This is a genomic window from Rugosimonospora acidiphila (genome assembly GCF_039543385.1).
In the GTDB taxonomy this organism is placed as follows: Bacteria; Actinomycetota; Actinomycetes; order Mycobacteriales; family Micromonosporaceae; genus Rugosimonospora; species Rugosimonospora acidiphila.
On sequence record NZ_BAABJQ010000036.1, the window covers coordinates 1 to 57671 of the forward strand.

Below are 57671 nucleotides of genomic sequence, written 5' to 3' on the forward strand. Positions count from 1 at the left end.
GGCGCAGCGGGCCGCCCCGACCTCCGCCGGGGCGCCCGCGCCACCCCAGTCCGGACCGCCCGGGGCGCAGCGCACGCCGCCCGCGCCCGAGCCCGGGCCGGATCCGGCGGAGGACGCCGAGGCCGGGCCCGACGCGGCGGACGACGCCGAGTCGCCCGCGCTGCGGCGCGGTCCGCTCATCCGGGCGCTGCGCGCGGTGGGTCGCGCGGCGCCCTCGGTCGCCGCCGTCCTCTGGGCGTTCCCGCTGGTGGTGCTTGCCGCCACGTCGCTGCACAGCCAGCAGTCCGCGGCGCTGAGCGGCTGGTGGCGCTCGCCGCTGAGCTGGGCCTCGTACCGGCACGTCTTCGGCGACCCCACGGTGGCCCGGTCGCTGGAGTTCACCGCCGTACTGGCCGTGGTGGTCACCCTGCTGGTGCTGGCCATCGCCCTGCTGGCCGCCTACCCGCTGGCCTGGCTGGCCGGCTCCTGGGCGCAGAGCGTCGGGCTGCTGCTACTGGCCGCCGCGGTGGTGCCGGTGCAGGTGATCGCCGGCCCGGTGAACGAGGTGCTCGGCGTGGCGCGGCTGGGCGGCAGCGCGCCCGGCCTGGCGCTGGTGCACGTGGCCCTCGGCCTGCCGTTCACCATCCTCGTGCTGCGCAACGCGCTGGCCGACGTGCCGGCCAGCCAGCTGCGTCGGGCCCGGCTGATCGGCCAGCGGGAGTGGCACACGGTCTGGCGGATGGCCCGGTCGATCCGGCCCGCCGTGGTGGCCGTCGCGGTCCTGGAGTTCGTCCAGGTCTGGAACGACCTGGCGGTCGGCCTGCTGTTCAGCGGGCCGGACGGCACCCCGCTGAGCCTGCTCGTGTACGGCCAGGCCCGGGACTTCGTGACCAACAGCGGCCCGCTGGCGGCCGTCTCGACCCTCGCCTCCGTGGTGCCCGTGCTGCTGGTGGTGCTGGCCCGCCGGCAGGTCGTGGCCGGCCTGGTCTCCGGGGCGCTACGGTGAGCACCCCGCCGGAGCCGCCCACGCGTCACCGGACGCCCGTGTGGACCTGGGCGCTGCCGGTGTCGGCCGCGGCGGTGACGGGCAGCCTGTCGGTCCTGCTCGGCAAGGTCAGCAACACCAACTGGGCGACCCTGCCGGCCCTGGGGGTGCTGGTCGTCGGCGGGGCGGTGTGGTACTTGCTGCGGCTGCGCAGCCAGCGCGAGCGCGACCGGGAGGCGATCGAGCCGGCGCCGTCGGTGCTGGCCTCCCCGGTCGGCGGGTCGACCACCCTGCCGTACACCTCGGGCTTCACCGGGCGCGACGAGGAGCTCGCGGAGATCGTGAAGGCGCTGACCACCGAGCACGCGGTGGCGGTCGTCGGCCGGCGCGGTGTGGGCACCTCGTCGTGCGCCGTGCAGGCCGCGAACGTGATCCGCCAGACGGCCGCGCGTGACCAGATCTACTACCTGAACCTGCGCGCCGGTGGTCGGCCGCGCGGCGCCCGGTGGGTGCTCGCGGAGCTGGCCTGGGCGATGGGCACCCCTCCGCCGCGCTCGCGCCGCCCGGCGGCACTCAGCGAGACGGCGGCCGCCCTTCGGGAGCGGCTGGACGACGAGCACATCCTGCTGGTGCTGGACAACGTGGACAGTCCGGACCAGGTCCGGCCGCTGCTGCCGCCGACCTCGCGCTGCCGGCTGCTGCTGGCCGGCACGCCCGCGCTCGAGGGCCTGGACGGGGTGGCGGTCCGGGGGCTGGCCGAGCCGGACCCGGACGACGCGGTGGAGATGTTCTCGGCGGCCGGCCGCTCCGCGTCCGTGGCCAGCAGGCGCCGCGCCGATCCGACCAAGGACCCGGCGGTACGCGACATCGTCGAGCTGTGCGGCCGGCAGCCCCGGGCCATCCGCGCCCTGGGCTACCGGATGGCCCGGCACGGCTGGAGTTCGGCCGACATGGTGGCGCTGCTGCGCGCCGTGGTGCGCGCGCCGGCCCATCACCGGCTGCCGGTCACCGCCGCGCTGGCGCCGCTGACCGACCGGGACGTCGCGTACCTGGCCCTGAGCCGGGGTGCCCGGCGGCTGCTCCGGCTACTCGCCCTCGCCCCGGCGGCGCTGGACCGGCCGGCCATCCGGGCGCTCGCGAGGCGCTCCGGGGACCGGCTCGACCGGCTGCTGGACGAGCTGGTCAACCACGTGTTCGTGGACGGCTCGTCCGGCGACCGGTACGAGGTGCGGCCGCTGCTGCGCGGGTACGCCCGGCTGCACCTGCGCCGCGAGGAGTCGACCGGGCGCCGGGTGGCCGCGCTGACCCGGCTGCTGCGCATGCTGGCCCGGCGCGCCGAGCGGCACGTGGCCGTCATCGGCCAGCGGCTGCCCGGCGCGGCCGGGGTGGCGGGGCTGCCCACCGACGACGACCCGTACGGCTGGTTCGAGCTGCACGGCGACCTGCTGCGGGCGGCGGTGGTGAACACCCCGGGCGGCGACCGCCCGGCCCGGCCGATGCCCCGCCGGCTGCGCCGCTGGTGGTTCCGGCTGGCGGTGGCGCTGGCCGGCTGGTACGCCCACGAGGGCAAGCTTGACGAGTGGGCCGAGGTGTGCCGGGCGGTATTGGCCGCGCCCACCGCCGGGGACCGCCCGGAGATCGCCGGGTGGGCGCACAACGAGCTGGGCGTGCTGCGCCGCCGCCGGGGCGACCCGCAGGGAGCGGCCACCGCGCTGGCCCTGGCGCTGGCCGCGCGCGGTCGGCGGGTGACCGCGCAGGCCCAGATGAACCTGGGGCTCGCCCTGCTGGACCTCGGGCTGGCCGACGACGCCACCGAGCACCTGGAGCTGGCCCGCCGGCACCGCTCGCACGCCGACCGGGGCGGCCAGGCACTCACCGAGCTCGCGCTGGGCGCGGCGTACCTGGCCAAGGACGAGCCCGAGGCCGCGCACCACTACCTGGTGCGGGCCGCCAACGCGTTCCGCACCCTCGGCGAGACCCGCGGGTACGCGGCGGCGCTGACCAATCTCGTGCTGGCGCAGACCCGGCTCGGCGAGCACCTGGACGCGGCCCAGTCGTGGACCGCCGCGCTGCGCGAGTACGACGATCTGGCCGACCCGGCCGGGCGGTCGGCGGCCCTGCTCAACGCGGGCGCGGCCATGTTGACGTCGGCGCCGGGCCGGGCCGGGCAGGCGTACGAGTTGCTCGACGAGGGGCAGGAGCTGCGCAGGCAGCGCCGGCCGGACGCGGGGCTGGGCCGTACCCTGCTCTACCTCGGCGACGCCGCGCGGCTGCTGGGGCACCTGGACAAGGCCCGCCGGCACTGGGCCGACGCGGCGCAGGTGTGCGACTCGGTGGGCGATTCGGCGGGTGCCGCGGCCGCGTACCGGCGGCTGGCCGGACCCGATCCGGCCTGACCCGGCCACGTTCCTCGCGCGCGTCGGCGGTCCGGCCGCGGGTTATCCGGTCGACGGCCGGGGCGTCGTGGCGGCACCATCGGCGGGTGCTGACGCTGCGGAGGTTCCGGGACGGCGACGAGCCGGTGCTCTGGGCGTTGAACGCCCTGCCCAACATCGGGGCGACGGCGAACCCCTCGGTGCCGTTGCCGCTGCCGCCGGCGGCCGGTCCGCCGGCCGGCCTTCCCGACCTCGCCGACGTGCGCGGCGGTTTCCTGGACGCCGGGGGCGACTTCCTGGTCGCCGAGCTGGACGGCCACCTCGTCGCGATGGGCGGCATCCGACCCGGTACCGGGGGGCGCGCCGAGGTGCTACGGATCCGGGTGCACCCGGCGACCCGGCGGCGGGGCATCGGCCGGGCGCTGATGACCGCGCTGGAGCGGCGGGCGGCCGAGTTGGGCCTGCGCGGAACGTACCTGGACACGGCCACTAACCAGCCGGAGGCGATGGCCTTCTACCGCGGCCTGGGCTACCGGGAGGTCGGTCGGGAACGCCGGCCGGAGTGGTCGTGGACGCTGGTGTACTACGTCAAGGACACGCCCGGCCGCGCGCCGGCACCAGGTATCCGGTAGCCGTCGCGGCCCACCCGGGCAGCTCGTGACACCACCGTCTATCTAGAAGATCACCACTGCGCGGTACGGTACGTCGTCGACGCAAACAACGGCTACCGAACGGTCTGGTGATGTCCCCACCCCGACTGCGCGCGCGGCTGGCCCTCGCGGCCGTCGCCGTGCCGGCGATCCTGGTCGTCGACGGCTCCGGCGTGCTGGCCGACCGCGTCTGCACGGTCATCGACGACGCCGCCCAGTTCGGCGCCGGCGCGCTGGCCGCCGGTTGCTGCGCGTGGGCCGCGCCGCGCCGTACCGGTGTCGAGCGGTCCTGGCGCCGGCTGATGGCCGCCGGCATGGCGGCGTGGAGCGCCGGTCAGCTCGTCTGGTCGTGGTACCAGGTCTTCGCGAGGACCGCGCTGCCGTCGCCGTCCTGGGCGGACGTGGGCTACCTGACGCTGCCGGTGTTCGCGTTCGCGGCGCTGCTGGCGATCGCCGCCGCTGGTCGCACCGGGGCGCGACGGCGGGGCGTGGAGGGTCCGCGCCCGGACCGGGGCGGCTCCCTGGTGCGCCGCCGGCTGGTGCTCGTGCTCGACGGCCTGATCGTGGTCGGCTCGCTGCTGATCCTCACCTGGGTGACCACGCTGGGCGCCGTGGTGCGGGCCGGCGCGTCGAGCCCGGCCGCGTTCGCGGTCGCCATCGCGTACCCGGTCACCGACCTGATCCTCGTGGTGATGGTGACCCTGCTGCTGGCCACCCGGCCGCTGCCGGCCCGGCTGCGCCCCCAGCTGGCGCTGCTCGGCCTCGGCCTGGTCGGCCTGTCCGTGTCGGACAGCATCTTCGCCTACCTCGTGGCCAGTGGGGCGCGGGCCATGGCCCCGCTGGCCAACGCCGGCTTCGTCGCCGGGCCGGTGCTCATCGCGCTCGCGGCGCTGACGTCCGGAACGCCCGCGCGACGGTCGGGGCGGTCGCGGCGGGTCCTTCGCGCCCGCACCGTCGAGTGGGCCCACCTGCTGCTGCCGTACCTGCCGCTGGCCGCGACCGGGCTGTTCGTGCTGAACCGGGACCGGGACGGCGCGCACTCCGACCGGGCCGCGCTCTACCTCGGCGTCGCGGTGGTCACGCTGGTCGTGCTGGTCGTGCTGCGTCAGATGATCACACTGGTCGACAGCCGGATGCTGCTCGAACGGGTTTCGCAGGCGCAGCTGCGCCTGCACCATCAGGCGCACCACGATCCGCTGAGCGGGCTGCCCAACCGCGCGCTGTTCCGGCAGCGGCTGGCCGACGCGTGCGCCGGCGACCGCGACCCGGACCGGCCGCTCATGCTGTTCTTCATCGATCTGGACGACTTCAAACTGATCAATGACCGCCTGGGGCACGACGTGGGCGACCTCGTGCTGCGCGACGTCGCCGCCCGGCTGCGCTCCTGCGCCGGCGAGCGCGACACCCTCGCCCGGCTCGGCGGCGACGAGTTCGGCCTGCTGATCGAGCGCGGCCCGGGCCGGCCGGACGAGGTCGGGCGGCGCGTCTTCGCCTCGCTGCGCGAGCCGTTCGAGGTGGCCGGGCGGCCGTTTCTGGTCAGCGCGAGCGTCGGCGCCGCGGTCGCGGACGGCAGCGAGCCGGGGCTCGGCGCGGACTCGCTGCTGCGCCGGGCGGATGCCGCGATGTACGTCGGTAAGCGGCGAGGCAAGGGCACGTTCGTCGCGTACGGGCAGGACGCCGCCGGCGGGTACGACGACGCCACGCTGCCGGCCCTGCTCGCCGAGGCGCTGTCCGCCGAGCCGGCCGCCTCCGGGCTCGACGTCCACTACCAGCCGGTCGTCCGGATCTCGGACGGGCGGCGGGAAGCCGTCGAGGCGCTGGCCCGCTGGAATCACCCGGTCATCGGACCGGTACCGACGCCGGTGTTCGTGGCGGTCGCCGAAGCCACCGGGCTGATCGGGCGGCTGGACGACTTCGTGCTCGACCGCGCGTGCCACGATCTGGCCGGCTACCTGGCCGCGCACGGCGGCGACGTCAGCGTGCACGTCAACATCTCGGCCAGCCGGCTCGGCCAGCCCGACGTCGAGCTGGCCGCCGACGACTGCCTGTCCCGGCACGCGCTGGCACCGCGGCACCTGGTGCTGGAGGTCACCGAGAGCGCGCCCATCGCCGACCCGGAGGCCGCGGTGCGCAGTGCGAAACGCTTGCGGAGCAAGGGGATTCGCCTCGCGCTGGACGACTTCGGCGCCGGGTACAGCACGCTGGCGCTGCTGCGCCGGCTGCCGCTGGACATCGTGAAGCTCGACCGTAGCCTCACCGACCTTCCCGACGCGACGCCGGGCGGGCTGTCGCCGGAGGCGCTGTGCCGCGCGATGCTGTGGATCGCCGACGAGATGGGCGTGATGGTGGTGGCCGAGGGAGTCGAGACCGCGGAGCAGGTCGCCGCGCTGACCCGGATGGGTTGCCGGTACGCGCAGGGATACCGGTACGGGCGGCCGGAGCCGTTCGCCTCGCTGTTTTCGGCGGAGGCCGCGTCCTCCGGCGAGGGCGCGCTCTCCGGCGAGGCCGGGCTTTCTGGCGAGGCTGGGTTCTCCGAGGGGGCCGGGTTCTCCGGCGAGGCCGGGCTTTCCGAGGGGGCCGGGCTTCCCGGTGAGGCCGGGCCGGGCAACGGTGCCGGGCACGGCCGGCGGTCGTCGCGGCGGCCGAGGTTGGCAGCGCCGACCAGCGAGGGTCGGCCGGGATGAAGGGCCTGGAGGTCACGTGGACAGACGAAGACTGATGGCGGCCGCGGCCGGCGGGGTGGTCGGCGGGGTGGCCGCCGGCGTCGCGGCGGCCGGTGCGGCCGACGCGGCGGGGCCGGCGGTGTCGCTCTCCGGGCTGCGGTTCGTGAGCCTTTCGCACGTCAACGACCCAGAGACCACCAACGTCTTTCCCGGGGACCCGCCGTTCACGCTGGAGACGATCGCCACCATCCCGCAGGACGGATATTTCCTCCAGTTCGTGCGCGAGGGCGAGCACACCGGTACGCACTGGGGCGCGCCCGGTCACTTCAACACGGGCCAGCCGCTGGCCGACCAGCTCGACCCGGCCGACCTGTTCCTGCCGGCGGTGAAGCTGGACGTGCGGGACAGGTGCCGGCACAACCCGGATTACGCCGTGTCCATCAAGGACATTCAGGACTGGGAGCGCACGCACGGCCGCATCCCGGACGGAGCGGCGGTAATCATCTGGACCGGCTGGGACGCGCTGTGGGGCACGCCGGCGTATCCGAACCAGGACGCGGACGGCGTGCTGCACCAGCCGGGCTTCGCCGTGCCGACGGTACGGTGGCTGATCGACACCGGTCGGCTGGGCTACCGCGGCGCGACCGGCACCGACACGTTCAGCCCCGACGTCGGTACCGACGAGACGTACACGGTCTCGAAGCTGGTGTACCAGCGGCACCGGATCAGCCTGGAGATCCTCGCCAACCTGGAACGGCTGCCGGCCACCGGCGCGTGGATCCTGGCCGGCGGGCACATCAACCGTGACGGTGCCGGTTCGACCGCACTCATCTTCGGGATCATTCCGCCGGGCGTGCGGGCCTGATCGCGGCGGCCCCACCCCTGACGACGGTGGCGCCACCCCCTAATACCGGTGGCCCCGACCCGACCGGGTCGGGGCCACCGGTGCGCCTCACGCGGCCGGGAGTCGGGGTGTCTCGGGCAGGGCGTCGCCGGGGAAGCTGCGGCAGGGGTGCGCCTCGTAGACGAAGACGCCGGCCCGCACCCCTGGGTCGTCGTCCATCACCTTCCGCGTCTCGTCGAGGTCGAGATCGAAGACGCACAGGCCGCAGACGTCCGAGCCGTCGATGACCGGCAATACGATCGGCATGAGACCGTCGGCGCGCAGCGCGAAGTTGCGCCGACCGTGCTCCCAGATGATGGCGCCCACCCCGTCCATGTGCCGGTTCGGCCCGGACTTGAGGATGACCGAGGTGTAGCCCCTCGTGGTCGTCATCATCGTGCGCATGTGCTCGTCAGAGATAGGGGTAGTCACGGCGCGAGCCTAGCGTGTTTGATTAATTTCCATCAGCAAATCGACCTCGTACCAGCCGGTTTCGGGGTCCTAATGTAAGCCCAGACTTATTTAAGTTGGCGTGGTGTTAGGTTTGTTCGGTGCATGCGTTCGATGTGCTCGGGGATCCGGTGCGGCGCCGGATCCTGGAGCTGCTGGCCGAGGGCGAGCAGACCTCCGGCGCGGTGAGCACGACCATCCGCGCGGAGTTCGGGATCTCCCAGCCCGCCGTCTCTCAGCATCTGAAGGTGTTGCGGGAGAGCGGGTTCACCAGCGTCCGCGCCGAGGGCACCCGCCGGCTCTACGCGATCGACGACGCGCCGCTGCGGGAGGTCGACGCGTGGCTGGACCGGTTCCGCGGCTTCTGGGGCCAGCGCCTCGACGCGCTCGCCACGGAGCTGGCGCGGGGCAGGCGCCAGCGCCGGGCGAAGGACCAGGGCACGGCGCCGGTCGGCGACCAGCACGGCAGGCCCGCCCCGGGTGGCCAGCGGCCGGGCGGGACTGGCGGGTAGCCGGACGCGGCACGGGCGCCACACCCTCCACCACAATCGGAAGGATTCAGTGATGGCCCCGATACGTCAGGTTCTCTCGTTCGCCACCGGCCTGTACCGTCAGCGCGCCTACATGGCGTACGCCGGTTACCTGCGCCGTGAACCGATGGCGCTGCTGCAGCTGCGGCCCGGCCGCGAAGACCCGTACGCGCTCTACGAACGGTTTCGCCGGCAGGGCACGATGGTGGCCACCCCGCTGGGCAGCTGGGTCACCACCAACCATCGGCTGTGCGGCGCCGTGCTGCGGGACCGGCGCTTCGGGGTACGCCCGGAGGGCCTGACCTTCGAGGCCGACGAGGGCTTCGACGCGTCCTTTCTGGGCAAGAACCCACCCGACCACACCCGGCTGCGCCGGGTCGCCGCGCCCGCCTTCAGCGCCAAGCAGATGATGGACTACGCCCCGCGCGTCGAAGAGACCGTCGCCGCGCTGCTCGGCCGGGCCGAGGCGACCGGGCAGTTCGACCTGGTGTCCGGGCTGGCGTCGCCGCTGCCGATCGCGGTCATCACCGACCTGCTGGGCGTGCCGGACGCGGACGCGGACGACTTCGCCCGCTACGGCGCCGCCTTCGGCAGCGCGGTGGACGGTGTCCGGTCGCTGTCCCACGCCGCCCGGCTGCAAGAGGCGGGGACCGCCCTCACGAAGCTGTTCGAGGGGCTGTTCGCGCTGCGGCTGCGCGAACCGGCCGACGATTTCGTCACCCGCCTGATCGATGCGGAGGGCGACCAGGTGCGGCCGGAAGAGATGCTGCCGATGTGCATCCTGCTGCTGATCGCCGGCTTCGAGACGACCGTCAACCTGATCGGCAACGCGGTCAACGCCCTGCTGGACCATCCCGAGCAGTGGAAGGCCCTGTGCGCCGATCCGGAGGCCATGGCACCCCGGGCGGTCGAGGAGGTGCTGCGGTTCGATCCGCCGGTGCAGCGTGCCATCCGGTTCGCGCTGGAGCCGGTGGAGCTCGACGGCAAGCCGGTGCGCCGCAATCAGGCCGTGGTGACGATGATCGGTGGGGCGAACCGGGACCCCGAGGCGTTCCCGGATCCCAACCGGTTCGACATTCAGCGCGAGCAGACCGGGGAGCACCTGGCGTTCTCCAGCGGCATCCACTACTGCGTGGGCGCGCCGCTGGCCCGGTTGGAGGCCACGGTCGCGCTGCGCATGCTGGCCGAGCGGATGCCCGGGCTGCAGCGCGCGGGCGCGACCCGGCGGCGCAACTCGCAGACCGTCCGCGGGCCGATCCGCCTGCCCGTGCGCGTGGGGTGACGGCGGCCGCGTCAGGGGTGCTCGCCTCGCCGCAACTCCGGCTGTGGCCGGGCTTTTTCGGGGCGGTCACCCCGTCCGGGCGTGGTGGTGTTCCAGGAGCCTGGCGAGCAGCCCGGTCAGCTGCTCCCGCTCGGCGGGGGAGAGCGGGGCTAGGAGCTCGTCCTGAATCTGCGCGACGCGCCGATCCAGGACGCGCAGCCGCCGGCGCCCGGCCGCGGTGATGGTCACGACGTTGCGCCGCCGGTCGGTCGGGTCGGGCGCGCGCTCGACCAGTTCCCGCTCGGCCAGCTCATTGATCGCCGCCACCATGTCGCTGAAGTGGATGCCGCTGCGGCGGCCCAGCGTCGCCTGGCTCGCCGGGCCGAACTCTTCCAGGGTCGCCAGCAGCCGGTAGTGGTAGCCGCGCGAGTCGGCCGCCGCGAACCCGTCGCTGACCAGCCGGTGGGCGTGCGCGGCGGCCTGCGTCAGCAGCCAGCTCGGCAGGCCGGTCAGCCGGGTCGCGGCCGACTCCTCTGCCGGTACCACCATGCCGCCAGCCTAGCAGCGTCGTTGGTGCGCCTAACGGTCCCTCGGACGGGTACTTGTGCCGGCGCGCCCGCGGGCCGTAGTCTTCCCCCCATGTCCGCACGACTGAGCTGTTGGTGGCCCGCCTGACAGGCGGCCCGCTCACTCCCGCGTGACACACTCACCGCGGCCGCCACGAGGCGGTCGCTTTTTTCGTGCCCAAGGCCCGGGCCGGCCGCCCTCGGAGGTGTGCCGCCCCGACCCGAAGGGGACACGATGCCGCAACAGCCCAGCACGACACCGCTCGACACGCTCCGCTCCGGCGTACCGTTCGCCCTGCTGCGCCGCGAGGGGCGCGAAACGATCGAGGTGCTGACCGGTCCGGTCCATACCGTGGAGAGCCTGGCCGACATCCCGGTGCCGGCCACCGCCGCCGATCCGGAGGTGCTCGCCCTCGTCCCGTACCGGCAGGTCCGCGAGCGGGGCTTCGCCTGTACCGACGACGGCACGCCGTTGAGCGTGCTGAAGGTGACGCGGCGGGATCAACTGGGCGTCGAGGAGGTGCTTCGGGCGATCGGCCGGCGGCCGGTCGCCCTGACGGGCGGCGCCTTCGACATCGACGACGAGTCGTACGCCCGGATCGTGGAGCGGGTGCTGCGCGAGGAGATCGGCCGGGGCGAGGGCTCGAACTTCGTGATCCACCGTGGCTTCGAGGCGGGCGTGGTCGGCGACCCGGTCGCGGCGGCGCTGTCGGTGTTCGCTCGGCTGCTGACCAGCGAGCAGGGCGCGTACTGGACGTTTCTGGTGCACACCGGTCAGCGCACCCTGGTCGGCGCGACCCCCGAGCGGCACGTCAGCGTCGATGACGGGTTGATCATGATGAACCCGATCAGCGGCACGCTGCGCCACGGCGGCACGCCGCCGGACAAGGCGCGCGTGCTGGCGTTCCTCGACGACCGCAAGGAGACCGACGAACTGTCCATGGTCCTGGACGAGGAGCTGAAGATGATGGCGCGGGTCGCCGACCTCGGCGGCCAGGTCGTCGGCCCGTACCTGAAGGAGATGACCCATCTCACCCACACCGAGTACCTGCTGGTCGGCCGGGGCTCGCGGGACGTGCGGGAGGTGCTGCGGGAGACGATGTTCGCGCCGACCGTCGTGGGCAGCCCGATCGAGAACGCCTGCCGGGTGATCGCCCGCCATGAGCAGCGGGGGCGCGGCTACTACGGCGCGGTCCTCGCCCTGATCGGCCGCGACGAGGCGGGCCGCCAGACGCTCGACGCGCCGATCCTCATCCGTACCGCCGACATCGACGATCACGGGCGGCTGAGGGTACCGGTCGGCGCCACCCTGGTGCGGCACTCCACCCCGGAAGGGGAGGTGGCCGAGACCCACGCCAAGGCGGCCGCGGTGCTCTCCGCGCTCGGCCTGAACCCGGCGCCGGAGCCCGGGCCGGCCCGGCCGGTCGTGCGGCTCGCGGCCGACCCCGACGTTCAGGCGGCACTGCGTCGGCGCAACGAGACGCTGGCGCCGTTCTGGATGCGTCCCCGCGACAACCACGAGTACCGCGACCGGGCGCTGGCCGGGCGCCGGGTGCTCATCGTCGACGCCGAGGACACCTTCACGGGCATGCTGACCCACCAGTTGCGGGTACTCGGGCTGTCGGTCGCGATGCGCCCGCACACCGACATCGGCGACACCGACGGGTACGACCTGGTGGTGCCCGGGCCGGGGCCGGGCGACCCGCGCCTCGCGTCGGATTCGAAGATCGCGGCCCTTCGGGGACTGGTGGAGCGGCTGATCGAGCGGGGGCAGCCGATGCTCGCGGTCTGCCTCGGCCACCAGGTGCTCGCGTCGGTGCTGGGCCTGTCGCTGCACCGCAAGGACAGCCCGTACCAGGGGATGCAGCGCGAGGTGAACATCTTCGGCCGCTCGACCCGGGTCGGCTTCTACTCCACGTTCACCGCTCGGCACGACAGCGACCGACACGACGGCCGGTACGGCACGGTCGAGCTCGCCCGGGATCCCGCGACCGGCGACGTGCACGCGCTGCGCGGGTCGAGCTTCGCCGGCGTGCAGTTCCACCCCGAGTCGGTGCTCAGCCAGGACGGCATAGCGCTGCTGCGCGACCTCGTCGCGGCGCTGCTGCCGGCGACCGTGCGCCCCTGAGGCGCGCCGGGGCGGAAAAACGGCGGCGGCGCCCCGCTGGTGAGCGGGGCGCCGCCTGTGCGGTCGGTCCGGCCTACCGGCCGGCGGACGCCTGCACCGGCTCGCGGGCAGCGTCCGGCTGGTGCGCGGCCCGGTCCTGGTGGCCGGGCCACCAGGCGCGGTGACCGATGAGGGCGGTGATCGCCGGGGTGAAGAACATCGCCATCACGAACGCGGCGATCACGATGCCGAAGGACACCGCGAATCCCATTTCGGACAGGATGTCGTTGCCGGCGAGCAGCAGCGAGGCGAACGTACCGGCGAGGATCACGCCGGCCGCGGCGATGGTCGGCCCCGCGTGCCGCAGGGCGAGCGCGGCCGCCTCGCGCGGGCTGTGGCCCTCGCGGGCCTCCTCCCGCAATCGCGCGATCATCAGGATGTTGTAGTCGGTGCCCAGCGCGACCACGAACAGATACATGAACACGGGCAGGATGAACAGCAGCCCGGGGTCGCCGTGCACGTTCTGGAACAGCAGGACCGTGGCGCCGAGGGTCGCGGCGAAGCCCAGGCCGACCGAGGCCATCAGGTACCAGGGCGCCACCAGGCTGCGCAGCAGCAGTCCCAGGATGATCATGATGAGCACCGCGGCGACCGGGAACACGATGAGGTAGTCGTGGTCCATGGCGTGCTGGATGTCGGCGAAGACCGCGGTGAGCCCGCCGACCAGCGCCGTGGTGCCCGGCGGCGCGGCGGCGTGGGCGGCCGTGCGTAGCGGGGCGATGGTGTGGATCGCGGTCGAGGATGACGGGTCCGAGCTCAGGATCACGGAGTAGTTGGCGACGCTGCCGTCCTTGGACAGCTGCGGCCCGGTGACCTGACCGACCCCGTGCACCGCCTCGAGCTTCGTGGCGAACGCGGCGAGCGTGGACTTGTCCAGCGGCGTGCCGGCCTTCTCCTGAAGGAACACGCTGGTCGGCTCGGTGGAGCCGGCCGGGAAGCCCCTCTGCAGGTCAGCGAGGGCCACCGTGGACTCGGCGTTCTTCGGCAGCGAGCTGGAGCCGAGGTCGAAGTTGGCCTTGAAGCCCAGCGCGCCGATGGCGAGCAGCACCATGACCAGGCCGGCGCCGCCGGCGAACAGCCCCGGGCGGCGCCCCAACGCGCGGCCCACGGCCGCCGCGCGGGACGAGGTGGGCGCCGAGCGCCACGCCTTCGACGGCCAGAACACCTTGGTGCCCAGCAGCGACACGACCGCCGGGATCAGCGTCAGGCCGGCCAGCAGGGTGACCGCGACGGCGATGGCCAGCGACGGGCCCATCGACTTGAACAGGCCAAGGCTCGACAGGGTCAGTGCGAGGAACGCGATGATGACCGCGCCCGCCGCCGAGGCGATCGCCTCGCCGACCCGGGTCACCGCGCTGACCATCGCCTGCTTGGCGTCCTCGCCGGCCCGCAGCCGTTCTCGATATCGGAACATCAGGAACAGGATGTAGTCGGTACCGATGCCGAACAGCACCACGATCAGGATTTCGTTGATCGAACTGTCGGCCTTGAGGTTGAACGCCTTGCTACAGATCGCGATCAGGCCGTTGGCCACCTGGGAGACCACGCCGATCGTGATCACCGGCAGCAGGGCGACGACCGGGCTCCTGAAGATCACCAGGAGCAGCACGATGATCAACCCGATGGTCGCGATGCCGACGATCGCCTCCGCCTTGTTGCCGGACTTCTGGGAGTCCAGCTGCTGGGCGGCCGAGCCGGTGATGCCGACCTTGAGGTTGGTGCCGGAGAGCAGTGGCTTGACGTCGTCGCGCAGCGTCGTGACGGCGTTCGTCTGGGTCTTGTCGGTCGGACCCGTGGAATCGGCCATGGCCACGGCCGCCGTCTGCACCAGCTTGTTGGTCGACGGGGGGGTGGCCACGATCTGCTGGACGCCCGCGATCTTCTCGTCCGACAGCGACTTGGCGACCTGCGTCACCTTGGCGGCGTCCTGGTCGCTCAGCGCGCTGCCGTCCTGGCGCTCGAAGACCATGATCGCGGCCGGCGTGAACGCCTGCGGGAACGCCTTCGACTGGACGTTTGCCGCCTGGATCGACTCGTAGTGAGTCGGCAGGAAGCTGGACTCGTCGGTGGTGGACGTGAGGCCGGGAGACAGTGACACGATCGCCACCGCCGCGATTACCCAGCCGAGGATGACCCACCACGGATGGCGGACCACCACCCGTCCTACTCGTGCAAACACCCGCCGACCTCCTGGTCCCCGTTTTAACCCGATATGTCTTTTGAACTCAGCTTACCGGCCGTCAAGTCAGGGGTCCGTACCGGGGGTGGTCCACGGTGAGCCTGGAGCATGGTGGCCGGGGCATGGTAGCTCCCGAAGCTGAACGTCAAATTGGCCCTCTCAGGATGGGCACAGCGAGCGGCGGCGAGGCCCGGACCTGCCGGATCACCCCTTGAGCCCCGGCCGCCGGCCGCCCGGAACCCCGGCGCGCGGCCGGGCGCGGGCGGCGGCCGGGCCGGGCCGGTTCACGGCCCCGTCGTGACCCGGGAGGGGCCGGCGGGCATGGTATACGCTGCCGGCATGAGGGCTGCATGACTCCGGCCGATGCCGCCGGCTATGCCTCGGATGCCTTCACGTCCCACGGCGTTCTCACCCGTGAGGGCCCGGCGAACGAAGGCGTGCGGGCGCTGCGCGTGCTGCACGTGGACCACACCGGATACGCGGGCGGCGCCGAGCGGGCCCTGGTCCGGCTGCTGACCGCGCAGCGGGAATGGCGCGCCGCGCTGTGCGCCCCGCGCGTCGAGGGCGACGGCGACCTGTCCGGCGGCGTGCCCGCCGACGACGCGTTCGACCGGCTCGCCGGCCACGGCGTGGAGCTGGACCGCGACCTGCCCGGCCTGCCCGGCGGCGGCACCCGCAGCAGCAGCCCGGCGTTCGCCGCGCGCTACTACGCGGCCCTGCGCGCCTGCGCCCGGGCACTGCGGCGCAGCCCGCTGTTCGTCGGCGCGGACGTCATCCACACCAACACGGCCGCCGCGGCGATCATCAGCGCGCTGGCCAACCGGGGCCGCAGCGTGCCGCTGGTGGTGCACCTGCGCGACGTGGTGGACACCCACAGCCTGGGTCGCGCGGGCTTCACCGCGTTCACCAGGCTCGGGCTGAAGCACGCCGACGGGGTCATCGCCAACGCCCGGTCGACGCTGGAGTCGGCGGAGGGACTGATCCCGCCGAACGCCGCCGCGGCCGTGATCCCCAGCCCGATCGGGATCCCGCACCGGGTGGCCCGGCCGCCGGTGGCCGGCGCCCCCGGGCCGGTCCGGGCGATTGGCATGGTCGGGCGGCTGCAGCACGCGAGGGGGCAGCACATCCTGCTGTACGCGTTCGCCCACCTGTTCCGGGGCACCGGCGTGCGCGCGTACTTCGCCGGGGCGCCGACGCTCGGCGAGGCGGTGTACGCCGACGACCTGCGCGCCCTGGCGGTCCGGCTGGGCATCGCCGAGCAGGTGACGTTCTTCGGGCACGTGGAGGACCTCGCCGGGTTCCTCGACTCGATCGACATCCTGGTACACGCCGCGATCCGGCCGGAGCCCCTGGGCCAGTCCGTCCTGCAGGGGCTGGCCTGCGGCAAGCCGATCATCGCCACCGAGGGCGGCGGCTCGAGTGAGTGGATCCGCGACGGCGAGAACGGGCTGCTCGTCGCGCCGGATTCGCCCGACGCGCTCGCGGCGGCGCTGCGGGCGCTGGCCGAATCCGGTGACCTGCGGGCCCGGCTGGCCGCCGCCGCCGCGCGTACCGCCGGGGTGCTCGCCGACGACGAGTGCGCCGCGCGGCACGCCCAGTTCTTCCTCGAGATCGTTCGGGCCAGCGGCCGGACGGGCCGGCCGGGCGTGGCGCCGATCGCGCCGTAAGTGGTGGCGCCGATCGCGCGGTAAGTGGTGGCGCCGATCGCGCGGTGAGCGGTGCCGCGGTCGCCGTGCCGCGGGGTGTCGTACAGTCGAGCGCCGTGACGGTCATCGACAAGGTCGCCTGGATCCGCGTCCAGGACGGGCGGATCCTCAGTACCCGTTCGCGCGGCAAGGACGTCTACTACCTGCCCGGCGGCAAGCGGGAGGCCGGCGAGGGCGACCTCGACACCCTGCTGCGGGAGGTCCGGGAGGAGCTGGGCGTGGCGCTGGACGCCGGCACCGCCGAGTACGTCGGAACCTTCCACGCCCAGGCCCACGGCCACGCGGCCAGCACCGTGGTGCGGATGACCTGCTACACCGCCGATTACCAGGGCGTGCCGCGGCCGGACAACGAGATCGAAGAGGTGGTCTGGCTGGGGTACGCCGACCGGCCGCGGGTCTCCGCCGTCGACCAGATCATCTTCGATCACCTGCGCGACACGGCCGGGCTGCGGTGACCGGCGACGGGCGGCCGTGGGCGGCCGGGGGCGGCATAATGCGGGCATGGACCTGAGCGCGAAACTGCAGATCAAGCCGGGGCAGTCGATCGCCGTGCTGAACCGGCCGCCGTCCTCGCCGGAGATCGAGGCGCCCGGAGGCACCGCCACCCCGCAGCGCGCCGAGGTGGTGTTCGTCTTCGCGCGCAGCAGCGCGGACCTCGACACCCCGTCGGCGTCGGCCGCGGTCGAGGCGGCGCTCGCCGACAAGCTGGTCTGGATCGCCTACCCCAAGGCGGGCAAGCTCGGCACCGACCTCAGCCGCGACGTACTCGTCAAGCTGCTGTCCGATCGGGGAGTGCAGCCGGTCCGCCAGGTCGCCGTGGACGACGTCTGGTCCGCGCTGCGCTTCCGACCGGCCTGACTGGATCTTCGATGTTATGATCTAAATCATGCCAGTAGCCCGCCTCGCGGCCGTCGCACTGGACTGCGATGACCCGACCACCCTCGCGAACTTCTGGGCACAGCTTGTCGGCGGCCAGGAGGTGATGCGCACCGAGGACTTCGTCGTGCTGAACACCGGCCTCGGTGGGCTCGCCGCGGTCCGGGTGCCCGACTACCAGCCGCCGACCTGGCCGGACGGCTCGGTGCCGAAGCAGATGCATCTCGACCTCGCCGTGGACGACCTGGAGCAGGCCCAGGCGGAGGCGGTGCGGCTCGGTGCCCGCCCGGCCGACGTGCAGCCGGTGCCGGAGCGGTACCGCGTGATGCTGGACCCGGCCGGCCACCCGTTCTGCCTGACCACGGCCATCCCCAAGTAGCCGCCCGGGCGGTTCACAGGCGCACCGCGCGGCGTACCGCGCGCGGGTAGTAACCGGCGCCGTCGAGGCGGGCGGCGCCGCCGGTGTCGCCCATGGTGGGGCCGTCGATGGTCTGCCGGGACGAGACGAACCGCAGGTGACCCTGGTTGTCCTCGCCGAGCACCAGGCCGGCGTGCGACAGGTACCGGGGGTCGCGGTGCAGCGCGAAGAACACCAGGTCGCCCGGCTGTAGCCGGGCCAGCTGCTTGCCCGAGGGCGCCTTCGCGCCGCTGTCGAACAGCGGGACCGCGAGGTCGGACGAGGCGATCTGGTGCGCCTCCCGGGGCAGCCCCGGCACGCCCCGCTCCCGCGCGCCGGCCACCATGGGCAGGCCCATCCGGTACCCCCACAGCAGGCGCAGGAACCCGGAGCAGTCCACGTCGCGGTACCGCTGGGGCCGGGGCGCGGACGTGGTGCCGTCCGGCCAGGTCCACGGCACGCCGAGGTAGTCGTAGAAGTCGGATTGCTGGTCGCGCTGCCCGCCGACGAGCGGCCCGAACCCGGCGTCGCCCGCGTACGCCACGCCGTCGCCGTCGACCCGCCGGGGCGCACCCGTGACGTACTGCATCGCCAGGCTCAGCGCGTCGGGCCCGGTCGAGCCGGGCTGGGCGGCGAACCACCCGGTGAACCACGACTGGGACTGCGCGCCGAAGCGCCACGGCCGGGGAGCCAGCCGCACCCAGCTGGTGGAGTCGACGTGCGCCCGGGTCGACGCCGGCTCGGCGAACCTGCGGTGGCCGCCGGTGAACACGGCCGACCGGGCGCCCTCGGTCAGGGTGGCGACCGGCGCGCCCCGCTCGTCGTAGACCAGCGTGCGGTCCGGGCGGCTCATCCGCTCGTACCGGTACGCCCCGAACAGCCGCTTGGCCCTGGCCCGCACCTCGGACTGGTCGAGTTTCTCCTTGACCTGCGGCGCCAGCACCGGAGCGGCGCCCAGGCTGCCGGCCGCCGCGGCACCCGCCACGCACCATCCCAGCATCTGGCGCCGGTTCAGGTGCCTCACAGCGTCACCACGGCCAGCGCGACCACCGCCGAGGCCAGGGTGATGACGCTGGTGGCGACCAGGGTCGGCAGCTTCGGTTGCCGCACCAGCTGGTACGCGACCAGACCGGGCACCACGAAGCCGAGGGTGTCGTGCGGGAACAGCTGTGGCGCCCGGCTGTGCAGGGCCAGGAACGCGGTCGCCTCCAGGAACACGCCGACGAGCACGACCACGGCGAACAGCCGCTTGCCGTACAGGATCGACCAGCGCTGCAGCAGCTTGGCCGCGGCGAACGTGGCGACCATGGCCGCGCCGGTCACCAGGATGGTGTCCACGCCCTCCACCAGGGTCAGCGCTAGCCAGCCCGGCACGATCATCCCGCCCGGGGACAGGTTCGTGAACGCGTAGCAGACCAAGGAGAACATCAGCCCCAGGGCCAGCACCAGGCTGGCGGTCGAGCTGTCGAAGTCGACGTGCGCGGCCATCTCAGTTCGCTTCCGGGACGAGCGGCGCCTCGACGCCGCCGTCGAGGCACGCCAGTGCGGGCACCGGAGTGCCGCCCGGTGCCCGGGTCGCCTCGCCGGCCAGCGCGTCGAGCAGGTGCTCGCCGCGGCCATGGATGTTGCCGACCATCACCAGGCTGTGCTCGTCGGTGGGCATCGTGGCGGTGATCGCGGACAGGATCTGGCTGCCGCTGCGATGCTCGCCGCCCAGGTCGACCACCCGGTGGCGCAGCGCGTCGGGGATGGTGCGCAGCGCGGAGCGGGTGGGCGTGCCGATCAGGTACACCCGCTCCGGCCCGATCCTCTCCACGATGGTGCCCATCTGGCCGTTGCGTTCGATCCGGTCCGGCCGGCAGTTGATGACCATCGACAGGGAGCCGGGCAGCTGTCCGGAGTCCTGCAGCAGCTCGAGGTTCATCAGCGTGGACTCGGGATCGTTCGCGGCGAACAGGTTCGCGGCCAGGAATGACCGGCCGCCGTGCTCGCACCGGTCCACCCGCAGCACGCCCGGGTCGGGGTCGGCCAGGTACATGCCGGCCAGCGCCTCGGCTCTCGGCACGCCCAGCAGCCCGGCCACGGCCAGCGCCACCGCCACGTTCTCCTTGAACGTCACCCACCCGAACCCGGCCAGCTCCTCGTCCGACACGTCGCGCGGATCGGTGGCGACCAGGACGCAGCCCCGCTTGTCCGCCTCCGCCCGCAGGATGTGCAGCCGGTCCCGCTCGGCGGTGACGCACACCCCGCCGACCGGCATCGAGCGGGCCAGCGACCGCGCGACGTCGTCCAGGGACGGGCCCATCACGTCCAGGTGGTCTTCGCGCACGTTGGAGATGACCACCACCGTGGCCTGGATCAGCTTCTCCTGGTTGAGCTGCTGGAGGTCGGGGTTGACCGCCATGCACTCGACCACCAGCGCTCGGGCGCCGGCCCGCGCCGCGTCGGCGACGACGGCGAGCTGCTCGATGACGTTGGGCATGCCGAACCGGCGTTCGAACGGGATCTCCCGACCGTCGGCGAAGATGAAGCGGGCCGCCGTGCCGGTGGTCTTCGCGATCGTCACCATCTGGCCGCGCAGCGCCCCGGCCACCAACCGGGTGATGGAGGACTTGCCGCGGATGCCGTTGATGACGACCCTGGTCGGGATGCTGCCGAGCCGGCGGCGATGGCGCCGGCCCTCGACCAGGAACGAGATCAGGACGACCATGAGCCCGATCGTGAACACGACATAGAACGTCGAGTAGTGGCGCCCCACGCCTACCCCCATGGTCGCTTTGTCCCTTTTGCCAGGGTATAGGGGTTAAGGAGTGGCGTGGTCTAGACGGCTATGTCAGAGTAAATTGTGATTTGCGGTGTTTTGTCGCTAGGGAGGCGTGGGCCCCGGCGCCGCCGTCGACCTCAGCGCTCCTCCCGGAACTCGACGTGCCGGCGCGCCAGCGGGTCGTACTTGCGCAGGACCAGCCGGTCGGGATCGTTGCGCCGATTCTTGCGGGTGACGTAGGTGTAGCCGGTACCGGCGGTGCTGCGCATCTTGACCACCGGACGGACGTCGGCCTGCCGTGCCATGAGGGCCCCCTCGAAGTGCCGGATGATGACAATCGGTTACCTGACAGCGAACCGGATGTCGACTGCCGATTACCCGGGGTTCCGCCGGGCAAACCGGGCCTAAGCGCGCCGCCGGGCGAGGCCGGTCGGCACCCGCTACCGGCGGTGTTTCGGCTCATCTGGCGCATTGGGGCAGGTGGTGGGGGGTGTCCGGTTTCCGTGCGCGGCGGCGCGAGCCGGTGTGCGCGCTATCGGTAGAATTCGTAGCTGTCGGTGAGGGCGCGCCGCGCCCACCAAAAATCCAACCGGGGGAGCCATGATTGAGGCCCAGGGCCTCACCAAGAGGTATGGCGACAAGCTAGCCGTCGACAACCTGTCGTTCACCGTCAAGCCGGGCACCGTGACGGGCTTCCTCGGCCCGAACGGTGCGGGCAAGTCGACCACCATGCGAATGATCCTCGGGCTGGACCGTCCGACGCACGGCAACGCACTGGTCAACGGCCGCCCGTACACCGCCGCCCGGGCCCCTCTGCGGGAGGTCGGCGCGTTGCTCGACGCCAAGGATGTGCACGGCGGTCGGACCGCCCGCGCGCATCTGCTCTCGCTCGCCCAGTCCAACGGGTTGCCGCGCCGGCGGGTGCGTGACGTGCTGGAGCTGACCGGCATGTCGGAGGTCGCCGGCAAGCGCATCAAGGGCTTCTCGCTGGGCATGTCGCAGCGGCTCGGCATTGCCGCGGCGATGCTCGGCGACCCGCAGATCCTGATGTTCGACGAGCCGGTCAACGGGCTGGACCCCGAGGGCATCCTGTGGATCCGCAACTTCATGCAGTCGCTGGCGGCCCGGGGCCGGACCGTGTTCGTCTCCAGCCACCTGATGAGCGAGATGGCGCTGACCGCCGACCACCTCATCGTCATCGGTCGGGGGCGGTTGCTGGCCGACATGAGCACGCGCGAGTTCATCGACCAGAACTCCTCGGGCCGGGTGCGGGTGCGCACCCCGCAGGTCCAGGGGCTGTTCGACGCGCTGGTCGCCAAGGGGGCCAAGCCCCGGCAGGTCGAGGGGTTCATCGAGCTCGAGGGCATGACCACCGACGCGGTGGGTGACCTCGCCGCGGCCAACGGCGTCACCATCCACGAACTGTTCGCCCAGCGCTCGTCGCTGGAGGACGCGTTCATGGAGATGACCCGGGACTCGGTCGAGTACCACGCCAGCGTCGGCGAGCAGCAGGTCCAGGCCACCGTGGGGAGTGCGAAGTGAGCACCATGACCGCCGAGTCGTCGGCCGTCCAGTTCGAGGGTCGGCGCACCGGTGCGTCGCTGGGGCACGTGATCCGGTCGGAGTGGACCAAGATCTGGTCCGTTCGCTCGACGTTGTGGACCATCCTGTCGCTGGTGGTGGTGACCGTCGGGCTGTCCGCGCTGTTCGCCTGGGGCGCCAGCTCCAACCTCAGCCGGATGAGCCCGGCCGACCGCGCCAGCCTGGACGTGACCAGCTCGGCCCTGGGCGGCCTGCTGCTCGGGCAACTGGCCATCGCCGTGCTCGGCGCGCTGGTCATCTCGGGCGAGTACTCGACCGGCGGCATCAAGGCCACGCTGACCGCGGTACCGACCCGGATGCGGCTGCTGTTCGCCAAGTGGCTGGTGTTCGGCGTGGTCGCGTTCATCGTCGGTGAGATCACCGCGTTCGGCGCGTTCTTCGTCTCGATGATCTTCTGGTCCCACCACGACATGGCCGCGCACCTGGGCGACCCTGGCGTGCTGCGCGCGGTCATCGGCGGCGGGCTGTACGTGCTGGCCAGCGGCATGTTCGGGTTCGCGGCCGGGGTGCTCATCCGGCACTCCGGTGGCTCGATCGGGGCGGTCGTCGGCGTGCTGTTCGTGGCGCCGCTGCTGACCAACGCCCTGCCCGGCCAGTGGGGCAAGGACATCAACAAGTACTTCACCGCCAACGCCGGCCAGCACATCACCGATACGGTGCACACCGCCGGCAACCTGTCGCCCTGGGCGGGCTACCTCACCATCACAATCGAGTGGCTGGTGCCGTTGCTGTTCGGCGCCTGGCTGTTCAAGCGGCGCGACGCGTAGCGAACGACTGGTCCGGTTCGCGGCGTGAGCCGCGCCCAGCCGGAGTGGTCGAATCACCAACGACAACGGGCGGCCGTCGATCGACGGCCGCCCGTTGTCGCGTCCGGTAGCGATCAGTCCAGCGCGAGGACGGTGTCGGTGGGTACCGCCTCGCCGGTGGCGAACGAGCGGTTCGCGGACAGCCCGGTCACCAGGGCCAGCGCCCCGTCCCGCGAGCCGGCCCGGTCGCCGGCCTGCGCCTGGTCGCCGTCCAGCAGCGTGGCGAGCAGCCGGGAGTCCGCGCCGCCGTGCCCGGCGTGGTCGTGGTCGACGGTCTGGTCGACCGGTGGCTCCCACAGCGGCCGCAGGGTGATGCGGGTCTGCCCGGCCGTCGGCGCGGCCAGGTGGCCGTGCACCTGGCCCCGGGCCGAGAGCACCCGCTCGTGCGGCGGGGTCCAGGTCGACTCCTCCACCTCCAGCTCCACCCGGCCGCGGGGGCCGTTGAACATCACCCGGTACCCCTCCCACGGCGAGTACGCGGTGAGGTGATAGCTCATCGACGCACCGGTGTCGTACCCGACCAGCACCGCCATGTCGTCCTCGATGGTGACGCCGTCGGCGAACACGTTGCGGTCGCGCAGGTAGCCGTCGTGGCGCTCGGCGTCCAGGTACAGCGCCGTCAGCGTGGGGTTGTCGGCCAGGTGCAGGGCGAACGGGTCGTCCTGGGCCGGCGGGGCGCCGTGCGCCCGCTCGTAGTCACGCGCGTACCCGTTGCGCCGCCCGGCCTCGGGGCCGTAGAACGTCAGCCCGCCCCGCCCGTACACCACCCGGGGGGCAGCAGCAAGCCACCAGTTCACCAGGTCGAAGTGGTGCCCGGCCTTGTGTACCATCAGCCCGCCGGAGTTGGCCTTGTCCCGGTGCCAGCGGCGGAAGTAGTCCGCGCCGTGCCGCACGTCCAGCAGCCACTCGAAGTGCACCGACGTCACCGGCCCGATGGCGCCCCCGGCGAGCAGCTGCCGTACCCGCTGGTGCACCGGGTTGAACCGGTAGTTGAACGCCACGGTCAGGTCGTTGCCGGTCTCCCGTACGGTGTCGAGGATCCGCCGCGCCTTGCCGGCCTCGGTGGTCATCGGCTTCTCGGTGATCACCCGCAGGCCGGCGCGCAGGGCCGCCACGATGTACCCGTCGTGCGTGGCGTCCACTGTGGTCACCACCACCAGACCGACGCGCTGCTCGCGCAGCATCTCCTCGAACCGATCGGGTGGGTAGGTGGCCGCCTCCGGCCGCCCGGCGGCGGCCAGCAGCTGGTTGTGGAAGGCCATCCGCGCCGGGTTGCGGTCGCACAGCGCCACCACCAGGTACTCGTCGCGCTTGGCGAGCCCCTCGGTGAACAGCTGTGCGCGGCTTCCGGTGCCGACGATGGCGGTGCGGACCGCGGCGGACATCAAACCTCCAGGAATCGTTGTCACTGCTTGACGGCGCCGGCCAGACCATTGACGAAGAACCGTTGCAGCAGCAGGAAGAGCAGGATGATCGGGGCCAGCGTGATGACCGTCCCGGCGCACAGCAGCGTCCAGTTGGTGGAGTTCTCGCCGATGAACGCGTACATGCCGACCGCGAGGGTACGCAGCTCCGGCCGGCCGAGGGTGAACACCAGCGGGAGGAAGAAGCTGTTCCACGCGGTGATCGCGGTGAACAGCCCGACCGTGGCCACCATCGGGCCGGACAGCGGGAGCATGATGCGCCAGAAGGTCTGGTTGAAGCCGGCCCCGTCCACCTGCGCCGCGTCCTCCAGTTCGCGGTCGATGGCCATGAAGTAGCCCATGAACAGGAAGGTACCGAACACGACGCCGCTGGAGGACTGCACGATGATCACGGACCACAGGCTGTCCAGCAGGTGCAGCCGCTGCATGAGGTCGAAGATCGGGATGATGGTGTACCCGTGCGGCAGGAACAGCGTGGCCGAGACGAGCCCGAGGCACAGCTTCTTGCCGGGGAACTGGGTGCGGGCCAGCACGTACCCGGCCATCGAGGTGACCACCAGCGTCACCAGCACGGTACCGATGGTGATCAGCAGTGTGTTGAGGAAGTACCGGCCGAACGACGCCTCCTGCCACGCCTGCTCGTAGTTGGACCACATGAAATGCGACGGGATCGGGTTGAGGCCGCTGGTGAAGAACTGATCGTCGCTCTTCAGCGAGCTGCCCAGCGCCCAGAACAGCGGGTACAGCCAGGCCAGCCCGCCGATCAGCAGGGCGGCGTGGGTCATCGCGGACACCATCCGGCGCCGGTTGCGGATTCCGGCGCGGCGCGGCGCCGGCCGCCCCACAGCGATCGCCGTCATGACCGGCCTCCCTGCGTTTCGCGCCCGGCGGCGCGCCGCTTGACCAGCGTGCGCAGCACCACCACCTGGACGACCGAGAAAACGATGAGCAACAGCCCGAAGAAGAACGACGCCGCCGAGGCGAGCCCGACGTTCGGCTGCACCGCGTTGGCGTTGGTTCCACCGAATGCGAGGTGGTAGATGTACGTGTTGACGACCTCGGTGGAGAAGTAGGGCCCACCGCTGGTGAGCACCTGCACCAGGTCGAAGACCTGGAAGGTGCCGATCACCGCGAGTACCAGGATGACCACGCCGACCCCGCGCAGCATGGGGATGGTGATCCGCCGGAACAGGGCCACCCGGCCGGCGCCGTCCAGCCGGGCCGCCTCGTAGAGCTCCTCGGGGATGGTCTGCAGCCCGGCGAGGAAGTAGACCAGGTTGTAGCCGAACGTGTGCCAGATGCCGACCGCGATCACGATGCCCAGGGCGAAGTGCGGATCGCCGAGGAAGTCGATGTGCGAGTGGGTCAGGTGCAGGTCCATCAGCACCGTGTTGATCGAGTCGCCGAAGTTGGACACCAGTAGCTGGATGACCACGCCGATCACCGCCGCCGAGGTCACCACCGGCAGGAAGAACAGGGTGCGGTAGAACGACGCGAAGCGCAGCCGCCGGTTGTTGAGCACCAGTGCCAGGGCCAGCGCGAGCGCCAGCTGGACCGGCACCACTATCGCGGCGTACACGAAGGTGTGCGCCAGCGAGCGCCAGAAGATGCTGTCGTGCATGATCTGGCGGAAGTTGTCCAGCCCGACGAAGGTGGTCGGGTCTCCGATTCCGTCCCACTGGTACAGCGTGTACCAGAGTGAGGCCACGATCGGGTACACGATGAACGCCAGCAGCAGTATCACCATCGGCGCGAGATACAGGTACGACCACAGGTACCTGCGGGCGCGCCGCCGCGCCGGCCTCGCGACCGGCGCGGACGCCGGGGCGGGGTCGGCGCGGCGGGTGGGGGAGACCGCCACCATCAGGACGCCGGCTTGGTGGTGTAGGCCTTCAACGGGTCGAAGTCCGGGAAGACGAAGTCGCTCGCGTTCACCTTGGCGCCAGAGGAGTTGGCCTTCTTGATCGCGTCCGACAGCCCCGCGTTGCGGTGCCCCTCCAGGTCCGACAGCGCGCTGGCGACGTTCTTGATCTGTCCGGTGTAGGCACCGGCCAGCACGTCGTTGATGTCCGGCTTGACCGTGTCCAGGGTCAGCTTGGCGACGTCCGGGTTGCGGATCGTCGGCTGCGGCCCGTACACCGCCGTGTTGGCCATCGCGACGTACTGCGCGAACGGCTTGGAGGTCACGTCCTTCGTGTCGTTGGACTCCGGGTAGATCGACAGGCCCTGGCCCGAGGCCACGTAGCGCTTGCCGGAATCCACGCCGCCCAGCCAGTCGAACCAGGCGAACGTCTCGTCGGGGTGCTTCGCCTTGGAGGATATGGCGAACAGGTATCCGCCGGGCGGCCCGTAGAACAGCGCCTGCGGCGTACCGGTGGGCGAGGGCAGGGTCATCAGGCTGTAGTCGGTGAACTTGTGCTCGGTCCACTCGGGCTGGTTCCACACCCCGCCGACCGTCATGCCGAACTGGCCCCGCTCGAAGTAGGCGCGCGCCTGCTCGTCGGAGATGCTCATCGAGTTGGGGTAGATGTAGCCGTTCTTCTTCCAGTTCAGCAGCAGCGCGATGACGTCGGCGTAGTTGCGGTCGGACGAGTAGGTCCACTTACCGACCCGGCTGTCCAGGCTGTCGATGCCGGCGCTGGCCGCGCCGCCGGGGGAGCCGGCACCGCGGACGAACAGGTCCAGCCACCAGGCCAGCGTGGTGTTCTGCGAGTTGCCGAACCCGAAGCCGTACACCTTGCCGTTGCTCTTGGACTTGATGGCGGCGGCGGCCCGGCTCACGTCGTCCCACGTCTTCGGGATCGCGACGGAGCCGTCGGGGTTGGTGAGCCCGGCGTTCTTGAACACTCCATTGTGGATGTACAGCTGGAGCGAGGGGGCCGGGCCGGCGAACGGTGCGCTGTAGATCTTGCCGTCGAACTCGTTGTTGCCCTCGATGAAGCTGTTCTCCGGGTACCGGGACTTCCACGAGTCGGTCGCCCACTTGTCCAGCGGCGTCAACCAGTTCTGAGTCACCTGCTGCGTCAGCGGCGGGCTCTTGGGAAGCTGGAACATGTCCGGCGCGTTGTCGCTGCGGAACGCGAGCGAGACCAGGTTCGGGTACTGGTCGGCGACCTGGGTGGTCTTCTTGATTTTGATCTTCGGGTTGGCCTTCTCGAACAGCTTGATCTCGTTGTCCACCCAGGGTGCCTGGCTGACGAACGAGTCCCAGTAGTTCACGGTGATGCCGCCGCCGGATGAGGACGAGCTGGAGGAGCAGGCGGCCAGCCCACCGCCCAGCGCGGCGGCTCCGGCGCCCAGGCCCGCTGCGCGCAGCAGCGAGCGGCGGCTGAAGGTTGGGGACGACATGGCTTTTCCTCCTATCGGGCCCGCCGGCGGCGCAGGCCGCCGGCGGGCGGGGGGTGCGTCAACAGGCGGGTGAGGACTTCGTGGCGGTCTGCGAGTACCCGTCGAGGGTCCAGGTCAGCGGGGTCTTGCCGTCCCAACTGACCGCGACCCGCTTGGGCCTCTGGTACGGCAGGAAGTACGTGGTCTGGCCGCGATCGGCCGCCCCCGTACCGAACGTGTTGTCGGCGCCCACGGGCACCGGGATGTAGTAGTCGTTGGCGCTGGAGTAGCCGAAGTAGGCGGTGAAGACGCCCTTGTCGTCCTTCACCACGCATGCGGCGGTGGGCTGCACCGGGCTGAACGCGGTCTGTTCGGGCCCGGCCGGTTGCAGCGCCGCGTCGTCGAGGTAGAAGTCGTCGGCACCGGTGGTGGTGTCGACCCACCACTCGGCCTTGGCCAGCGTGCCGGTCCAGCTGACCGGGACGTTGTTGGCCGACAGCAGGGTCCAGCCGTCCGCGTTCACCGGGGCCGACGCCATCGGCATGGTCACCGAGGAGCCGTCGGTCATGGTGAGCTTCAGCCGTACCTCGGCCGTGGTGTCCGCGGCCCCGCTGGCCATCCGTACCCAGGCCGAGGTCTTGTACTGGGCGCCATTGGTGACCTGCACGCCCTGGGCGGGACCGGTGTAGTTGAACGTGCGGCCGGTGGCGCGCACCGCTCCCGCGCCGCCGTGTGCCTGGTCGGTGGCGGCCTGCGCGACGCAGGGGGAGAAGCAGTACCAGTTGGCGATGCCCTGCTCCGCGTCGCCGTTGGTCATCAGGTCCGCGCCGGCCACCGGGGTGGCCATCGGAGCGAAGGACGCGTCGTCGACGAGCAGGTCCCCGGTGCCGTTCACGGTGCTGATCCACCACTCGGCCTTGGTCAGGGTGCCGGACCAGCTCACCTTGACGTTGCTGGCACCGACCCGGGTCCAGCCGTCGCCGGTGATGGTGGCGTTGCCGAACCGGTAGGTGACGGTACCGGTGGACGTGGTCAGCTTCAGCGAGACCATGCCGGTGTCGGTACCGGGCTGGGCCAGGCGCAGCCAGGCCGAGGAGTCGTACAGGCCGCCGTTGCTGGGCAGGGAAACGCCCTGCGCGGGGCCGGCGAACGCCGCCGAGCGGGCGGTCACCGACAGGTCACCGGCGCCGGTGTGCGGCGTGGTTCCCGAGTTCTTCAGGGCGCAGGTGCCCAGGCAGTACCAGCCGTTGGTGGTGGCCCGGTTCTCCAGGGTGCCGTTGCCCAATGTGGACGGTGTCGGCAGGTACGGGGTGATGGCCGGCGGTGCCTGCGGTGGCGGCGCCGTGCCGGAGGTCGGGGTGATGCTCACGTCGTCGGCGTCGCAGGTGGCCGACGTCGGGTTCGGATTGGACCACACGAACGCCTGCGTCCAGGTGGTACCGGCGGGCGGGGTGAACGCGAGCAGTTTCTGCGTGTACGCGCGCTCGTCGGCGTAGCTCGTCTCGTACTGGAACGTGGGCTTGCCGGCGGTGGCTCCACCGCGCACCCCGATGTAGCACTGGGTACCGGGGCCGGACAGCTTGGCCCAGCCGGACAGCAGGTAGCTCGTGCCGCTCGCCACGCCGATGACGTTCTGGGTCACGCCGCTGCCGGGCGCCAGTGCCAGCGCGCCGGAGCCGCTGTGCGCGTCGGCACTGGTGGCCGGGCCGGTGCCCAGCGGGGTCCAGCCCTTGGTGGCGGTCTCGAAGTCGCCGTCGCCGACCGGGTTGATCGGGGCGGTGGCGGGGGAGCTGGCCACGCCGTCGGCGACCACGGTGACCGAGGCGCCGGCGGTGGTCGGCATGGACACCTTGACCTGCTTGGAGACGCCGCCCACGGTCACCGTCACCAGGTAGTCGCCCTGGAAGCCGCGGACGGTGTAGTCGCCCTTCTTGTCGGTGCCGCCGGTGACGTCGGTGTGCCACTGGTGCTCGATGAGGTTCTGGAGGACCAGCGCGGCGGGCTTGGGCGACCAGTCCTGGTTGTACAGCGCGACGAGCGGGGTGTAGATGTTGCCGGCCCAGAAGCCGAAGTTGGCCAGCTCCGTGACGTTGGGGTCGGAGAACATCGCCGTCATGAAGTCGCGGGTGTAGTCCGCCTGCAGTTGCTGGTCGTCGGTGTTGACGTCGAACTCGGTCACGCCGACCTTCACCCCGAGCGCGGCGAACTGGTCCACAATGGACAGCAGTTGGTCCGGTGGGGTGAGTTGCAGGCCGTTGAAGTGGCTCTCCATGCCGATCACGTCGATCGGGGTGCCGGCGGCCTTCATCGACTTGACCAGGTTGTAGTCGTAGCTGCGGTGCCGGCCCTCCTCGCCGCCGTTCTCCAGGATGCCGTAGTCGTTGAGCGACAGCCGGGCGTCGGGTGCGGCCTGGTGCGCCAGGTCGAACCAGGAATCGATCTCGTTCTGGCCGAGGATGTCCTGCAGGTTGTGCTCGGAGTACGGCTCGTTGACCACGTCGATCTCGTCGGCGATGCCGTTCATCGCGGAGGCCTCGTCGGTGACGTGCGCGTCGACCCGGGCGCGCAGCGCCGCCGGATCGTTCGCCAGGCCGGCCACGTCGGCCGGCATGTTCCCGAAGGACGGCCAGACCAGGTTGTGCGCGCGGATGGTCAGCCCGTTCGCGCGGGCCCACTGCAGCGCGGGGTAGGTCAGGGTGTCCCGCTCGGTCTGGTTCTCCCAGTGGCTCCACTTCAGGTTGTTGCCCAGGGACACCTCGTTGAACAGGCTGGTGCTGATGTCGCGGATGTTCGCCGCGTCGGTGGCGCTCACCCCGGCCGACGGGTCGTCCAGCAGGTGCGAGGCGTCATCGGCGGTGCCGAAGTCGAACGCACTGCGCTGCTCGGAGACCCGCACGGTGGCGCCGTTGACCGGCTTGCCCTTGGTGTCCACCACGGACACGTTCAGGTTGCCCTTGCGGTACTCGTCGATGCGCTGGTCGGCGGCCGTGCGCCAGGCCGCGTTCGGGTCGCGCCCGTCGTAGGTCACCTTCGGATACGCGGCCGGGGTGCCGGGGCCGAGGTCGGTGACCGAAACGCCGGCGATCTGGAGGGTCTGAACCCCGTACCCGAGCCACAGGTTCAGGTGCGCGCCCGCCGCCGGGTAGCTGACCGCCGCCCGGAACGGGAAGGTGAACTGCTGCCAGTCCGCGCCGAACTGCAGCGCGGCGTTGAGCGACTTGGTGAACGGGTTGCCGTCGGTCTCGAAGACCAGGTGCGCGTTGCCGGTGCTGCCGCCCGCGATGGGCTGCGTGGAGCGGGCCCACACGGTGACCGCCATGGCGTCGCCGGCGGTCACCGCCGCGGCGGTCGGGGTGCCGAGGGTGATCTCGAACTCGCCGTCGAGCCCGGTGCTGGTCGGGCCGTTGGGCACCGCGATCTGTAGGGCCTGGGTGAAGTCGGCCTCGCCGGTCACCGGCACGATCTGGGCGGCCGACGTGGGCAGGGACTTGAACTCGGTGAAGGTGGTCAGCGGATCGGGCGGCAGCACCGGGAACGGTGCCGCGTCGGCGTGTGCGGGCAGGGAGAATGCCTGCAGGGCGGTGGCCGCGAGGACGGCCAGCACGGCGGCGCAGGCGGATCGTCTGCCTCGCGAGAAGCTACGTCTCATGTACGGATCCCTTCCAGCGGGGGTGTGCGCAGGAGGTTCCCCGTCCGCCGGTGGACTCCGGTGGACGGCCGTGTGGGTCTAGCCGGGCACGCGGGATCCCGCGACGCCGCCCAGGGCGGTGCCGGAGAGGGTGCGTGCCGCCGGCCGCGGCTACCGGCGCTGCCGCGCCGGGCCGTGGCCGCGGGTATTCATGCTGTGGTGGTGGTCTGGGCGCGGGCGCGGCGCTCCCGGGTGACCGGGGCGGGCCCGCAGCTGGCGCGGGCGATCAGGTTGGTCGGCAGCGACAGCCGCACCGGTCGGGCGGCGCCGTCGGAGTTCGCGGCCCCGGCGTCGTGGTCGTTCGCGCCGCCGCCGGTGACCGCGCGGACCGCGTCCGCGGCGCTGGCGTCGGCGGCCTGGATGCCGGCCAGCAGCAGTTCGGCCGCTCGCCGGCCCATCTCCACAAAGGGCTGCTGGATGGTGGTCAGCGGCGGGTGGATCTGTGCGGCGGACTCGATGTCGTCGAATCCGATGATGGATACGTCCTCGGGTATCCGCAGGCCGGCGTCGGCCGCCGCCTTCATCACCGCGTACGCGGTGGAGTCGCTGTGCGCGAAGACCGCGGTCGGCCGCTGCCGTTTCGGCAGGGCGAACAGTTCGCGGGCCCGGGCACGGGAGGTCTCCGGGTCGAACTCACCCGGCTTGGTCAGCTCCGGGTCGGGTTGGATGCCCGCCTCCCGCAGTGCGGTCAGGTAGCCGAGGTACCGGTCCTGGCAGCACTGGAACTCCATCATCCCCTGGACGCAGGCGATGCGTTCGTGCCCGAGCCGCAGCAGGTAGTTGACGGCGGCCAGCGCGCCCTCATAGTTGTCGGCGGTCACCGACGGCAGGTCGACCGGCGTGCCCAGGGTGTTGATGAGCACCACCGGCATGCCGTCACGGTGCAGCGCGACCAGCGGGTCCAGCGGCTGCCGGTCGGTGACCACCAGCAGTCCCGAGGACATGCTGGAGGTCAGGATGCGGTCGATGACCGGGCCGTAGTAGTCCCGATCGTTGGTGGCGGTGTAGAGGATGATGTCGAAGCCGGTGCGCTCGGTCACCGCGGCCACCCCGAGGTTGATCGAGGCGACCATGTGCCAGGACAGTCCGGGCACGATCATCCCGATCAGCCGGGTGCTGCCCTTGGCCAGTGCGGTCGCCGCGAAGCTCGGCACGTAGTTGTGCCGGCGGATGACGGCGAGCACGTGCCGGCGGGTGGCCGGGTCGACGCGCGGGCTGTTGTTGAGCACCAGCGACACGGTCGACTTGGACAACCCGGCGAGAGCGGCGATGTCGCGGATGGTCAGCTTGGCCATCGTGCCCACCTCCGTCCAATTGTGAGCCGCCCCGAAAGGGGCGTTGGGGGTGCTCGCCCGCACCACCGACCCGGCTCGCGCCGCGGCTGGCGGGTGCGGGCCGGGTCGTTGGACAGGTCCAACGCGCTGCCGGGACGCTAACAGTGGACCAGTCCAACGTCAATACACCGTCGACGATTCGCTGTTCACGCACGTTCTCGTTGCGCTAACCACCGCGTCGTGCCAACATCGACGCATTCATCTTGGACCGGTCCATCGAGATCAGCACCGCGACTTTGGACCGGTCCAGCAAACTCGACCCGGCTCGTGCCGCCGCCATCGGCCCCGCCGGGCGCGCGCCACCGACCGTTGCGCCACCGACCGTTGCCTCACCGCTCGCCGACCCGTCAGGAGAGCACGCCATGCCGCCGTACACGCTCGACGACTTCGCCTTCGACCTGCGCCGCGTGGCGCCGCCCGGGGACATCTGGGTGGGCAGCGGCACCGGTACGGTGGCGCCGCTTCCTCGCACGGTCTGCGGGGTCGGTGGCTGGTTCGCCCCGCCGTACGCGGTGCCCGACGGCAGGCTGACCGTCGCGCTGGAGGTGGACGGCGCCACGGTGCTCGACACCGGTGAGCGCGGCGCGGGCGACCGGGGGCTGCTCTACGCCGGCGGCACCTGGCGGCCGGACCGCATCGAGCGGCACGGCACGTACCACCAGTACCGCGACGGCACACCGGTGTCCGTCGCGGTGCGCAGCACGCTCACCCCCCGGCACGGTGAACCCGGCTACCTGCTGGAGATCGCGGTACGCAACCGGACCGACCGGGCGCTGCCGGTGCGGCTGCGCCCCGAGGTGTCCCCGGATCGCGGCCGGCACGTGCCACTGCGGGACTGGGGCTGGATGCCACCGGGGTCGGGCGCGGACGGTCCGCCGGTCACTCTTGTCCACGGTGGACTGTCGGTCGAGCTGCCGCCCGGCGGCGAGCGGGTGTTCGCCCTCGGGATCGGCATCGGCCCGTCCGGAGACGGTGCCGCCCTGGCCGACGGCGCCACCCTGGCCGACGGCGGCGCCCCGGCCGACAGCTCCGCCCCGGCCGACGGTGCCGGCTCGGGTGCGTCGGACCCGGGGGCGCTGGCTGCGAATGCGGCGGGCGGCCCGGTCGCGGGATGCGAGGTCCTGGTCGCGGCCGCGCGGCGGGCCACCCGCCGCTGGGAGGAGCGGCTGGGCGAGGCGCTCGCCCGGGTGCCCCGCATCACCACCGACATCCCGGGCCTGGACGAGTACTACCGCCGGTCGCTGGCCAGCGGGCTGGTCTGCCTGTGGGAGGGGCCGGGGTTCGTCACCACCCCGTTCGTGGCCACCTCGGGATTGGACGGCGGGGCGGTGTGTGGGTACGCCTGGGACACCGGCGGGTACGCGCCGCACCTGCTGACGCTGATGCTGGGCGAGCGAGTCACCGCCGTGATCGAGGCGATGATCGCGGCCGACCTGACGCACCACTACGCCATCGCTCCGGACGGCACCGGCCTGGGCGTGCCGTACGCGTACAGCGCCTGGTCGCTGGTGACCCTCGGGTACGCGGCGGCGGCCGCGCACGGCATCGACCCCTCGCTGGTGGGGCGGCTGCACGACGCGCACGAGGCGCTGGACGGCCGGTTCGCGCCGTGGGGGCCCGAGGGCGTGCTGCGCGACTACGGCGATCAGCACAACCTGCTGGAGATGCGGGGCGCGGGGTGGGAGCACGTGGTCGCCAGCCCCAACGCCGAACGGGCCCGGTCACTGGAAATGCTCGCCGATCTCGCGGACTGCTCCGGCGCCGGGCTGCCGGTCGACGCGCTGCGCGAGGCGGCGGGGCGGGTCCGCGCCGAGGTGGCCCGGCAGCTCTGGGACGCCGAGGCCGGCTGGTTCCGCAGCCGGTACCCGGACGGGCATACCGAACTGGCGTACTCGATCCAGGCGTTCGACGCGCTGCGCGCGGGCGCCTGTACCGACGAGATGGCCGCGGCGCTGCTCGCCCAGGTCCGGCCCGGCGCGTTCCTCGGCGAGTACGGCGTCAGCAGCGTCAGCGCCCTCGACGAGCGGCACTACGAGCTCGGCGACGTCGACTGGTCCGGCGGCGGCGCGTACAGCGGGGAGGGGCCGCAGCTCGCCCTGACCCTGTGGGAGCGGGGCGAGTCGGCGCTGGCGTGGGACGTGCTGCGCCGGCTGCTGTGGATGGGCCGGCACTTCCCGTACTTCCCGCAGGAGCACTACTGCGACCGGCCGGCCGCGCCGCCGGTCGGTCGGCGGGCCAACGTCATCGCCGGGCTCACCGGCGCCGAGGCCATCCTCACCGGGCTGCTCGGCGTGCGGCCCCGGTCCGACGGCGCGCTGGTGGTCTCGCCCCGGCCGGTTGCCGAGGGCACCGTGGCACTGCACGGACTGCGCTTCCGGGGCCGGTGCGTCGACGTGGTGGCGGCGGCGGGGGAGTGTCTGGTCACTGTGGACGGTCGACCGGTGCCGGCCGGGCCGGACGGCACCGTGCTCGCCGTGCCGCCCGCCGGCCCGGCCGCCCGGCCGCCCGCCGGCCCGGCTTCCGAAGGCTCGATCCCCGACGGCTCGATCCCCGACGGCTCGGCTCTCATCGAGGCGGGCCGGGGCGCGGAACCCGCCGCGGCCGGCTACGCGGCGGGCGCCGGGGGCCACAGCGTCGGGCAGACCCGCGGATCGGCGTAGTCCGGTGCCCCGTCGACGCCGCGCACGAGCCGGTCGTTGCCGTGCCGCGCCGGCTCGCCGGCCGCCGTGAGGTGATGGCGGTAGCGGTTGGCGGCCGGCTGCAGGTGGATCGCCAGCGACCGGCGCGGCCCGGCACCCCGGTTCGGCCCGCTGCCGTGCACCGTGCGGCAGTGGTGGAAGCTGACCTGGCCCCGGCGCATCCGGGTGGGTCGCGCCGCCACCGGATACCCCTGCCGGGTCAGCCGCGCCTCCAGCCCGCCGAGGTCCTGAGAGAAGAAGTCCAGCCCGGTCACGTCCCACCGGTGACTGCCGTCCAGAAAGGACACCGAGCCGCCGTCGGGGTCCACGTCGTGGAAGCCCACCCACGCGGTGAGCAGCTGCTCGGACTCACAGGACAGCCAGTACTGGCGGTCGGTGTGCCAGCCCACGTTGGCCGGCACGCCAGGCTCGTCGACCGGCTTGTACAGCAACTGGTCGTGCCACAGCCGGATGCCGGCGCTGCCGGACAGCACCGCGGCGGTGGCACCGATCAGCGGGTAGGCCACCAGCCGGGCCAGCTCGTTGACCCGCAGAGAGGCGTAGTCATGTTTGCGCAGCCCGTTCCCGTCGCCGGGTTCGAAGCCGCCCACGCCGGGCGGGTCGGCGTCGTAGTCTCTGGCGTAGTACCGGTCCATGCCGCGCGCGGCGGCGTCGAGCAGGTCGTCGGGGAGGATCACCGGCGAGATCCAGTAGCCGTGTTCGGAGTAGAACGCGACGTCGGACGGGCCGGGCAGCAGGGACTGCTGGGCGGCGTCGAGGGTCGAGAGGTCCATGGCCCGACGGTAGGCGGGGACCCGACCGGAGGGATTGCCCGTTGTGCAGGAGTACGTGCACGATCCTCAGGTGCCCGGTCCGGCGGCGCGGGCGGGCGACCCCGGCGCGCCGGGCGTGTGGCGACCGGCCGGCCTGCGCGCCGGGTTCCACGCGGAGCTGGGGGAGCACCCCAGCGGCCTGCGCCACGCCGGCGAGCAGTGGGCCCCGTCCCGATTCCTGGTGCGGCCGCACAGCCATCCGGTCTGGGAGCTGTACCTGCAGGTGACCGGGGTCAGCCGCTGGCAGGTCGACGGTCAGCGGTTCGCCCTGGCGCCCGGGCACCTGTTCGGCGTCGCCCCGCGGGTGGCGCACCAGATGGCCGAGGAGTCGACCGGCGCCCACCACTTCTACTTCGCGGCGCTCGACCTGGCGCCGGCCTTCGCCCGGCAGCCGGCGCTGGCGCGGCGCTGGCGCGACCTGCCGCGGGTGCTGCACCGGGCGGACGCGGTCACGCTGGGCGACCCGTTCCAGCAACTGGTCGAGGAGCTGACCGCGTACCGGGCCCACCGGCACGAGGGGCTGACGCTGGCCGTGGACCGGCTGGTGCTTTCGGTCAGTCGCCTGCTGGCGCCCGGTGGGACCGCGCCGCGGCTGGCGGCGCACCCGGCCGTGGCCCGGGTGCGCGCCCTGATCGAGCGGGACTACCAGCACAACTGGACGCTGGGCGAACTGTCCGGCGCGGTGGGGCTGGCCCCGACGTACCTGGCCGGGTTGTTCGCCCGCGAGCTGGGCGTGCCGCCGCACCGGTACCTCAACCAGTGCCGGGTCAGGCGCGCCGCGCAGCTGCTGCGGGCCAGCGACGTACCGGTAACGGCGATCGGCATCGAGGTCGGCTTCGGCTCCGGGCAGCATTTCGCCCGGGTCTTCCGGCAGGTGACCGGAGTCAGTCCACGGGAGTACCGCACAAGGGAGAGTCATGAGTGAATCGGGCAGGCGGGGCGGCGACGGGGCGCAGGATCCGGCTCCGTCGGAACTCACCGCTCCGGCCGGCAACGCGGTGATCGTGCACGGCAAGCCGGGGCGGGAGGAGTATTACGATCCCGACACCCCGTCCAGCAGCAACCACCACTGGTTGCCCTGGCTGGCCAAGCAGCTGATCGTGCGGGACATCCCGGCGCACACGCCGGAGATGCCGCACTCCTACGCGCCGGACTACCCGGCCTGGTGCCGCGAGTTCGAACGGTTCGACGTCGGCCCGGACACGCTGCTGGTGGGGCACAGCTGCGGCGCGGGCTTCCTGGTCCGCTGGCTGTCTGAACACCCGTCGGTGCGGGTGAGCCGGATGGTCCTGGTGGCGCCGTGGCTGGACCCGGACGGGGACCGGGCACCGGGCTTCTTCGACTTCCAGATCGACCCCGGCCTGGTGGCGCGCACGGCCGGGGTGACGGTGGCCAACTCCGACGACGACGGCGAGCAGATCCAGCGCAGCGTGCGCCTGCTGCGCGACGCGGTGCCGGGGCTGGCCTACCGGGAGTTCCACGGGTACGGCCACTTCGGCGTGGACGACCTCGGCGGCCTGGCCTTCCCCGAACTGCTGGAGCTGCTGACCGACCCGGTCGGCGCGCCGCTGGCCGCCGCCGGCACCAACGGCAGTCAAGTCCTCTCGACACGGAGGTGAGTATCGTGACAACGACCAACCAGACCGGCACGGACACGCTCGAGGCGTACCGCCGGGACGGGTACGCCATCTTCCGCGACGTGCTCGACGCGGACCTCATCGCGGAGGCCAGCGACCACGTGAGCTGGCTGGAGGGCCGCCACCCCGGTGTGCGGCCCGAGCAGTTGGGCCACATGTTCCTGCGCGACGACCCGTTCTGGCTCCGGCTGGTCGGCGACGACCGGCTCGTCGACATCGCGCAGCTGTTCGTCGGGCCCGACCTCGCGCTGTTCGCCTCGCACTACATCAGCAAGCCGCCGCGCTCCGGCCAGCCGGTGCTGTGGCACCAGGACAGCGCGTTCTGGCCGCTGGAGCCGATGGAGGTGGTCACGCTCTGGCTGGCGATCGACCACTCGACGCCGGAGAACGGCTGCGTGCGGCTGGTCCCGGGCAGCCACACCATGCAGACCCAGGCGATGCGTGAGGTGACCGAGGTCGCCAGCGTGCTGGGCCAGGAGATAGCGGTGGAGGTCGACGAGGCCGACGCGGTGGACATGGTGCTGCGCCCCGGCGACGTCGAGGTGCACCACCCGAGGATCGTGCACGGCAGCAACGCCAACACCTCGCCGCACCGGCGCTGCGGGCTGACCATCCGGTACATCCCGACGTCGACCCGCATCACCGGTGACGAGCAGCCGTACATCAGCGCGTTCCTGCTGCGCGGCGACCCCGGCGTGAACACCTACCAGCCGTGGCCGGTCTACGAGGAGGGCAAGCACTTCCCCTTCCGGGGGGCCCGATAGGTAACATGCGCGTGCGGCCCGGCCGGCACCGCCGGACGTGGGAGCCAATCCCGACCGGCTCGGCGTGGCGGGCCGGTCGCCGCCCGCCCGACCCCTCGACCCGAAGGAGACGCCGTGCCGGTGCTCGCCGACCTGCTGGGGGCCCTCGCCTCCGGCACCATCGAGGTCATCGACCTCACCGCGCCGCTGACCGACACGACCCCGATCCTCCAACTTCCGGAGCCCTTCGCCAACACGGTCGGGTTCTCCCTCGACGAGATCAGCCGGTACGACGACCGGGGCCCGGCCTGGTACTGGAACAACATTCGCACCGGCGAGCACGTCGGCACCCACTTCGACGCCCCGGTGCACTGGGTCACCGGCCGGGACGGCGACGACATCGCCCAGGTACCGGCCCGGCGGCTGGTTGCCCCGGCCGCGGTCATCGACGTCGCCGACCGGGTGGCCGAGGACCCGGACTTCCTGCTCGACATCGACGACGTCCGGGAGTGGGAGAAGGCGCACGGGCCCCTGCCGGAGGGCGGCTGGCTGCTGTGCCGCACCGGCTGGGACGCGCGCTCGAACTCGCAGCGCGACTTCCTCAACGCCGACGAGACCGGCTCGCACACCCCGGGCATCTCGCCCTCCTGCGCCCGCTGGCTGGCACAGGAGGCGCCGGTCATCGGCATCGGGGTGGAGACGGTCGGCACCGACGCGGGCGCGGCGCCCGGCTTCGACCCGCCGTTCCCGTGCCACTCGTTCCTGCTGGGCGCGAACAAGTACGGGCTGACCCAGCTGCAGAACCTCGCACTGCTGCCGGCCACGGGCGCGGTGGTGGTCGCGGCGCCGCTGCCCATCGTGAACGGCTCCGGCAGCCCGGCCCGGGTACTGGCCCTGGTCGAGCGCTGACGGCGGCCACAACCAACGGGAGGCCGGCGAACATGCGGGTCGCGGAGGCGGTGGGCCGGTACCTGGCCCGGCTCGGTGTGGACCACGTGTTCGGCGTGGTCGGCAGCGGCAATTTCCATGTCACCAACGCGCTGGTCGACGCCGGCGCGCGGTTCGTGGCCGCCCGGCACGAGGGCGGGGCGGCCACGATGGCCGACGCGTACGGTCGGGTCACCGGGCGGGCCGCCGCGCTCAGCGTGCACCAGGGCTGCGGGCTGACCAACGCGCTGACCGGCATCACCGAGGCCGCGAAGAGCCGCACCCCGCTGCTCGTGCTGGCCGCCGAGGCGACCGAGCCCCGGTCGAACTTCTTCGTCGACCAGCCGGCGCTGGCCCGGGCGGTGGGCGCGGTCTCCGAGCGGGTCGCCTCGCCGCGCACCGCGCTGGCCGACGCGGCCCGGGCCTACCAGCTCGCGGTCGGGCAACGCCGCACCGTGCTGCTCAACCTGCCGCTCTCCGTGCAGGCGGCCGAACTGCCCGCCGACGCCGTACCCGCCGACGCCGAGCCCGCCGGGCCGGCGGGCGAGCCGGACGGCGCGGGCGCGAGTGTCGACGCGGTGGCGCGGCTGGCGGACCTGCTTGCCGGGGCCCGGCGGCCGGTGTTCATCGCCGGTCGCGGCGCCCGGCTGTCCCGGGCCCGGGAACCGTTGCGGCGGCTGGCGGAGCTGACCGGCGCGCTGCTGGCGACCTCGGCGGTGGCCAAGGGGCTGTTCGCGGGCGACCCGTGGTCGCTGGGCGTGTCCGGCGGCTTCGCCTCGCCGCTGGCCGCGGAGCTGATCGCGGACGCGGACGTGATCGTCGGCTGGGGCTGCGGGCTGAACATGTGGACCATGCGCCACGGCAAGCTGGTCGGCCCGCACGCGCGGGTCGCCCAGGTGGACGTGGACGCCGACGCGCTCGGCGCGCACCGGCCGGTCGACCTGGGCGTGCGCGGCGACGTCAGGTTGACCGCGCGCGCTGTGGCCGACGAGCTGAGCGCCCGCGCTGCGGGCTCGGCGTCGGCGGCGGGCGGGCCGGCGGACGGCGGGTACCGCACGGCCGGCCTGCGGGAGCGCATAGCGACCGGGGCGAGCCTGCGCGACGTGCCGTACCAGGACGAGGGCGACGGGTCGCGGATCGATCCCCGGACGCTGTCGATCCGGCTGGACGACCTGCTGCCCGCGCAGCGGGTGCTGGCCGTCGACTCGGGCAACTTCATGGGGTACCCGAGCGCGTACCTGTCCGTACCCGACGACGACGGGTTCTGCTTCACCCAGGCGTACCAGTCGATCGGGCTGGGCCTGGCCACCGCGATCGGTGCCGCGCTGGCGGCCCCGGCCCGGCTGCCGGTCGCGGCCTGCGGCGACGGCGGCTTCCTGATGGGCGTGGCGGACCTGGAGACGGTGGTCCGGCTGGGCCTGCCCATGCTGATCGTGGTGTACAACGACGCGGCGTACGGCGCGGAGGTCCACCATTTCGGCCCGGACGGCCACCCGCTGTCGACCGTCACGTTCCCGGACACCGACATCGCGGCGATCGGGCGCGGCTTCGGCTGCGACGCGGTCACCGTGCGCGCCGCCGAGGACCTCGAAGCGGTGCGGCAGTGGCTGGCCGGCCCGCGCCCGCGGCCGCTCGTGGTGGACGCCAAGGTGACCGCCGCGCGCGGCGCCTGGTGGCTGGAGGAGGCCTTCCGGGGGCACTGATGGGCCGCCCCGCCCCGCCCCGCTCCGCGGTCGCGTCGGGGTTACCGGCCGTGCCGGCTGGTCTCGGGCGCGGACCTGGATCGGGCTCGTGTTTTCCGCGAAGAATGGAAACGCGGCTATAGCCCGTTTTTAGGGCGCTATATTGCGCTCCATGCGATTCGGGCGTCTCGGGCGTTGCGCCGGAGCTTTCCTGCTTGTCGGTATCGGCGCGGCAACGGCCGGCCTGCCCAGCCGGCCCGCCGCGGCCGACGTGGTACCGCCGCCGGCCGGCGCCGTGGTCGTCGGGGTGGCCAGCGCCACCTGCCCGGCGCCCGCGTTCGCGACGATCGGCGCCGCCGTGGCGGCCGTACCGGACGGCTCGATCGTCTACGTCTGTGCCGGCCTGTACGCCGAGAGCGTGCCGATCACGAAGAACCTGACCCTGCTCGGCGCCCAGTTCGGGGTCGACGCCCGCACCGGCCGCGCCGACCCCGCCGAGGAGTCGATCGTCTCCTCGCCCACCGGCGAGTTCACCTACGCCGGCGCCGCCACCACCGGCGTCATCGACGGATTCACGCTGCGCGGAGCCGCGGTCCCGGTCGGCGACGACGACGGCATCCTGGCCGTGACGAACGCAGGGGACGGGTACACCTGGATCGACAACATCATCACCGCCAACACGACCGGCATCAACTTCCGCGCCTCGGGTGCCGTGCCCACCTTGATCAACCACAACCGGATCACCGGCAACACGGCGCCCGGCTCGTCGTCCGGCAACGGGATCTTCTTCACCAGCGGCGTGGCCAGCAACGTGACGATCAGCGACAACGCCTTCGCCGGCAACCGGCCGGCCATCAACACCACCGGGGTCGGTGACGGCGTCACCCGGTCCCAGAACCTCACCATCGCCGGCAACACCAGCGTCGACGACGGCAACTTCGTCGCGCTGTTCCTCGCGCAGCACGTGGAGATCTCCGGCAACACCATCGGCCGGACCAATCCCAACGACCCGGCGGCCGGCTCGGCGATGTTCGTCAGCGGCGGCAACGACGATGTGACGATCGCCAACAACACCATCGACGGCGGCTCCGCGTCCGGCGTCAACCTCAACAACATCTTCTACTCCGCCAACCCGTCCAGCGGAGTACGCATCGCCGACAACACCATCACCCGCCGGCTCAACGGGGTACGCGTGGCGGCCAGCTCCACCGCCGGCCCGGTGGCCACCGGTGTGACCATCAGCGGGAACCAGGTCCGCGACGCTGGGGTCGGCGACCCGGTGTCCGGCCCGGCGGCCGGTGGCAACGGGATCTGGCTGCAGGGCGGCGCCCAGTTCTCGGTCACCGGCAACGTGGCGCGCGGCAGCGTGAGCACCGACTGCCGCGACGAGACCACCGGCGGCGGGACCGCGGGCACGGCGAACACCTGGACCGGCGACATCGGCGTCACCTCGTTCCCGGCCGGGCTGTGCGCGGGCCCGCCCGCGCCCTCGATCACCGGCGTGATCAGTGCCACCAGCGTGCTGGTGGGGGGTTCGCTGCACCAGACGGTGACGGTGACCGGCACCGGCGGCCAGCCCGGCACCCTGGCCTGGCGGCTGCTCGGCCCGGTGGCCCCGGTGAGCGGATCCTGCGCCGGTGCCGACTTCGCCGGCGCACCCGTGCTGGCCAGCGGCACGCTGCCGGTGACCGGCGACGGCCCGTACGCCGTGCCGGACACCGCCGTCGCCTCGGCCGGCTGCTACAGCTTCACCGACACGTTGACCGGATTCGCCTACCCCACCTCGCCGTCGATCCCGGCCGGCGACCCCGGCAACACCGCGCTGGCCCGCACCGCGCCCACGCCCGCCATCACCGGCGTGATCAGTGCTACCAGCGTGCTGGTGGGGGGTTCGCTGCACCAGACGGTGACGGTGACCGGCACCGGCGGTCAGCCCGGCACCCTGGCCTGGCAGTTGCTCGGCCCGGTGCCGGCGCCGCACAAGGGGTCGTGTGCCGGTGCCAGCTTCGCCGGGGCGCCGGTGCGCTCCGGCGGCGCGCTGGCGGTGACCGGTGATGGGCCGTACGCCGTGCCGGACACGTTCATCTCGGCGGCCGGCTGCTACAGCTACATCGACACGCTGACCGGGCCCGGGTACGCCACCTCGCCAACGATCCCGGTGGGCGATCCGGGCAACACCGCGCTGGCCGGCCCGCGGATCCTGCCCGTCACCGGCGCCGGCTCGACGATCCCGCTGTCGGTCGCGGGCGCCTCGCTCGTCGCCCTCGGCTGGGCGCTGCGATGCCTGGCGCGCCCCCGTCGCCCGGCCTGACCGGGTCGTCAGGGGCGCGGCCAACACCTCCAGCGGTGGCTAGGATTCGTACAGTTCGGTCTCGGAGACGGCCGGGTCGCCGCTGTCGGTGCGTCCCAGGCGGGCCGCGGAGCCGAACATGGGGCCACGTGCGCGCTGGATCCCGGCGAACCGCCCGAAGCCGAGCGGCTTGGGCACGTCGTCGTAGACAGCCTCCATGCCGCCCTTCACCGAATACGTCTCGTGCCAGAAACCTGTGCCGCCGGAGTCTCGAAGGAAGTCCAACCACCACTGCCGATGCGGCTCTGATCGGGCGAAGGCGAGCAGCGAGGGCAGGTCGCGCCAGTATTGGCGCATCCCCATATTCATGGGAAAGAACGAGTAGTACACCGGCTCGTGCAGCAGCAGTCCATCGGGCTTATCCGCGACAGACTGACTGATCTTTCGGCCGAAGCTGAAGAAGGTCCGGATTCCATACATGCGGTTCACCCGCATGCCGAGGTACAGGACCAGGAGGTCGGGGTAGGCGGACACGTCTACGGTCTGCCGGTTGACTCGGGTTGGCATCTCAAGCTCCTTAGCTGCGGGCTCTCGCTTCCCGGATCGTCCCTTCAGCGGGCGGCGTGGCCGATGAGGTCAGCCGTCACGGGGGCTCGACGTACGAGTGCGTACTTGACAGACACTGAACGAGACGTGGAACAACGTGAACGGCGACTTCCCAGATGACGCGTTTGCGCAGGTCGGGACGCTCCCGCGTAGACCCTGCGCGGCACTCAGTGTAGATATTCGGGACCCTCGCGACCGGCATTCGGACCGAGGAGCGTGACCAACTGGTACTAGGCGATCTCCAGGTCGATCCGGGTCGACGACGTTGGCGGTCACCGTGCGTATTAAACCACGTGTATCAATACGTAGGTAAGAACAGGCGTGGCCATGGCATCGCCTGTCGTGCCGACAGCCAGCAGTGGTCGTCCCCGGCGAAGGGCGAGTGATGATGCGTCCATGGCGTTGTCGACGGAGTTGACGGAATTGTTGGGCGTGCGGCACCCCATCGTGCTGGCACCGATGGGCGGTTCGGCCGGGGGCGCATTAGCCGCGGCCGTCTCCCGAGCGGGCGGCCTCGGGCTGCTGGGCGGTGCGGGCGGGGATCGGGCCTGGTTGGAGCGAGAGCTGCCGATCGTCGCGGAGGGCACCGACCAGCCGTGGGGTGCCGGTTTTCTCACGTGGGCGATCGATGCCGGTCCGGTAGAGCAGGCACTGGAGTTCAATCCCGCGGCAGTGATGTTGTCCTTCGGTGACCCGAGCCCGTTCGTCGATCTGATCCGCCGGTCGGACGCGGTGCTGATCGTTCAGGTCACCGATCTGGACGAGGCCAGGCGCGCCGTGGACGTGGGCGCCGATGTCATCGTCGCGCAGGGAACCGAGGGCGGGGGCCACGGTTCCCGCCGCGGGCGGTCCACCCTGCCCTTCGTGCCGCTGGTGGTGGACCTCGCGGCACCAGTACCGGTCCTGGCGGCCGGCGGGATCGCTGACGGGCGTGGCGTCGCCGCGGCCTTGGCCCTGGGTGCGGCCGGAGCTCTCATCGGCACGCGCTTCCAGGCCACGACCGAAGCCCTGGTCGACCCTTCCGTCAGTAGGGCCATCGTCGAGGGACGCGGACAGGACACCGAACGCAACAGCGTGTTGGACATCGCCCGCGGCGCGAGCTGGCCGACCGGGAAGTACACCGCCCGTACGCTCGGCCACCCCTATCTCGACCGATGGCGCGGCCGGGAGTCGGAGTTGGCCGGCGACTCCCAGGCCCGTCAGGACTACCAGGAGGATGTGAGACGAGGAGCGATTCCTCGCCTGCCCGTCTGGGCGGGTGAGGCCGTCGACCTCATCACGGATCTGCCTTCCGCGGCCGACCTCGTCACCAGACTGGCCGCCGAGGCCGAGGAGGCACTGACCTGGGCCGGGAAGCTCAGGCCGGACAATCGCGCCCAGGACTGACGCCGTCGAGCCCACCCATGGCAGCGCGGCCGCGCTGCCGCGTGACTTCAACCGGCCCGACGGGATCGCCCGGCGCTACGGCCACGTGGTCGCCGACCAGGTGCGCGAGCAGGCCGCGCGGCTCGACCCGGTGCAGCTGATCGAGCGGTTCGCGGTCACCGCGCCGGCGGCGGTCGGGGCGGCGCGGCGGCTCGGCCCGGCCCGGCCGTGGTCGACTACTCCGGGGTCGCCGTGCTGCGGATCGAGGAGGCGGCCAGCATCGGCGTACTGGAGGCCGCGGTGCACCTGCTCGACCTGCGCCACGCGCTCGACCTGCCGCGCGAGGCGCCGGTCGCTGCCTTGGAGCACACGATGGCGGTGCTGGCCGCCATGGCGCCGCCGGTAGACTTCATCCAGGCGGCGACCGGCCGCCGCGCGGCGGAGCTGTTCCCCCTCCTGGTGTGAGGGGCGGCGGGCGGAGGGTCACGGTGCGGGCTGTCATCTATACCGATAATGGCGGCCCCGAGGTGCTGACCGTCGTGGAGCGCCCGGCGGCCGAGCCCAGCCCCGGTGAGGTACGGGTCGCGGTGCGGGTCTCCGGCGTCAACCCGACCGACTGGAAGACCCGCCGCCGTCAGCTGGGCTTCGACGAGCAGGTGCCCAACCAGGATGGCGCCGGGGTCATCGACGCCGTCGGCCCCGGAGTGGACTCGGGCCGGGTGGGCCAGCGCGTGTGGATCTGGGAGGCGGCCTGGCAGCGGCCCGGCGGCACCGCCCAGGAGTCCGTCGTCCTGCCGGCCCGGCAGGCGGTCGCGCTGCCCGACCACGCGTCCTTCGACCTCGGGGCGAGCCTGGGGATTCCGGCGCTGACCGCGCACCGCTGCCTCACCGTCGCCGAGGCCGGCCCCGACCGGTTGGCGCCCGGCGCGCTCAACGGCCGCACGGTGCTGGTCGCTGGCGGTGCGGGCGCCGTCGGCAACGCCGCCATCCAGCTGGCGCGGTGGGCCGGCGCGCGGGTCGTGACGACCGTGAGCAGCGCCGAGAAGGCGGAGCTGGCCCGCGCGGCGGGCGCCCACCACGTGGTGAACTACCGCACCGAGCCGGCCGCCGAGGCGATCCGGTCGGTGGCCCCCGGTGGCGTGGACGTGGTGGTCGAGGTCGCCCCGGCGACCAACGGACAGCTCGACGGCGAGGTGCTCGCCCAGGGCGGCGTGGTCGCGATGTACGCCAACGAGGCCTCCGAACCCACGCTGCCGCTGAGCCGGGTCTTCGCACTGAACGCCAGGTGGCAGGGGGTCCTGGTCTACACGGTGCCGGACCTGGCCAAACAGCACGCGGTGGCCGACGTGGCCGCGGCCGTCGAGGCCGGGGCGGTGCGGGTCGGCACCGAGGCCGGCCTGCCGCTGCACCACTACCCGCTGGAGCGCATTGCCGACGCGCACGCCGCGGTGGAGAACAACGCCGTCGGCAAGGTGCTGGTCACCATCTGAGGCTCCGCCGACGGCGCGCCCCACCCCGCCCGTCGGGCGCCCGGCGGGGTCAGGCCACCCACCCCCCGCCGAGGTACTGCATGACCAGGATGCCCTGCACCCCGAGGAACCCGGCGAGCACCGCGCGATCGACGAACGGGTGCCGGCCGAGCCGCCCGAGGATCAGGAAGGCCGGGAAGACCTCGATGCCGATCCGGGAGGCGGAGTAGAGCGGGAACGGGATCCTGGGGTTGTGCAGGATGGGGAAGGTGATGGTGAACACCAGCAGCGCGAGGCCGTACAGCGGGAAGACCAGCTGATCCCGGCGAACCCGTAGCGGGCCGACCAGGCCGAGCAGGATGAGCGCCGCCAGCAGCAGGACGACGCCGAGCTCCAGCAGGTCGTGTGCCCAGACGTCACCAAACCGGGTGCCCGGCCGGGTGACGATCACCTCGCGGATGCCGTCGTAGACCGGGACCCAGGGCCAGTCGAGGTGCCTTCCCCAGTTGAGCGACTGCGCGTGCTCGAACGCCAGCGGATCGTGCATGGTGGACGCCGTGGCGATCATGATCGGGGCGAGGCCGAGCGGGATGAGCGCGACGGCCAGGGCGCCGGGGCGCGGGCGCCAGCGGTAGGTGCGCAGGTACTCGTAGCAGAACGGCAGCACCAGCAGGAGGCCGGCGGAGCGGGTGGTGGTCGCGAGCGCGCCCAGTACGCCGGCGGTCCACCAGCGGCGGAGCCGCGTCGCGTACACCGCGCCGACCGCCAGCGCGATGGAAAGCCCCTCGTTGTACGCCGCGGTGAGGAACAGCGCGGTCGGGAACGCCACCAGGTAGAAGATGGTCCGGTTGGCCGTCGACCGGTCGAACTCGTGCTCGGCGAGGCGGTAGAGCAGCACGAGCGCGGCGAGCAGCGCGACGTTGCTGATCACCAGGGCGGCCAACCAGTCCCGGCCCAGCGCGACCGGCGTGAGCACCCGGATCAGGAGCGGGTACGCAGGGAAGAACGCCGCGCTGGCCTCGGTGTTGCTGTCCACGTAGCCCTTCGCCGCGATCGCGAGGAAGTGCGCGCTGTCGAACTGGGTCGCCCAGCGGTGCGCGATCTCGGAGCCGGAGATGCCCGGCTGCCGCTGGCCGATCCAGGCGAACGCGGACATCGCGGCCAGCGCGACCCGGGTGCCGAGCCAGACCCAGCCTCCCGCGAACAGTGCCCGCCGCCACGGCCGGTCCGGCGGCGCGGCCCCGGCGGCTCGCGGTGAGGCCGGATCGGCGCACCGGGCGGCGTCCGCGGCTCCGTCCGGCACGCTCTCGGCGTGCTCGACCGGGTCCGGGTCGGCCGGGTCGACCTGCTCGACCGGGTCCGGGTCCGGGTCCGGGTCGGGGCGGCCGGCCCGGACGGCGGGGACACTCACGCCGGTGAGTGTATGGCGCTCACGTTTCGTTCCCTCGCCCGCCGTGACCAACGGATGGTCCACTTCGGACGAACGACGGGAAGGCCCGTCGTGTCGGCCCCGGGCGGTTCCGCGTGCCGGTACGTGGCTTGCCGATCGCGGCGGCGGCGAGAAGGGTGGAGGCATGTCGAGTCGTTTCGTGGTCAACGGGGCTTCGCACCAGACGTCGCTGCCGCCGGAGCACAGCCTGTTGCGCCTGCTGCGCGACGAGTTGGGGCTGACCGGGACGAAGACCGGCTGCGGCGAGGGTGCCTGCGGCGCCTGCACCGTGCTGGTCGGCCGGCGGGCGGTGCGCTCCTGCGTGACCACGCTCGCCGACGCGCGGGACCGCCCGGTCACCACGGTGGAGGGGCTGGCCGAAGGCGGTGTGCCGCACCCGGTGCAGCAGGCCTTCCTCGAACTGAACGCCTTCCAGTGCGGGTTCTGCACCCCGGGCTGGCTGATGGCCATCGCCGCGCTGTTGGCCCGGACCGACGAGCCGGACGACGCGCAGATCGAGGCCGAGCTGGCCGGCAACGTCTGCCGGTGCGGCACGTACCCGCGCATCCGGGAGGCGGTGCGCCGGGCCGCCGCCCTGCTGCGCGCGGCCGGCGACGAGGGCGGGGACGGCGACGAGTACGACGTCCGGCCGCCGGCCGGCGCCGGCGGGATGGCGGCCGACCCGGCCGACCTCGGGGCGGACCTACCGCCCCGGCGGCCCTGGGACCTGGCCGAGCCGGACGAGCGCGACTTCTTCGCCGTGCTCGGTGACGGCCTCGTCGCGGTGCTGCCGCTGCCCGCCGCCGACGACCCGGATTCGCCCGACGCGCGCTGGCGCCCGAACCGCAGCGCGTGGGTACACGTCGGCGCGAGCGGGACGGTCACCGCCTTCTCCGGCAAGGTGGAGGGCGGTCAGGGCACCCGGGGCGCGATGGCCCTGCTGGTGGCGGAGGAGTTGGGGGTGCGGCCGGACCGGGTGCGGGTGGTGCTGGGTGACACCGACGTGTCCCCGTTCGACCTGGGTACCTTCGGCAGCAGGTCGATGCCGGAGGCGGCGCAGTGCCTGCGGTCCGCCGCCGCCACGGCCCGGCAGGCGCTGTTGAAGGAGATCGGCGCGCCGGCCGGCGACCCCGAGCCGGGTGACGACGAGCCGCGTGAGATACGGACGGGTGAGGTCGGCCCGGGTGGGGTCGGACCGGGCGACGCCGGCTGGGGGCCGCTGCTGGCCGGGGTGCGCCGGGTGGAGATGGTGCCGGCCCAGCAGCCGGTGATCCCGGCCCCGCGCTGGCGGACCGCCGGGCGGCCGGCCCGCAACGCCGCCGGGATCGACGTGGTGACCGGAGCCAAGCGCTTCCCGTCGGACCTGACCCGGCCGGGCATGCTGCACGGCCGGGTGCTGCGGCCACCGGCGTACGGGGCCGGCCTCGGCGCCGTCGACCTGTCCGCGGCCCAGGCCCGGGACGGTGTGATCGCCGTGCGTGAGGACGGGTTCGTCGGGGTCGCCGCGGCCAGCCCGGAGGCGGCCGCCGAGGCGCTGGCGAGCGTGCGCGCCGAGTGGACGCGGGCGCCGTCGGAGCCGGCCGACCCCACGCCCGCGGGGCTGGCCGCCCACCTGCGGGCCCACCCGCTCGCGAGCGGCACCGGGTGGGGTGCCGGCTTCCGGCACGAGGCCGGTGACGTGGACGCCGCCCTGGCCGGCTCGGCGCTGGCGCTGCGGGCCACGTACACGGTGCCCTACATCGCGCACGTACCCATGGAGCCGCGCGCCGCCCTGGCCGAGTGGTCGGACGGCCGGCTGACCGTGTGGCTGGGCACCCAGCGGCCGTTCGGCGCGCGGGACGCGCTGGCGTCGGCGTTCGGGCTGGAGCCGGCGCAGGTGCGTGTGGTGGTGCCGGACTTCGGTGGCGGCTTCGGCGGCAAGCACTCGCCCGAGGTGGCCATCGAGGCCGCGCGGCTGGCCCGGGCGGCCGGTGCGCCGGTCAAGGTGCAGTGGACCCGGGCCGAGGAGTTCACCTGGGCGTACTTCCGGCCGGCCGCCGTGATCGACGTGGCGGGCGGGGTGGACGCCGACGGTACGCTGACCGCCTGGGAGTTCACCAACCTGAACTCCGGTGCCGCCGGCATCGCCACCCCGTACCGGGTGCCCGCCCAGCGGATCCGGTACCAGCCGGCCGCCTCCCCGCTGCCCCAGGGCTCGTACCGGGCCCTGGCCGCCACCGCCAACACCTTCGCCCGCGAATCGCACCTGGACGAACTGGCCCGCCGGGCCGGCGTCGACCCGCTGGAGATGCGCCTGCGTCACCTGGACGACGAGCGGCTGCGCACCGTGCTGGAGACCGCGGCCACCCGGGCCGGCTGGGACCAGGCCCGGCCGGCCGGTACCGGGCTGGGCATCGCGTGCGGCGTGGAGAAGGGCGGCCGGCTCGCGACCTGCGCCCGGGTCCGGGTGGACGAGGACGGCCGCCTAAGGGTGCTGCGGATAGTGGTGGCGTTCGAGTGCGGCGCGATCGTGCACCCGGACAACCTCACCAACCAGATCGAGGGCGCCACCGTGATGGGGCTGGGCGGCGCCCTGTACGAGGCGGTGCGCTTCGCCGACGGCGTGATCCTCAACGCCTCGCTGCACGACTACCGGGTGCCACGGCTGCCCGACGTACCGCCGATCGAGGTGGTCCTGGTCGACCGGCCGGATCAGCCCTCGGCCGGCGGCGGCGAGGCCCCGATCATCGGAATCGCGCCGGCCCTCGCGAACGCGATCAGGGACGCGACCGGGGTCCGGCCGCACGATCTGCCGCTGGCGCCCCACGGTGCCCTGGCCCGCCCGTCCTGACCTCGGCCAACGGGCGGTCCGGCCGGCGCCGAGGTGACGCGCGGCGGGCCGGCCGGTAATGACCGGATGACCATCAGGTGCCTGATTCGCGACTCTCGTCACGGTACGGCGGGGCGGCTAGCCTGGTGGTCATGGCTCACCCCGTACCACCCGACGCCGACGGCGTCCCTCGGGCCAACGGCGCGCTCCCGACGGTGGGCGCGGCGCGGGTTCCGGCGCCCCGGCACCCCGGCGCGGAGCTGCTGCTGGAGCGGCTGTCCGAGTACGAGGTCCGGGACGACGACGATGACGACCCGATCCTCGTCGACCACGACGGCAACCCGGTGGACACCTGGCGGGAGGGCTACCCGTACCAGGAGCGGATCGGCCGGCCGGAATATGAGCGGGAGAAGCGGCTGCTCCAGATCGAGCTGCTCAAGCTGCAGAACTGGATGAAGGCCTCGGGGGAGCGGCTGCTGGTGCTGTTCGAGGGGCGCGACGCGGCCGGCAAGGGCGGCACCATCAAGCGGTTCATGGAGCACCTCAACCCGCGCGGCGCCCGGGTGGTGGCGCTGGAGAAGCCGAGCGAGCGGGAGTCCACGCAGTGGTACTTCCAGCGCTACATGGCGCACCTGCCGGCCGCCGGGGAGATCGTGCTGTTCGACCGGTCGTGGTACAACCGGGCCGGCGTCGAGCGGGTGATGGGCTACTGCACCCGCACCGAGTACTTGGAGTTCATGCGCCAGGCGCCCGAGCTGGAGCGGATGCTGGTGCGCTCCGGGATCCACCTGGTGAAGTTCTGGTTCTCGGTGTCCCGGCGCGAGCAGCAGACCCGGTTCGTGATCCGCCAGATCGACCCGGTCCGGCAGTGGAAGCTCTCGCCCACGGACCTGGCGTCGCTGGACCGGTGGGGGGATTACACCGAGGCGAAGGAGGCGATGTTCTTCTACACGGACACCGCCGACGCGCCCTGGACGGTCATCAAGAGCAACGACAAGAAGCGCGGCCGGCTTTCGGCCATGCGCCACGTGTTGAACCAGTTCGACTACGACAGCAAGGACGTCGAGCTGGTCGGCACGCCCGATCCGCTGCTGGTCGGTCGCGCGTCGCAGCTGTTCGAGGTCGACGAGCGGCCCGGTCAGCAGTTCCCGCAGCTGTAGGCCGGCGCGGCCGCTCGGCCCGGCCCGATCGCCCCGACCGGCGTGGCCCGCGCGTCGGGCCGGGCCGCCCCGCTGCGCCGGGCCGCCCCGCTGCGCCGCGCCGCCGCGCCGCAGCGCACCGCCGCGCTATCGCCCGGGCACGTCGCCGTCGTCGTCTCCCGCCCCGGGCTCGGGCCCCGGCCGGGAGACGGGCTCGGTGAACCATTTGCGCGCGCGGACCCGGTCGGACACCGTGATGCCCAGCAGGATCGCGGCGACGACCACCGCCACGCCCAGCGGCGGCAGCGGTATCGCCAGCGGGCTGGCCGCGATCAGCACGCCGAGCCCCACCGCCCGGGCCGTGGCGAACCGGTTGAACACCTCGAGCTCGAAGAGGATCCGCCCGGCCATGAACAGGGCCGGGCCGCCGAAGATGGCGCCGTACCAGCCGCTGGGCGGCGTACCGCCCGGGTCGAGGATCACCACCTCCAGGCCGGCCGACATGGTGACCACCCCGGTCACCATGATCAGATGGGTCAGCGGGGTCCACCGCACCGACCGGCTGGGATGGCGGGTGATCTCGGACTCCAGCACCGCGCCGGCCCGGAACACGTAGATCTGCCAGAGCAGCACGGCGGAGGCGAACACGAGCAGGAAACCGGCGGTGCGCCCCCAGGTCGGCGCGCTGTGGCTGTAGCGCAGCGTGGCGACGAGGATCATGTCGCCGACCGCCAGGATCATGATCTGCTGGTACCGCTCGCCGAGGTGCTCGCTGGCGTTGTCGTAGTGCTCCCGGGGTATCCGGCCGATCCGGGGCGTCGGGTAGCGCGCCCAGCCCGACCAGTAGTCGATGGCCAGCGCGACGCCCCACAGCACCACGCGCCGGTCACCGTGCAGGAGCCCGCCGAGCAGCCAGGGCGTGGCCGACACGCCGAACCAGAACAGGAAGCGCACGACCCGGTCGCGGGGCTCGCGGTCGCGCGACGTGGCAGTGAGCACCACGCCCCGCCCGATGTTCACCGCCACGTACGCGGCGGCGAAGAACAGCCCGTGCTTGCCGAACGCCCCCGGCGCCGCGACCGTCGCCAGGACGGTGCCCAGCATGATCCCGGTGAGCACGACCTGGACCGGGAGACGCTGCGGATCGAAGAAGTCCGTGAGCAGCGTGGTGATCGACCAGAGCCACCAGAGGGCGAACAGCGGCACGATCGCCTTGACGGCACCGGCCCAGCGGAGGTCGTGCGAGAAATCCATCGAGGTCAGCGCGAGGAACGCGACGAAGACCACGTCGAAGAACAGCTCCAGCAGGGTTGCCCGCTGCGGCCCGCCACGACGGCGCACCAGCACCGTCGCCGTGCCGCCGGGCGTCATCGGGGCGCCGCCCCGCCCCGGCGGCGGCGCCGCGGGGCGGTCGTGGCCGGACACACCTCACGGTACGCAGATCCGCACTCGGGCCGGCGAAAAACCGGTCACCGCCGCCCGCCGCGCGTCTTGTCCCCCGGGGGAGCGCAGCCGGAGCCGGGGTGTGGCGCGGGCGGGCACGCCCGCCGTTCGTGGGTGGGCGATACTGGCCGCCATGTCGATCGTGGTGCGCCCGGCGACCGCGGCGGATGCCGCCGGCCGGGCTCGACTGTGGCGTGACAGCGGCCGGTTCTTCGCCAGCCTGGATCCGGAGGCCGCCCAGGAGCCGGACCCCGAGGGGCTGGTGGAGTGGATGGCCGAGATCTACCGGAGGTGGGCCGAGGACCCGACCGTGCTGGCGCTGATCGCCGAGGTGGACGGTGAGATCGCCGGGGCGCTGACCGCCCGGGTGTCTGAGCCGTTGCCGCTGGCGTCCCGGCAGGTGCAGCGCGACTTCGGCCGGCGCCGGGTGCACATCGACGCGCTGACCGTCGCCGAGCCGCACCGGCGGTCGGGGGTGGGTACCGCGCTGATGGCCGAGGCCGAGCGGTGGGCGCTCGATCGGGGCGCCGAGGTGATCACTCTGGAGACCAACCTCGACAACCCGACCTCCGTGCCGTTCTACGAGCGGCGGATGGGCTACGCCCGGCACGAGGTCGTCTTCCGTAAGACGCTGCGCCCCGCCGGGTAGCGGCGCCGCGCGGCGGGCGGCACCGGGCGATTCGGTGGCACCGGCGATCTCGCTGGCGGCCTCCCGGCCGGCCGCCCCGCTAACCGTTGGCCCGGGCCTGCTCGATCTCCTGCTCCGACAGGTCGTTGGGGCTGACGAAGCGGGCCATCCGCCACCGCCTGTCCACCGGGCAGCGCAGCAGCCGGGCCGAGCCCAGGTGCAGGGACAGGAACATCCTGGCACCGATGCCCTCGACGAACAGGTGCCCGTCCGCGCAGCGCAGGATGCGTTCGAATGCCATGACGCTCTCTCCTCTTGGGGGATGGGTTCAGGACTCCAGCACGGCCTCGGGCCGGAACCCACGGGCGACGGCCGCGACGCTCCCGGCGGCGATGGCGGCGGTGGCCAGCCCGGCGGTGAGCAGGAACGTGGTCGGCCCGAGCCCGGCGCCGGTGGACATGGTGAGGAACACGCCGAGGGCGGGCAGGAGGGCCAGTCCGTTGCCCAGGCCTCCGCCGTTGACCAACGCGGAGGTCTTGCCCAGCTGGGCGAGGCGGGGGAACAGCAAGTTGACCATGAGGGACAGCCCGGCCCCGGCCCAGGCGGCCAGCAGCGGCAGGATCAGCGCCACGGCCAGGTACGCCCCGGACACCGTGGCGCTGTCCCGGCTGGCCAGCACGGTGAGCGCCACGGCCAGAGCACCCAGGGCGGTCATGGCCGCCCACAGCGTGGTGGCCAGCCCGGCCGCCACGCTCAGCAGTGCCGTGGCGATGGCGGCCGGGGAGTGCGGTGTGGCCAGCAACTCCTCGAGCCCGCCGCGGCTGGCCTCGCCGCCGACCAGATTGCGGATGATCGAGGCCACTCCGATGGCGGAGAACAACGCGACGAGCCCGGGAGCGATCATCAGCACGATGCTGACGGCCAGCGTGCCGGCGTGGGTGCCGTACCGCAGCCCGAAGCCGCCGATGCGGTCGACGCCGTTCACGCCGGCCCCGCCGGTCACCGTGGGCAGCACGATGGTCAGCGCGGTGGTCGCCGCGAAGGGGATCAGGGCCAAGGCCAGGTAGCGCAGCCGCTCCCGACGAAGTCGCCACAGCAGCGCGCCGAGCAGCGCACCCGTCCGGCCCGGCTCCGGCTCAGCCGGCATCGGCGCTCGCCCCTTCCTGGAGGTGCAGGTAGACGTCCTCGAGCGCGTTGCCGGCCGGGGTGACCTCGCGGATGCCGACACCGGCCCTGACCAGATCGGCGACGAGAGTCTCGACGGTGTCCTCGTCGGGTACGTCGACCAGCAGCCGGTCGTGGGTGGCCGGCTCGGCGGGGTAGCCCAGCCGGCGCAGGGCTCCGGCCAGGTCACCCGTGCCGCGCAGCCGCAGCCGGTACCCGTGGCCCACCAACTGCTCCCGCAGGGTGGACGGGGCGCCCCGGGCGGCGACCCGGCCCCGGTGCAGGACGGTGACGTCGTCGGCGAGATCGCTCGCCTCGGCGAGTTCGTGGGTGGACACCAGGATCGTGTGCCCGGCGGCGGCCAGGCCGCGCAGCTGGTCGCGGAGCCGGGCGGCGACCGCCGGATCGACCGCGGCGGTGGGCTCGTCCAGTAGCAGCACCGGTGGCTCGGCGAGCAGCGCCTTGGCGAGCCCGACGCGCTGGGTCTGCCCGCGGCTGAGGGTGTCGGCGCGCTGGTCGGCGATCGATCCCAGGTCGAGCAGGTCGATGACCTCGCGCACGCGGCGGTCGCGGTCGGCGGCGGGCAGGGCCAGGACGCGGGTCCAGTACCGCAGGTTGTCGGCCGCGGACAGCCGCGGGGCCAGCGCGGGGCGGTGGGCGGCGACGCCGACCAGCCGCTTGGCCTCTGGCCGGGCGTGTGGGTCCCGGCCCTGGATGAGCACCCGGCCGCGGCTGGGTGGCAGGACCCCGGCCAGCACCCGGAACAGCGTGGTCTTCCCCGCGCCGTTGGGACCGAGCAGCAGGTGCAGGCCGGGACCGAAGTCGAGGTCGACGCCGTGCAGCACGGTCCGCCCACGGTAGCCGGCGTGCAGGTCGACCCCACTCAGTACAGACACGCCGTCCCTACCGCATCACCGAAACGCGCCGCGAATGTTTCGCGGAAAATTCACGCTAGCACTGCCTCGATAGGCGACAGGGTGGCCCCCGCTGGCGATCGCGGTCAGCCGGTCGGCGGCCGATCGCCGGGCGTGGGGGAGTCGCCCGCACCGGCGCGGCGCAGGTCGACCTCGACCTCCACCGACACCTCGTCGCGCAGCTTGAGCGCGCCGAGGAAGGCCGAGTACGGCTTGATGCCGTACGCCGACTGGATGACGGAGGCCACCGCCCGGTACCGGTCGTCGCCGGTGGCGCTGACGTCCAGGCGCAGCGGCCGGGCGACGCCGCGCAGGGTCAGCTCGCCGTCGATCGTGCCGCCGTCACCGGCCGGGTCGCCGGGCTCGGACGGCCGCACCGTGACGGATTCGAACCCGGCCTGCCCGCCACCGAGCAGCCGCCGTGCGGTGTCCTCGATGTCCTGGCGGTCCGCCGGCGTCAGCGGCCTGGCCCCGCCGGTGGCCTCCCGCACCGTGAGCGAGTCGAGGTCGATCGAGGCGGTGACGTGCGCGGCGGCGAGGTCACCGGCGGGCAGGTCGATGCGCGCCGACCACCGGGTGGCCTCGATGGTCAGGTCGTGCCCGGCGCGGGCGGCGAACCCCTCGCGGCGGGTACGCAGCAGCAGCGACCCCGTCTCCGGGCCGCACCGCACCGACCGCGCCGCCTCCGGCATACCCACACCGTAGGCGGATCCGCCGGCTCCGTAGGCGTTTCGGCCTCCGTAGGCGTTTCCGCCGCACGGCGGGGTCAGGCTGGCCGATCCGGGCAGGCGTCGAGAGTGGCGTCGGCCACCGCCGCGTGGTGCCGGACGTCCTCGGGGCCGCCGCCCAGCCGGTCCCCGGTCCAGTCGCGCCCGCCGCCGTTCACGCCGGCGGGGTGGTGCGCCGCCACACGATGTTCACGCCCTGCCGGGCCGGGCTCGTCGGCGGCTCGGCGGGGTTGCGCGCCACCTCGACGAAGCCGAGCCGGCGCGCGACCGCGGCGCTGCGCTGGTTGGCGGCGTCGGTCACGATCTCGACCCGATCGGCGCCGATCCGGAACGCCTCGGCGGTCAGCGCCGCCGCGGCGCGGGTGACCATGCCCCGCCCGGTGTGCCCCGGGTGCAGCCAGTACCCGACCTCCAGCCCGCCCGGGCCGACGCGGCTCATCAGGCCGCAACTGCCGGCGATCGCGCCGCCGGAGTCGAGAATGGCGTAGTTGTACGCCGTGCCGTCCTGCCAGTCGGTGTCGCACCGGGCGAGGAACTCGGTGGTCCGGGTCCGGTCGTACCCCTCCGCCCAGGCC

At 72.8% G+C, this 57671-nt stretch carries 49 protein-coding genes (1 of these 49 running past the window's edge); 27 read left to right on the forward strand and 22 right to left on the reverse strand.

Translation table 11 applies throughout. The features are described from left to right. The 5 genes from ABEA87_RS36845 to ABEA87_RS36865 all read left to right on the forward strand — a co-directional run. Positions 1-985 (forward strand): ABC transporter permease family protein (locus ABEA87_RS36845; protein ID WP_345637783.1); only part of this gene is annotated, 985 nt, incomplete at its 5' end. Beyond that, positions 982-3360: a hypothetical protein gene (locus ABEA87_RS36850; protein WP_345637785.1), complete on the forward strand. Its 2379-nt coding sequence runs from the start codon at positions 982-984 to the stop codon at positions 3358-3360. The genes ABEA87_RS36845 and ABEA87_RS36850, both read left to right, overlap by 4 nt. Before the next feature lie 86 nt (positions 3361-3446). Beyond that, on the forward strand, positions 3447-3971 hold the full coding sequence (locus ABEA87_RS36855; protein ID WP_345637788.1) for a GNAT family N-acetyltransferase: 525 nt from the start codon (positions 3447-3449) through the stop codon (positions 3969-3971). 110 nt (positions 3972-4081) lie between these two features. Next, complete coding sequence (locus tag ABEA87_RS36860; protein ID WP_345637790.1) at positions 4082-6673, forward strand: putative bifunctional diguanylate cyclase/phosphodiesterase; 2592 nt, start codon at positions 4082-4084, stop codon at positions 6671-6673. Positions 6674-6689: 16 nt separating this feature from the next. Continuing rightward, positions 6690-7517: a cyclase family protein gene (locus ABEA87_RS36865; protein ID WP_345637792.1), complete on the forward strand. Its 828-nt coding sequence runs from the start codon at positions 6690-6692 to the stop codon at positions 7515-7517. An 87-nt stretch (positions 7518-7604) separates the two neighbouring features. Here ABEA87_RS36865 and ABEA87_RS36870 read toward each other — a convergent pair whose 3' ends face one another. Continuing rightward, a complete protein-coding gene (locus ABEA87_RS36870; protein ID WP_345637794.1) occupies positions 7605-7967 on the reverse strand; it encodes a hypothetical protein in 363 nt (120 codons plus the stop codon). Positions 7968-8086: 119 nt separating this feature from the next. Here ABEA87_RS36870 and ABEA87_RS36875 point away from each other — a divergent pair, with 119 nt between their 5' ends. Continuing rightward, on the forward strand, positions 8087-8497 hold the full coding sequence (locus tag ABEA87_RS36875) for an ArsR/SmtB family transcription factor (protein WP_345637797.1): 411 nt from the start codon (positions 8087-8089) through the stop codon (positions 8495-8497). A gap of 52 nt (positions 8498-8549) precedes the next feature. Beyond that, positions 8550-9797 carry a cytochrome P450 gene (locus tag ABEA87_RS36880; RefSeq protein WP_345637799.1) on the forward strand — a complete coding sequence of 416 codons (1248 nt, stop codon included), beginning with the start codon at positions 8550-8552 and terminating at the stop codon, positions 9795-9797. Positions 9798-9863: 66 nt separating this feature from the next. Here ABEA87_RS36880 and ABEA87_RS36885 read toward each other — a convergent pair whose 3' ends face one another. Beyond that, positions 9864-10325, reverse strand: a complete 462-nt coding sequence (locus tag ABEA87_RS36885; protein WP_345637801.1) for a MarR family winged helix-turn-helix transcriptional regulator — start codon at positions 10323-10325, stop codon at positions 9864-9866. 252 nt (positions 10326-10577) lie between these two features. On the opposite strand from ABEA87_RS36885, the gene ABEA87_RS36890 reads away from it, so the two are divergent. Continuing rightward, complete coding sequence (locus tag ABEA87_RS36890) at positions 10578-12470, forward strand: anthranilate synthase family protein (protein WP_345637803.1); 1893 nt, start codon at positions 10578-10580, stop codon at positions 12468-12470. 73 nt (positions 12471-12543) lie between these two features. On the opposite strand, the gene ABEA87_RS36895 is transcribed toward ABEA87_RS36890, so the two are convergent. Then, complete coding sequence (locus ABEA87_RS36895; protein WP_345637805.1) at positions 12544-14688, reverse strand: MMPL family transporter; 2145 nt, start codon at positions 14686-14688, stop codon at positions 12544-12546. 350 nt (positions 14689-15038) lie between these two features. Here ABEA87_RS36895 and ABEA87_RS36900 point away from each other — a divergent pair, with 350 nt between their 5' ends. The 4 genes from ABEA87_RS36900 (at position 15039) to ABEA87_RS36915 (ending at position 17649) form a co-directional block, all read left to right on the forward strand. Further along, entirely contained in the window at positions 15039-16355 is a 1317-nt protein-coding gene (locus ABEA87_RS36900; RefSeq protein ID WP_345637806.1) for a glycosyltransferase, read from the forward strand. Positions 16356-16450: 95 nt separating this feature from the next. Beyond that, the gene (locus tag ABEA87_RS36905; protein WP_345637808.1) at positions 16451-16849 is read left to right on the forward strand and encodes an NUDIX hydrolase; all 399 of its coding nucleotides are present in this window, start codon (positions 16451-16453) and stop codon (positions 16847-16849) included. A gap of 46 nt (positions 16850-16895) precedes the next feature. Further along, entirely contained in the window at positions 16896-17252 is a 357-nt protein-coding gene (locus ABEA87_RS36910) for a hypothetical protein (RefSeq protein ID WP_345637810.1), read from the forward strand. 28 nt (positions 17253-17280) lie between these two features. Continuing rightward, positions 17281-17649 carry a VOC family protein gene (locus tag ABEA87_RS36915; protein ID WP_345637812.1) on the forward strand — a complete coding sequence of 123 codons (369 nt, stop codon included), beginning with the start codon at positions 17281-17283 and terminating at the stop codon, positions 17647-17649. A gap of 13 nt (positions 17650-17662) precedes the next feature. Here ABEA87_RS36915 and ABEA87_RS36920 read toward each other — a convergent pair whose 3' ends face one another. From ABEA87_RS36920 to rpmG, 4 genes are all read right to left on the reverse strand, one after another. Then, positions 17663-18691: an NlpC/P60 family protein gene (locus ABEA87_RS36920; RefSeq protein WP_345637814.1), complete on the reverse strand. Its 1029-nt coding sequence runs from the start codon at positions 18689-18691 to the stop codon at positions 17663-17665. Continuing rightward, positions 18688-19155: a poly-gamma-glutamate biosynthesis protein PgsC/CapC gene (locus ABEA87_RS36925; RefSeq protein WP_345637816.1), complete on the reverse strand. Its 468-nt coding sequence runs from the start codon at positions 19153-19155 to the stop codon at positions 18688-18690. Before ABEA87_RS36925 ends, ABEA87_RS36920 begins: the two co-directional genes overlap by 4 nt. 1 nt (position 19156) lies before the next feature. After that, positions 19157-20437, reverse strand: a complete 1281-nt coding sequence (gene pgsB / locus ABEA87_RS36930) for a poly-gamma-glutamate synthase PgsB (RefSeq protein ID WP_345637818.1) — start codon at positions 20435-20437, stop codon at positions 19157-19159. Positions 20438-20568: 131 nt separating this feature from the next. Beyond that, the gene (gene rpmG / locus ABEA87_RS36935) at positions 20569-20736 is read right to left on the reverse strand and encodes a 50S ribosomal protein L33 (RefSeq protein WP_345637820.1); all 168 of its coding nucleotides are present in this window, start codon (positions 20734-20736) and stop codon (positions 20569-20571) included. Between the two features lie 295 nt (positions 20737-21031). On the opposite strand from rpmG, the gene ABEA87_RS36940 reads away from it, so the two are divergent. Beyond that, positions 21032-21973 (forward strand): ABC transporter ATP-binding protein, encoded by a 942-nt coding sequence (locus tag ABEA87_RS36940; RefSeq protein WP_345637822.1) that lies wholly within the window; start codon positions 21032-21034, stop codon positions 21971-21973. Between the two features lie 5 nt (positions 21974-21978). After that, positions 21979-22800, forward strand: coding sequence for an ABC transporter permease subunit (locus tag ABEA87_RS36945; protein WP_345637920.1), 822 nt, complete (start codon positions 21979-21981; stop codon positions 22798-22800). Positions 22801-22913: 113 nt separating this feature from the next. Here ABEA87_RS36945 and ABEA87_RS36950 read toward each other — a convergent pair whose 3' ends face one another. The 6 genes from ABEA87_RS36950 to ABEA87_RS36975 all read right to left on the reverse strand — a co-directional run bounded on the left by ABEA87_RS36950 (position 22914) and on the right by ABEA87_RS36975 (position 32573). Beyond that, positions 22914-24224 (reverse strand): Gfo/Idh/MocA family protein, encoded by a 1311-nt coding sequence (locus tag ABEA87_RS36950; RefSeq protein WP_345637823.1) that lies wholly within the window; start codon positions 24222-24224, stop codon positions 22914-22916. A gap of 20 nt (positions 24225-24244) precedes the next feature. After that, positions 24245-25123, reverse strand: a complete 879-nt coding sequence (locus ABEA87_RS36955; protein WP_345637825.1) for a carbohydrate ABC transporter permease — start codon at positions 25121-25123, stop codon at positions 24245-24247. Further along, a complete protein-coding gene (locus ABEA87_RS36960) occupies positions 25120-26127 on the reverse strand; it encodes a carbohydrate ABC transporter permease (RefSeq protein ID WP_345637827.1) in 1008 nt (335 codons plus the stop codon). The genes ABEA87_RS36955 and ABEA87_RS36960 overlap by 4 nt, the downstream gene beginning before the upstream one ends. Further along, positions 26127-27611, reverse strand: coding sequence for an ABC transporter substrate-binding protein (locus ABEA87_RS36965; protein WP_345637828.1), 1485 nt, complete (start codon positions 27609-27611; stop codon positions 26127-26129). Before ABEA87_RS36965 ends, ABEA87_RS36960 begins: the two co-directional genes overlap by 1 nt. A 58-nt stretch (positions 27612-27669) precedes the next feature. Continuing rightward, positions 27670-31239 (reverse strand): endo-1,4-beta-xylanase, encoded by a 3570-nt coding sequence (locus tag ABEA87_RS36970; RefSeq protein WP_345637830.1) that lies wholly within the window; start codon positions 31237-31239, stop codon positions 27670-27672. Between the two features lie 188 nt (positions 31240-31427). Continuing rightward, positions 31428-32573: a LacI family DNA-binding transcriptional regulator gene (locus ABEA87_RS36975; protein WP_345637831.1), complete on the reverse strand. Its 1146-nt coding sequence runs from the start codon at positions 32571-32573 to the stop codon at positions 31428-31430. A 242-nt stretch (positions 32574-32815) separates the two neighbouring features. On the opposite strand from ABEA87_RS36975, the gene ABEA87_RS36980 reads away from it, so the two are divergent. Beyond that, positions 32816-35272 carry an MGH1-like glycoside hydrolase domain-containing protein gene (locus tag ABEA87_RS36980; protein WP_345637833.1) on the forward strand — a complete coding sequence of 819 codons (2457 nt, stop codon included), beginning with the start codon at positions 32816-32818 and terminating at the stop codon, positions 35270-35272. Here the strand turns inward: ABEA87_RS36980 and ABEA87_RS36985 are convergent. Next, positions 35218-36084 carry a phytanoyl-CoA dioxygenase family protein gene (locus tag ABEA87_RS36985; RefSeq protein ID WP_345637835.1) on the reverse strand — a complete coding sequence of 289 codons (867 nt, stop codon included), beginning with the start codon at positions 36082-36084 and terminating at the stop codon, positions 35218-35220. The genes ABEA87_RS36980 and ABEA87_RS36985 overlap by 55 nt on opposite strands. Positions 36085-36127: 43 nt before the next feature. On the opposite strand from ABEA87_RS36985, the gene ABEA87_RS36990 reads away from it, so the two are divergent. The 6 genes from ABEA87_RS36990 to ABEA87_RS37015 all read left to right on the forward strand — a co-directional run bounded on the left by ABEA87_RS36990 (position 36128) and on the right by ABEA87_RS37015 (position 43423). Then, positions 36128-37048, forward strand: a complete 921-nt coding sequence (locus ABEA87_RS36990; protein ID WP_345637837.1) for a helix-turn-helix transcriptional regulator — start codon at positions 36128-36130, stop codon at positions 37046-37048. Then, complete coding sequence (locus ABEA87_RS36995) at positions 37041-37742, forward strand: RBBP9/YdeN family alpha/beta hydrolase (protein ID WP_345637839.1); 702 nt, start codon at positions 37041-37043, stop codon at positions 37740-37742. The genes ABEA87_RS36990 and ABEA87_RS36995 overlap by 8 nt, the downstream gene beginning before the upstream one ends. Before the next feature lie 5 nt (positions 37743-37747). Continuing rightward, positions 37748-38524 carry a phytanoyl-CoA dioxygenase family protein gene (locus ABEA87_RS37000; RefSeq protein ID WP_345637841.1) on the forward strand — a complete coding sequence of 259 codons (777 nt, stop codon included), beginning with the start codon at positions 37748-37750 and terminating at the stop codon, positions 38522-38524. A gap of 114 nt (positions 38525-38638) precedes the next feature. Beyond that, positions 38639-39412, forward strand: a complete 774-nt coding sequence (locus ABEA87_RS37005; protein WP_345637843.1) for a cyclase family protein — start codon at positions 38639-38641, stop codon at positions 39410-39412. Between the two features lie 32 nt (positions 39413-39444). Then, positions 39445-41133 carry a thiamine pyrophosphate-binding protein gene (locus ABEA87_RS37010; RefSeq protein WP_345637846.1) on the forward strand — a complete coding sequence of 563 codons (1689 nt, stop codon included), beginning with the start codon at positions 39445-39447 and terminating at the stop codon, positions 41131-41133. A gap of 151 nt (positions 41134-41284) precedes the next feature. Next, positions 41285-43423 carry a hypothetical protein gene (locus tag ABEA87_RS37015; RefSeq protein ID WP_345637848.1) on the forward strand — a complete coding sequence of 713 codons (2139 nt, stop codon included), beginning with the start codon at positions 41285-41287 and terminating at the stop codon, positions 43421-43423. Positions 43424-43462: 39 nt separating this feature from the next. On the opposite strand, the gene ABEA87_RS37020 is transcribed toward ABEA87_RS37015, so the two are convergent. After that, on the reverse strand, positions 43463-43969 hold the full coding sequence (locus ABEA87_RS37020; RefSeq protein WP_345637851.1) for a monooxygenase family protein: 507 nt from the start codon (positions 43967-43969) through the stop codon (positions 43463-43465). 435 nt (positions 43970-44404) lie between these two features. Here ABEA87_RS37020 and ABEA87_RS37025 point away from each other — a divergent pair, with 435 nt between their 5' ends. The 3 genes from ABEA87_RS37025 (at position 44405) to ABEA87_RS37035 (ending at position 46863) form a co-directional block, all read left to right on the forward strand. After that, on the forward strand, positions 44405-45394 hold the full coding sequence (locus ABEA87_RS37025) for an NAD(P)H-dependent flavin oxidoreductase (RefSeq protein ID WP_345637853.1): 990 nt from the start codon (positions 44405-44407) through the stop codon (positions 45392-45394). Between the two features lie 207 nt (positions 45395-45601). Beyond that, entirely contained in the window at positions 45602-45838 is a 237-nt protein-coding gene (locus ABEA87_RS37030) for a hypothetical protein (RefSeq protein ID WP_345637855.1), read from the forward strand. Positions 45839-45861: 23 nt separating this feature from the next. After that, entirely contained in the window at positions 45862-46863 is a 1002-nt protein-coding gene (locus ABEA87_RS37035) for an NADPH:quinone reductase (RefSeq protein ID WP_345637856.1), read from the forward strand. A gap of 49 nt (positions 46864-46912) precedes the next feature. On the opposite strand, the gene ABEA87_RS37040 is transcribed toward ABEA87_RS37035, so the two are convergent. Beyond that, a complete protein-coding gene (locus tag ABEA87_RS37040; protein ID WP_345637858.1) occupies positions 46913-48253 on the reverse strand; it encodes a mannosyltransferase family protein in 1341 nt (446 codons plus the stop codon). 163 nt (positions 48254-48416) lie between these two features. Here ABEA87_RS37040 and ABEA87_RS37045 point away from each other — a divergent pair, with 163 nt between their 5' ends. After that, the gene (locus tag ABEA87_RS37045; RefSeq protein WP_345637861.1) at positions 48417-51101 is read left to right on the forward strand and encodes a molybdopterin cofactor-binding domain-containing protein; all 2685 of its coding nucleotides are present in this window, start codon (positions 48417-48419) and stop codon (positions 51099-51101) included. A gap of 131 nt (positions 51102-51232) precedes the next feature. Continuing rightward, a complete protein-coding gene (gene ppk2, locus ABEA87_RS37050) occupies positions 51233-52240 on the forward strand; it encodes a polyphosphate kinase 2 (RefSeq protein ID WP_345637863.1) in 1008 nt (335 codons plus the stop codon). Positions 52241-52366: 126 nt separating this feature from the next. Here the strand turns inward: ppk2 and ABEA87_RS37055 are convergent, their stop codons facing one another. Beyond that, on the reverse strand, positions 52367-53644 hold the full coding sequence (locus ABEA87_RS37055) for a low temperature requirement protein A (RefSeq protein WP_345637865.1): 1278 nt from the start codon (positions 53642-53644) through the stop codon (positions 52367-52369). 151 nt (positions 53645-53795) lie between these two features. Here ABEA87_RS37055 and ABEA87_RS37060 point away from each other — a divergent pair, with 151 nt between their 5' ends. Then, a complete protein-coding gene (locus ABEA87_RS37060; protein WP_345637867.1) occupies positions 53796-54311 on the forward strand; it encodes a GNAT family N-acetyltransferase in 516 nt (171 codons plus the stop codon). 79 nt (positions 54312-54390) lie between these two features. Here the strand turns inward: ABEA87_RS37060 and ABEA87_RS37065 are convergent, their stop codons facing one another. The 5 genes from ABEA87_RS37065 to ABEA87_RS37085 form a co-directional block, all read right to left on the reverse strand. Next, complete coding sequence (locus ABEA87_RS37065) at positions 54391-54591, reverse strand: hypothetical protein (protein WP_345637869.1); 201 nt, start codon at positions 54589-54591, stop codon at positions 54391-54393. 27 nt (positions 54592-54618) lie between these two features. Then, positions 54619-55437 carry a hypothetical protein gene (locus ABEA87_RS37070; protein ID WP_345637871.1) on the reverse strand — a complete coding sequence of 273 codons (819 nt, stop codon included), beginning with the start codon at positions 55435-55437 and terminating at the stop codon, positions 54619-54621. Continuing rightward, positions 55427-56350 carry a heme ABC exporter ATP-binding protein CcmA gene (gene ccmA / locus ABEA87_RS37075; RefSeq protein WP_345637873.1) on the reverse strand — a complete coding sequence of 308 codons (924 nt, stop codon included), beginning with the start codon at positions 56348-56350 and terminating at the stop codon, positions 55427-55429. Before ccmA ends, ABEA87_RS37070 begins: the two co-directional genes overlap by 11 nt. 104 nt (positions 56351-56454) lie before the next feature. Then, positions 56455-57060, reverse strand: a complete 606-nt coding sequence (locus tag ABEA87_RS37080) for a YceI family protein (RefSeq protein ID WP_345637877.1) — start codon at positions 57058-57060, stop codon at positions 56455-56457. Between the two features lie 190 nt (positions 57061-57250). Continuing rightward, positions 57251-57671: the 3' portion of a GNAT family N-acetyltransferase gene (locus ABEA87_RS37085; protein ID WP_345637879.1), read on the reverse strand. It continues 122 nt past the right edge of the window; the window shows 421 of its 543 coding nt (coding positions 123-543); its start codon lies off the right edge, out of view — the gene reads right to left on this strand; it ends in the stop codon at positions 57251-57253.

Coding starts and splice junctions, on each gene's coding strand:
- ABEA87_RS36860 (WP_345637790.1), top strand. CDS start 4,082: ATGTCCCCACCCCGACTGCGCGCGCGGCTGGCCCTCGCGGCCGTCGCC.
- ABEA87_RS36975 (WP_345637831.1), bottom strand. CDS start 32,573: ATGGCCAAGCTGACCATCCGCGACATCGCCGCTCTCGCCGGGTTGTCC.
- ABEA87_RS37080 (WP_345637877.1), bottom strand. CDS start 57,060: ATGCCGGAGGCGGCGCGGTCGGTGCGGTGCGGCCCGGAGACGGGGTCG.
- ABEA87_RS37065 (WP_345637869.1), bottom strand. CDS start 54,591: ATGGCATTCGAACGCATCCTGCGCTGCGCGGACGGGCACCTGTTCGTC.
- ABEA87_RS36965 (WP_345637828.1), bottom strand. CDS start 27,611: ATGTCGTCCCCAACCTTCAGCCGCCGCTCGCTGCTGCGCGCAGCGGGC.
- ABEA87_RS36880 (WP_345637799.1), top strand. CDS start 8,550: ATGGCCCCGATACGTCAGGTTCTCTCGTTCGCCACCGGCCTGTACCGT.
- ABEA87_RS36885 (WP_345637801.1), bottom strand. CDS start 10,325: ATGGTGGTACCGGCAGAGGAGTCGGCCGCGACCCGGCTGACCGGCCTG.
- ABEA87_RS36995 (WP_345637839.1), top strand. CDS start 37,041: ATGAGTGAATCGGGCAGGCGGGGCGGCGACGGGGCGCAGGATCCGGCT.
- ABEA87_RS37010 (WP_345637846.1), top strand. CDS start 39,445: ATGCGGGTCGCGGAGGCGGTGGGCCGGTACCTGGCCCGGCTCGGTGTG.
- ABEA87_RS36910 (WP_345637810.1), top strand. CDS start 16,896: ATGGACCTGAGCGCGAAACTGCAGATCAAGCCGGGGCAGTCGATCGCC.
- ABEA87_RS37060 (WP_345637867.1), top strand. CDS start 53,796: ATGTCGATCGTGGTGCGCCCGGCGACCGCGGCGGATGCCGCCGGCCGG.
- ABEA87_RS36960 (WP_345637827.1), bottom strand. CDS start 26,127: ATGGTGGCGGTCTCCCCCACCCGCCGCGCCGACCCCGCCCCGGCGTCC.
- ABEA87_RS36915 (WP_345637812.1), top strand. CDS start 17,281: ATGCCAGTAGCCCGCCTCGCGGCCGTCGCACTGGACTGCGATGACCCG.
- pgsB (WP_345637818.1), bottom strand. CDS start 20,437: ATGGGGGTAGGCGTGGGGCGCCACTACTCGACGTTCTATGTCGTGTTC.
- ABEA87_RS36955 (WP_345637825.1), bottom strand. CDS start 25,123: ATGACGGCGATCGCTGTGGGGCGGCCGGCGCCGCGCCGCGCCGGAATC.
- ABEA87_RS36945 (WP_345637920.1), top strand. CDS start 21,979: ATGACCGCCGAGTCGTCGGCCGTCCAGTTCGAGGGTCGGCGCACCGGT.
- ABEA87_RS37070 (WP_345637871.1), bottom strand. CDS start 55,437: ATGCCGGCTGAGCCGGAGCCGGGCCGGACGGGTGCGCTGCTCGGCGCG.
- ABEA87_RS37045 (WP_345637861.1), top strand. CDS start 48,417: ATGTCGAGTCGTTTCGTGGTCAACGGGGCTTCGCACCAGACGTCGCTG.
- ABEA87_RS37020 (WP_345637851.1), bottom strand. CDS start 43,969: ATGCCAACCCGAGTCAACCGGCAGACCGTAGACGTGTCCGCCTACCCC.
- ABEA87_RS36985 (WP_345637835.1), bottom strand. CDS start 36,084: ATGGACCTCTCGACCCTCGACGCCGCCCAGCAGTCCCTGCTGCCCGGC.
- ABEA87_RS37025 (WP_345637853.1), top strand. CDS start 44,405: ATGGCGTTGTCGACGGAGTTGACGGAATTGTTGGGCGTGCGGCACCCC.
- ABEA87_RS37015 (WP_345637848.1), top strand. CDS start 41,285: ATGCGATTCGGGCGTCTCGGGCGTTGCGCCGGAGCTTTCCTGCTTGTC.
- ABEA87_RS36925 (WP_345637816.1), bottom strand. CDS start 19,155: ATGGCCGCGCACGTCGACTTCGACAGCTCGACCGCCAGCCTGGTGCTG.
- ppk2 (WP_345637863.1), top strand. CDS start 51,233: ATGGCTCACCCCGTACCACCCGACGCCGACGGCGTCCCTCGGGCCAAC.
- ABEA87_RS36890 (WP_345637803.1), top strand. CDS start 10,578: ATGCCGCAACAGCCCAGCACGACACCGCTCGACACGCTCCGCTCCGGC.
- ABEA87_RS36900 (WP_345637806.1), top strand. CDS start 15,039: ATGACTCCGGCCGATGCCGCCGGCTATGCCTCGGATGCCTTCACGTCC.
- ABEA87_RS36970 (WP_345637830.1), bottom strand. CDS start 31,239: ATGAGACGTAGCTTCTCGCGAGGCAGACGATCCGCCTGCGCCGCCGTG.
- ABEA87_RS36950 (WP_345637823.1), bottom strand. CDS start 24,224: ATGTCCGCCGCGGTCCGCACCGCCATCGTCGGCACCGGAAGCCGCGCA.
- rpmG (WP_345637820.1), bottom strand. CDS start 20,736: ATGGCACGGCAGGCCGACGTCCGTCCGGTGGTCAAGATGCGCAGCACC.
- ABEA87_RS36940 (WP_345637822.1), top strand. CDS start 21,032: ATGATTGAGGCCCAGGGCCTCACCAAGAGGTATGGCGACAAGCTAGCC.